Origin of the sequence: Streptomyces sp. NPDC008121 (genome assembly GCF_042957155.1) — a bacterium.
Classification (GTDB): domain Bacteria; phylum Actinomycetota; class Actinomycetes; order Streptomycetales; family Streptomycetaceae; genus Streptomyces.
Genome location: NZ_JBIBHT010000003.1, coordinates 227,652 through 285,322, shown reverse-complemented (window position 1 = coordinate 285,322; position 57,671 = coordinate 227,652). Strand labels below are relative to the sequence as shown.

Sequence of the window (57,671 nt, the reverse complement as noted above, 5' to 3'; positions counted from 1 at the left end):
CAGAGAACCGGCGCCTACGCGACCAGTACGGCTGTACCGGCCCCGCGCGCCCGGGCCAGGACCCGTCGGCGCGGAGCCTCCGCGCGCCTGCTGCGGGACCTGCGCGACCGGGACGGACACGGGCCCCGGGTCCTCGCCTTCGCCCCGGGGGACCTCGTCGTCGTCTCCGGACTGCCGGGCAGCGGCAAGTCGACGCTGATGCGCCGCGCCGCCGGCGGCCGCGGCATCGACTCGCAGGACGCCCGGGAGCGCTGGGAGGCCCGGATGCCCGGCTTCCTCCCGTACGCCGTCTACCGCCCCCTGGTCCGGATCGCGCACTACGCCGGGCTGCGCCGGGAGCTGCGCGCCGGCCGGAGCGTGATCGTCCACGACTGCGGCACCCAGTCCTGGGTGCGCGAATGGCTCGCCCGCGAGGCCCGCCGCCGCGGCAGCGCCCTCCATCTGATCCTGCTCGACGTCACCCCGGCCGCCGCCCGCGAGGGCCAGCGGGACCGGGGCCGCGGCGTCTCCGGATACGCCTTCGCCCGGCACCGCCGCTCGGTCGGCCGGCTGCTGCGATCCGTCGAGGCGGGCCGGCTGCCCAGGGGCTGCGCCTCGGCCACCCTGCTCGACCGGGACGCCGCCGCCGCCCTGCGCGAGATCTGCTTCCGCGAGGCCGGCTGACCACCCCCTGACCTGCCCGTCCCCGGCGGGCACGATCCGCGCACCGCCCGGCCGGGAGCCTCGGACGGCGCCCGGGACCGACGCGCTCCGTATGCTTTTGGCCACGGCGGCGTCAGGGCGGCATTAGGGTTCTGCCCCGAGGGCGCGTGAGCCGGACGCGCGAGAAGGGGACCGAGGACCGTGGACGTTACGTGGCCGGGCAATGAGCTCGAAGAGGTGCTGGCCGCCTCGCTCGGCAACCCCGCCGCCGGGGGCCGCCTCGTCGAGGTGCTCGGACGCAGCCCGGTCTGGGTCCCGCTGCCCAACGGCGGCAGCCCCGAGAGCACCGACCTCGACCTCCCCACCATGGAGATCGACGGCGTCCCCTACGTCCCCGTCTTCAGCTCCGAGCAGCAGTTCCTCGCCTGCGTCGGCGGCCACATGTCCTTCACCGTCGCGCCCGCCCGCGAGTTCGCCCGCGGTCTCCCCCCGCAGCTCGGGATCGCCGTGAACCCCGGCGGCACCGTCGGGGCCCCGCTGCCCCCGCCCGCCGTCGCCGAGCTGTGCCGGACCGGCCGCACCCCGCTGGACGGCCCCGCCACCGGCGGCCGGGTCCGGCTCTTCGAGCCCGACTGGCAGGACGACCCCGTCGACTTCCTCTCCGCCGCGGCCGCCGAGTTCGAGGCCACCGGCATCGTGCTGAGCGCCCGCCGCGCCCTGGCCAGCGTCGAGGGCACCGAACCGGCCCTGTTCGTCGGCGTGCAGCTCGCCGCCTGGGACGGCGTCGACCGCAACGCCCCGCTGGACGCCCTCGGCCGCGCGCTCGGCCGCGTCGAGGTGGCCTGGCCGGTCAATCTCATCCTCCTGGACGTTGCGCAGGACCCCGTGGCCGACTGGATGCTGGAACGGGTGCGCCCCTTCTACCAGCGCACCGCCGGCTGAGCCGGGCATCACGGCATGACACGTCAGGAAGCTGGACCGATGGACGGACGAGGGGCGGAACACAGGTGAGCGCGTCAGGCACGGCCGCGGCCGGACAGGTCGAGCACATGCTGCGCCAGGTGGCACCCGGACGCTACGACGCGTACGAGCGGCTGCTGCACGCCCTCGCCGACGGCGACGTGTGGATGCTCCTCTGGCACGGCCAGGCCGGGTCGCCCGACGCCCAGTACGGCAACATGGAGGTCGAGGGCCTCGGCTACGCCCCCTGCGTCACCTCCGCCCAGGAGCTGGCCGCCTCCGGCTGGAACCGCGCCCACGAGGTGGTCACCGGACGCGAGATCGCCCGCGCCCTCTACCCCGACCGCTGGGGCATCTGGCTCAACCCGCACGACTCCGGCGGCGGCGTCGGCATCCCCTGGGCCGACCTGCGCAGGATCGCCACCGGACTCGACCGGATGCCCGCCGGTCCGCTCCGGCTGACCGAACCCGCCCTGGAGCTGCCCCGGTTCTACGCCCAGCTGACGCAGAACGCGCACCGCACCCCCGCCGTGCGGGCGCTCCGGCGCGCCTGGGTGCAGCCGGCGCTCGGCTCCCCGTACCTCGCCATCGGCCTCGACCTCTACGACACCTCCCCGGCCTCGGTCGACGCGGTGCGGGCGATGATGCGGCAGTCGGTCTCCGCCGTCCCCGACGGGCTGCCCGTCTCGACGGTCGCCATGTCCGACGAGTACGACCCGGTGGCGATGTGGCTGCGCGCCAACGCGCGTCCCTTCTACGACCGCGACGCCCACGCCTCCCCGGCGCCGCCCGCCCCGGGGTACGGCTACCCGCCCCGCCACTCCTGACCGGCGAACTCGTCTCAATGGCAGGGGCGTTCGTTCGGGCAGCGCACTTGTCCCGGATCCGTCCGGTTTGGCGAGTGTCCGGGTCTCGACTAGGTATCACCGCTATCCGGACTGTTCTCCAGCTGGTTCCCCGTCGGTAGTGTTCGGCCGGTCAAGACCTCTCACGGCGGAACCTGGGGTGGGCCCATGCGAATACACACGTCCCGTACGGTCCGGGCGATCACGGTGGCGGCAGCCGTCACCCTGATCGCCACGGGGTGCTCCAGTGAGCGCGGCAAGGACGGGGACAAGGCCGGCGCGAAGGACACCTTCGTCTTCGCCGGTGCCGGTGACCCCGGTTCCCTCGACCCCGCCCTCGCCAGCGACGGTGAGACGTTCCGCGTGACCCGTCAGGCCTTCGAGGCGCTGCTGGAGCACGAGTCCGGCGGCAGCAAGCTCGTCGGCGGCCTCGCCGAGACCTGGGAGAGCAACCCGGCCGGCACGGTGTGGACGTTCAACCTCCGCAAGAACGTGAAGTTCCATGACGGCGAGGCGTTCAACGCCGCGGCGGTCTGCGCCAACTACGACCACTGGTTCAACTGGAAGGGCACCTACCAGTCCAGCGCGGTCTCCTACTACTGGCAGACCATCATGGGCGGCTTCGCGAAGAACGAGGACAAGGAAGCCCCCAAGGCGAACTACAAGTCCTGCACGGCCAAGGACGACAACACCGCCGTCATCGAGGTCAACGAGCCCTCGGCGAACCTGCCCGGCGGCTTCTCCCTCCAGGCGCTGGCGATCCACTCGCCGAAGGCCCTCCAGGAGTACGCCAAGCAGGACGCGACCGCCAAGGGCGACGCGATCACGTACCCCAAGTACAGCCAGGAGGCCGGCACGGTCGCCGGCACCGGCCCGTACAAGATCGTGAAGTGGAACAAGGGGAACAAGGAAGTCTCCCTGGAGCGCTTCGACGACTACTGGGGTGAGAAGGCCAAGGTGAAGAACCTGGTCTTCCGCACGATCGACACCGAGGCCGGCCGCCGTCAGGCGCTGCAGGCCGGTGACATCGACGGCTACGACCTGGTCGCGCCCGCGGACGTGAAGACGCTGGAGGGCGAGGGCTACAAGGTCCCGACCCGTGACGTCTTCAACATCTTCTACGTCGGCATGACGCAGTCGAAGAACCCGGCGCTGAAGAAGCCCGAGGTCCGGCAGGCCATCTCGCACGCCATCGACCGCGAGGGCATCGTCAAGACGCAGCTGCCCGAGGGTGGCAAGGCCGCGAGCCAGTTCATGCCCGACACGGTCGCCGGCTTCTCGGACAAGGTGAAGACCTACCCGTTCGACACCGCCAAGGCCAAGGAGCTCCTCAAGAAGGCCGGTGAGGAGAAGCTGAAGATCGAGTTCTGCTACCCGACCGAGGTCACCCGCCCGTACATGCCGGCCCCGCAGGACATGTTCGAGCGCATGAAGGCCGACCTGGAGAAGGCCGGCATCACGGTCACCCCGAAGGCCATGAAGTGGGCCCCGGACTATCTGGACGCCACCGAGGCGGGCTCCTGCGCCCTGCACATGCTCGGCTGGACCGGTGACTTCAACGACGGCTACAACTTCATCGGCACCTGGTTCGCCGGGCCGGACAAGCAGTGGGGCTTCAACGAGAAGAAGGTCTTCGACGCGGTGAACGCCGCCTCCAAGGTCACCGACCCCGCGGGCCGCGTCGAGGCCTACAAGAAGGCCAACGAGGCGATCATGGAGTACGTCCCGGGCGTCCCGATCTCGGCTTCCCCGCCGGCCATCGCCTTCGCCAAGAACGTCAACCCGCCGAAGGTCTCCCCGCTGACGCAGGAGAACTTCGCCGAGGTCTCCTTCAAGTAATCGCACTCCAGCGGGTCCGCCCGGCCACGGAACCTCGGTGGCCGGGCGGACCCGCATCGACGCACGTAAGAAAGGGGCACGCGGGGTGCTGCGACTCGTCGTACGAAGACTGCTACAGCTCATACCCACCCTGCTCGGCCTGTCGGTTCTGCTCTTCCTCTGGCTGAACCGGCTGCCCGGCGGACCCGCCTCGGCGATCCTGGGCGAGCGGGCGACCGAAGCCGAAGTGGCGCGCATCAACCGGGCCCTCGGCCTGGACCAGCCCGTCTGGGTGCAGTACGCCCGCTTCCTCAAGCGCATCGCCGAGCTCGACCTGGGCACCTCCACCCAGACCGGCCAGCCGGTGTGGGACGAGTTCGCGACCCGCTTCCCCGCCACGGTGGAACTGAGCATCGTCGCCATCCTCATCGCCATCGTCGTCGGCATCCCGATGGGCTACCTGGCGGCCAAGCACCGCGGCGGCTGGCTCGACGTCGCCTCCGTCTCGGGGTCGCTGATCGGCATCTGCATCCCGGTGTTCTTCCTCGCCCTGATCCTCAAGGGCATCTTCGCCGTGCAGCTGCACTGGTTCCCGAGCTACGGACGGCTCACCACCGGCATCGACGCCACCGACGTCACCGGATTCGCCGTCCTCGACGGCCTGCTGACCGGTGAGCTGGACGCCAGCTGGGACGCCATCCACCACCTGATCCTGCCCGCCATCGCGCTCTCGTCCATCCCGCTCGCCGTCATCGTGCGGATGACCCGGGCCAGCGTGCTCGAAGTGCTCGGCGAGGACTACATCCGTACCGCGGAGTCCAAGGGTCTGGACAAGCGGACGGTGCGCGGCCGTCACGTGCTGCGGAACGCGCTGCTGCCGGTGGTCACCGCCGTCGGCCTGCTGACCGGCAGCCTGCTGTCGGGCGCGGTGCTGACCGAGTCGGTCTTCTCCTTCAACGGCATCGGCAACTTCATCCGCACCTCCATCGACGCCCGCGACTACCCGGTGCTCGTCGGGTTCATCCTCTTCATCGCGATGGTGTACGTCCTCATCAACCTGCTGGTCGACCTCGCGTACAGCATCATCGACCCGAGAGTGCGGGTGCACTGACGTGACGACCTTGACGAAGAAGGCCGACAAGATCGATCGGCTCGCCGAGCTGATGCAGACGTCCGAGGCCACCAGCGGCGCCAGCCTGTGGCGCGAGGCCATGCGCCGGCTCCGCGCCAGCAAGATGGCGATCATCGGCGCGGTGATCATCGGTCTGTTCGTGATCCTCGCGATCGTCGGGCCGTGGATCGCGCCGTTCAGCCCGTCCGCCCAGACGTGGCGCGGCGAGGTCTTCGCCAACCGGGGCGAGTTCGTCGGCGCGCGGGACGGGAACTGGTTCGGCCTCGACCACCTGGGCCGCGACATGTTCTCCCGCATCCTGGTCGGCGCCCGGCAGACCCTGATGGTCGGCGTGGTGTCGATGCTCATCGGCCTGCTCGTCGGCGCGGTCGTCGGGGTGCTCTCCGGCGCGGCCGCGACCCTCGGCGGCAAGACGGGGCAGCGCATCGACACGGTGGTCATGCGCTTCACCGACATCATGCTGTCGCTGCCGTCGCTGCTGCTCGCCGTCTCCATCGCGGCGGTCATGGGCCAGTCCCTCACCACCGTGATGATCGCCGTGGGTGTCGTGCAGATCCCGATCTTCGCGCGGCTGCTGCGCGGCTCGATGCTCGTCCAGGGCAGCTCCGACTACGTCCTCGCGGCCAAGGCGCTCGGCATCCGCAAGAAGCGGATCGTCCTCACCCAGATCCTGCCGAACTCGCTGAGCCCCGTGATCGTCCAGGCGACGCTCAGCCTCGCCACCGCGATCATCGAGGCCGCGGCCCTGTCCTACCTGGGCCTCGGCAACCCGGACCCGGCGATCCCCGAGTGGGGCGTCATGCTCGCCCAGGCCGAGCGGTTCTTCGACAACGAGCCCATGATGGCGGCCTACCCCGCCATCGGGATCATCATCACCGCCCTTGGCTTCACCCTGCTCGGCGAGGCCATGCGCGAAGCCCTCGACCCGAAGCTGCGAGGCTGAAGTCCCATGGCACTGCTCACTGTTGACGAACTCAGCGTCACCTTCACCGCCAAGGGCCGCAAGGACTCGACGGCCGTCGACGGCGTCTCCTTCGCCGTCGACCAGGGTCAGGTCGTCGGTCTGGTGGGCGAGTCGGGCTGCGGCAAGTCCGTGACCTCGCTCGCCCTCATGGGCCTGCTCCCGGCCAAGGGCGTGAGGGTCGGCGGCCGCGCGGAATTCGACGGCCAGGACCTGCTCACCATGTCCCCGCGCAAGCGCCGGGACATGCGCGGCAGCCAGCTCGCGATGATCTTCCAGGACCCGCTGTCCTCCCTGAACCCGGTCGTCCCGATCGGCGTCCAGGTCACCGAGATCCTCCAGCGCCACCGCGGGCTCAAGGGCGAGGCCTCCCGCAAGGAGGCCGCCCACCTGCTCGAACGGGTCGGCATCCCCGACCCGGCGCGCCGGCTCAAGGAGTACCCGCACCAGCTCTCCGGCGGCATGCGCCAGCGCGCGCTGATCGCCATGGCCGTGGCCTGCGCGCCACGGATGCTGATCGCCGACGAGCCGACCACCGCGCTCGACGTCACCATCCAGGCGCAGATCCTCGAACTCCTCAAGGAGCTCGTCGACCAGGAGGGCACCGCCCTGCTGATGATCACCCACGACCTGGGTGTGGTCGCCGGTCTCTGCGACGAGGTGAACGTCCTGTACGCCGGGCGGGCGGTGGAGTCCGCGGGCCGCCGCGAGCTGTTCGCGCACCCCACCCACCCGTACGCCCACGGGCTGCTCGGCTCCATCCCGCGCCTGGACGCACCGCGCGGCGAGCCGCTCAACCCGATCCGGGGCTCCATCAACGACAAGATCGCCTGGGCGGACGGCTGTGCCTTCGCGCCCCGCTGTGACCACTACACGATGGAGTGCCTGACCGGCACCCCCGAACTGACCGAGCCGCGCACCGCGGGCCACCAGGTGCGCTGCGTCAACCCGGTCCTCCCCACGTCGGACAAGTCGGAGGTCCCGGCATGAGCCTGCTCGAACTCGAGGGAGTGAAGGTCCACTTCCCGGTCAAGAAGGGCGTGGTCTTCAACCGCACGGTCGGCCACGTCTACGCCGTCGACGGCATCTCGCTGAGCGTGGAGGCCGGCCAGACCTACGGTCTGGTGGGCGAGTCGGGCTGCGGCAAGACCACCCTGGGCCGGGCGGTGCTGCGGCTCGTCGACATCACCGACGGCGAGGTCGTCTTCGACGGTACGGACCTGGCCAAGCTCCCGGATGAGGAGATGCGCCGGTTCCGCCGCCGCCTCCAGATGGTGTTCCAGGACCCGCTGGGCAGCCTCAACCCGCGCCAGAACATCGAGTCCATCCTCAGCGAGGGCATGGCCGCGCACGGGATCGGCGCCGACCAGGAGGAGCGCCGGGAGAAGATCAAGGCGATCCTCGCCCGGGTCGGCCTCCCGACGAACGCGCTGTCGCGCTACCCGCACGAGTTCTCCGGCGGCCAGCGCCAGCGCATCGGCATCGCCCGCGCCCTGGTCCTCGAACCGGACGTGATCATCTGCGACGAGCCGGTCTCCGCGCTCGACGTGTCGATCCAGGCACAGGTGATCAACCTCCTGGAGGAGCTCCAGGAGCAGTTGGGGCTCACGTACCTCGTCATCGCCCACGACCTGGCGGTCGTCCGCCACATCTCGGACGTCATCGGCGTCATGTACCTCGGCTCGCTGGTCGAGGAGGCGCCGAGCGACGCGCTGTACGAGGGCCCCAAGCACCCGTACACCAAGGCCCTGATGTCGGCGGTCCCGGTCCCGGACCCGGAGGTCGAGGACCGGCGCGAGCGGATCCTGCTCCACGGCGACCTTCCCTCGCCGGCCGACCCGCCGACGGGGTGCCGCTTCCACACGCGCTGCCCGTGGAAGCAGGAGACGCTCTGCGCGACGGACCGGCCGGCCCTCACCGACCTGGGCGACGGGCACAAGGTGGCCTGCCACTTCGCCGCCGAGATCGCGGCGGGCACGGTGGAGCGGACCCGGGCGACGGGGATCGAGGCGGTGACGGTGGCGCTGGCGGAGACGTCGGACGCGGCGGACGCGGCGACGGCCGAGGGCGAGACCTCGCTCCCGAGGCAGAAGACGCCGGAGCCGGAGAAGGCGCCCGGAGCCGACACGGCGCCGGCGACCGAGAAGGCGGCGGGAACCGAGAAGGCGTCGGGTTCCGACGGGACGGCGAAGGGCGGCCAGGCGCCGGAGAAGGCGAGCGCGGCCGACGGGGCCTGAGCGGCGCGCCGCGCGTGGACGGCTCACGGCCGGTGCCCCCCACCAGGGGCACCGGCCGTGAGCCGTACACGGTAGAACTGTCCGGTGCTCCACGAACTGTTCACCCCCTCCGTTCAACACGCGCTCGACCTCGTCGGCATCTTCGTCTTCGCCATCTCCGGCGCCCTCCTCGCCGTCCGCAAGAACTTCGACGTCTTCGGCATCGCCGTCCTCGCCGAGGTCACGGCCCTCGGCGGCGGCCTCCTGCGCGACCTGATCATCGGAGCCGTACCCCCCGCGGCCTTCACCGACCTCGGCTACTTCCTCATGCCGCTGGTCGCGACCGTGCTGGTCTTCTTCCTCCACCCGCAGGTCGAGCGCACGCAGAACGCGGTGAACGTCTTCGACGCGGCGGGCCTCGGCCTCTTCTGCGTCACCGGCACCACCAAGGCGTACGAGTACGGCCTCGGGCTCACCTCCTCCGCCGCCCTCGGGCTCGCCACCGCCGTCGGCGGCGGTGTCCTGCGCGACGTCCTCGCCAACGAGGTGCCGTCCCTGCTCCGCTGGGACCGCGACCTCTACGCCGTGCCCGCCATGGTCGGCGCCACGATGGTCGTCCTGTGCATCCGCTTCGACACCCTCAACGCCTTCACCAGCGGGACCGCCGTCGTCACCGCGTTCGTCCTCCGCCTGCTCGCCATGCGCTACCACTGGCGGGCGCCCCGGGCGTGGAACCGCCGCTCCTCCACCCGCGAGGACCCCGAAAAAGCTACCGCTCAGTAGTTTCCTGCGGTACCGTCAGGCCCATGAGCACGAGCACCGAGACGGCCGCGGCGACGAGCGCGGCGACGAGCGAGTTCGACCGCGACACCGCTGTCACCCTCCGCGCCCCCGGGGTCTACGACGCCGACCTCTCTGCGGGGTGGACCATCATCCACGCCGTGAACGGCGGCTATCTCCTCGCCCTGCTCGGCCGCGCCCTCGGCGACCACCTGCCGCACCCGGACCCGTTCACGATCTCGGCGCACTACCTCACGCCGTCCGTGCCCGGCCCCGCGGTGATCCGCACCGAGACCGTCCGGACCGGCCGCACGCTCTCCACCGGCCAGGCGTCCCTCTTCCAGTACGCCGAGGACGGCACCGAGGTCGAGCGGATCCGCGTCCTCGCCTCGTACGGAGACCTCGACGCGCTCCCCGACGACGTGCGCACCACCGCGCTGCCGCCGGCCATCGCGCCCCTGGAGAACTGCTTCGGCCCCTCCGACGGCCCGGCGCCCAAGATCCCCGGCTCCTCCGCCATCACCGAGCGGCTCGCCATCAAGCTCGACCCGGCCACGATCGGCTGGGCCGTCGGTGCGCCCTCCGGCAAGGGCGAGATGCGCGGCTGGTTCGGCCTCGCCGACGGCCGGGAGCCCGACGCGCTCTCCCTGCTCCTGACCGTCGACGCGCTGCCGCCGACCTCCTTCGAGCTGGGCCTCAAGGGCTGGACCCCGACGGTCGAGCTCACCACCCACATCCGCTGCCGCCCGGCCCCGGGACCGCTGCGCGTCTCCATCACCACCCGCAACCTCGCGGGCGGCTTCCTGGAGGAGGACGCCGAGGTCTGGGACAGCGCGGACCGCCTGGTCGCCCAGTCCCGCCAACTGGCCCGCGCCCCGCGCCCCTGAGCGTCACGGCGGGGGACCGGTCCACCCGTCCGAGGCGGGCCGACCGGCCCCCGGCCGCACGGTCGGTCGGGCGCACCGCCCCCGGCCCATGCCCTCGCGCCCCCGCCCGCGCGCCCCGAGCCAGGGGCGCGATCCGGCCACGCCCCGGCGTCCTCGTAGAATCGAGGCACCATGGCATACCTCGACCACGCGGCGACCACGCCCATGCTCCCCGAGGCGATCGAGGCGATGACCGCCCAGCTCGCCGTCACGGGCAACGCCTCCTCCCTGCACGCCGCCGGGCGGCGCGCCCGGCGGACCGTCGAGGAGGCGCGGGAGACCCTCGCCGCCGCCCTGGGCGCCCGGCCCAGCGAGGTGGTGTTCACCTCCGGCGGTACCGAGGCCGACAACCTCGCCGTCAAGGGCCTGTACTGGGCCCGCCGCGCCGCCGACCCCCACCGCACCCGCGTCCTGGCCAGCCCCGTCGAGCACCACGCCGTGCTCGACGCCGTCGACTGGCTCGCCGCCCACGAGGGCGCCACCGTCGAGTACCTCCCCGTCGACGCCTACGGCCGCGTCCACCCCGAGGCCCTGCGCCAGGCGATCGCCCGCGACCCCGGCAGCGTGGCGCTCGCCACCGTCATGTGGGCGAACAACGAGATCGGCACCCTCCTGCCCGTACACGAACTCGCCGACGTCGCCCGCGAGTTCGACGTCCCCCTGCACGCCGACGCCGTCCAGGCCTTCGGTCAGGTTCCGGTCGACTTCGCCGCCTCCGGCCTCGCCGCCATGACCGTCTCCGGCCACAAGATCGGCGGTCCCTACGGCATCGGCGCACTCCTCCTGGGCCGCGAGCACAGCCCCGTCCCCGTCTTGCACGGCGGTGGCCAGGAGCGCCACGTCCGCTCCGGCACCCTCGACGTGCCCGCCGTCGCCGCCTTCGCCGTGGCCGGCCGTCTCGCCGCCGAGCGGCGCGAGGAGTTCGCCCGCGAGATCGGCGCCCTGCGCGACGCGCTGATCGCCGCCGTCCTCGACGCCGTCCCCGACGCCCTCCTCGGCGGCGACCCGGTCGACCGGCTCCCCGCCAACGCCCACTTCACCTTCCCCGGCTGCGAGGGCGATTCCCTGCTGCTGCTTCTGGACGCCCAGGGCATCGAGTGCTCCACCGGCTCCGCTTGCACGGCGGGCGTCGCCCAGCCGAGCCACGTCCTGCTCGCCACCGGCACCGACCCGGACCTCGCCCGCGGCACCCTGCGCTTCAGCCTCGGTCACACCTCCACCAAGGAGGACGTCGCGGCCGTCGCCGCGGCGATCGGTCCCGCCGTCGAACGGGCCCGCACCGCCGGCCTGACGTGAGCCCGGCTCACGTCACCCGCGTCGACGCCTCCCGTACGAGCCGCATGTAGCGCGGCCAGTCCCAGTGCGGGCCCGGATCGGTGTGGTCCGTGCCCTCCACCTCCACGTGCCCGACGATGTGCTCCCGGTCCACCGGTATGCCGTACCGGACGCATATCCCGGCGGTCAGCCGCGCCGAACCCTCGTACATCGCCGTCGTGAAGTCCTGCGGCCGGTCGACGAAGCCCTCGTGCTCGATGCCGATGCTCCGCTCGTTCATGTCCCGGTTCCCGGCGTGGAAGGCCACGTCCAGCTCGCGGATCATCTGCGCGACATGGCCGTCCTTGCGCACGACGTAGTGCGTGGCCGCGCCGTGGCCCGGGTTCTTGAAGACCTTCAGGGCCGTGGCGTAACTGCCCTGGACGACATGGATCACCACCCGGTCGATGGTGTAGTCGGCGGGCCGGTCCGCCCGCCGCCAGTTCGCCCGGGCCGCCGCGGACCAGTCGGCGCCCTTGTGGTCGAGCTCACCCTCGACCCGCTTCCGCTGCGCGCCCGGCAGCCCCCACCAGGCACGTCTCAGCTCGTCCTGGGCCAGCACCGCCGTCCCCAGGACGGCCGCGCCGCCGCCGAGCAGGACGGCCCGCCGTCCCACCACCCGCTTCTTCCCGGTCCCCATGTGGGTGTGAACGCCTACTCACGTGCCCGTGGTTCCCGCGGCCCCGTACCCTGGTAGCGCTATGACTCAGACTCCCCAGCGCCCCCTCCGCGTCCTCGCCGCCATGTCCGGCGGTGTGGACTCCGCCGTCGCCGCCGCCCGCGCCGCCGAAGCCGGGCACGACGTGACCGGGGTGCACCTCGCGCTGTCCGCGAACCCCCAGTCCTTCCGTACCGGCGCCCGCGGCTGCTGCACCATCGAGGACTCGCGCGACGCGCGCCGGGCCGCCGACGTCATCGGCATCCCCTTCTACGTCTGGGACCTCGCCGAGCGGTTCCGCGAGGACGTCGTCGACGACTTCGTCGCGGAGTACGAAGCGGGCCGCACGCCCAACCCGTGCCTGCGCTGCAACGAGAAGATCAAGTTCGCCGCGCTCCTCGACAAGGCCCTCGCGCTCGGCTTCGACGCCGTCTGCACCGGCCACTACGCCACAGTCGTCACCGGCGCGGACGGCGCGCGTGAGCTGCACCGGGCCTCCGACATGGCCAAGGACCAGTCGTACGTCCTCGGCGTGCTCGACGAGAAGCAGCTCGCCCACGCGATGTTCCCGCTCGGCGACACCCTCACCACCAAGGACGAGATCCGCGCGGAGGCGGAGCGGCGCGGGCTCGCCGTGGCGAAGAAGCCCGACAGCCACGACATCTGCTTCATCGCCGACGGCGACACGCAGGGCTTCCTCGCCTCCCGGCTCGGCACGGCCGAGGGCGACATCGTCGACGAGACGGGACGCAAGCTCGGCAGCCACGAGGGCGCGTACGGCTTCACCATCGGCCAGCGCAAGGGCCTGCGGATCGGCCACCCCGCCCCCGACGGCAAGCCGCGCTACGTCCTCGACATCTCGCCGGTGGACAACACCGTCACCGTCGGCCCGGTCGAGGCGCTCGACGTCACCGCCCTGACGGCGATCAAGCCCCGCTGGTGCGGCACCGCCCCCGAGGGCCCCGGCCGCTACACCGCCCAGCTCCGCGCCCACGGCGGCGAGACCGCGGTCACGGCGGCGCCGGCCGACGGCGAGCTGCGGGTCGCGTTCGACGAGCCGGTGCGGGGCGTGGCCCCCGGCCAGGCGATCGTGCTGTACGACGGCACGCGCGTGGTGGGCTCGGCGACGATCGCGACGACGGCCCGCCGCACGACGACGACGGTCTGACCCGACCCGCCCGGGGGCGGGCGGCCGCCCGGCGGCTCACTCCTCCGTGAAGAAGTCCTCCAGGACCGGCGCGAGGACGTGCGGCGCCACCAGGTGCGTCTGACCCGTCAGCGTGCGGTGGCGGCCCCGGGGCAGCGCCGTCGAGACCAGTCCGGCCGCGCGCCGCGTCCCGGCGGGGCTGAAACCGCCGTCGACCACCAGCACGCGCGCGTGCACCGCCGTGAGCCGCTCGTACGGCACCTGCCCGTCGCCCAGGATCGCGTGGTCATACGCCAGGGTGGGCGCCAGGGCCTCCAGCCCCGGCCACGCCGGCGACCCCCGCAGCGCCGTCAGCGCCCCCGGCGCCATCGCGTCGGCCAGGAACAGGTCCAGCGCGTCCCCCCGCCGCCCCCGGCCGAGCAGCCCGGCCAGCCGCCGGCCGAGGACCGCGTGGGCCTCCCCGGCCTCCGGGTCCGTGGCGTACGGCGGCTCGTACACCGAGAGCCGCCCGATCGGCAGCCCCGCCGCCGCGGCGGTGAGCGCCAGCGCCCCGCCCGACGCCGTCCCGTGCACGCACACGCCGTCGCCCGCCTCCCCGGCCAGGGTGACCAGGGCGGCCAGATCGTCGATCTCCCGCTCCACCGCGTACGGGCCGGTGTCCCCGCTTCCGCCCCGGCCCCGCCGGTCGTACGTCACCACCGAGAAACGCGGCGCGAGGAGCCCGGCCAGCGCCCGCTCCTCGGCGGCGGTGCCGAGGGCGCCGCTGACCACGATCACCCACGGGCCCTCGCCGTGCCGCTCGTACGCGATCCGCGTCCCGTCGCCCGACCTGACCCGCCCCCGGGCCCTGCTCAGCGTGCTGCTCGCCTCGTCCATGCCGGCTACGACCGCCGCCGTCACCGGAACTCATCGGTGCCCGACGCGAAATCCCGGAAAATCTCGGACGCGGGGGCCACGCCCTACGGTGGAGCCCATGAACATCTGCGTCTTCCTCTCCGCCGCCGACCTCGACGAGCGCTACACCACCCCCGCCCGCGAGTTCGCCACCCTGCTCGGCAAGGCCGGCCACACCCTCGTGTGGGGCGGCTCCGACTCCGGCCTGATGAAGGTCGTCGCCGACGGGGTCCAGCAGGCGGGCGGGCGGCTCGTCGGCGTCTCCGTGGAGTTCCTCGCCGCCAAGGCCCGCCCGGACGCGGACGAGATGGTTTTCGCCAAGGACCTCGCCGAACGCAAGGCGCTGCTCCTCACCCGCTGCGACGCGATCGTGATCATGGTGGGCGGCACGGGCACGCTCGACGAGGCCACCGAGATCCTGGAGCTGAAGAAGCACGCCCTGCACACCAAGCCGGTCGTCCTGCTCAACACGGCCGGCTTCTACGACGGTCTGAAGGCGCAGTTCCGCCGGATGGAGGAGGAGGGCTTCCTGCCCCTGCCCCTCACCGACCTCGTCTTCTTCGCCGAGGACGGCGTGGGAGCCCTCGCGTACCTGGAGGAGTCCGTCGGCACCCGGTGAGGGTGGGAGCATGACTCCCATGGCTACTCATGTGATCACCGGAGCGGGCTCCGGCATCGGCGCGGCCGTCGCGCGCCGGCTCCACGCGCGCGGGGACGAACTCGTGCTCCACGCGCGCGACGCGGGTCGGGCCAAGGAACTGGCGGCCGCGTTCCCCGGCTCCCGCACGCTCGTCGGGGACCTCGCCGATCCGGACCGGCTCTCCTGGGCGTTCTCGCACCAGAGCCTCCCCGACCGGGTGGACAGCCTGCTGCACATCGCCGGCGTCGTCGACCTCGGACCGATCGGCGAGCTGACCCCCAAGACCTGGCACCAGCAGCTCAACGTCAACCTCGTCGCCCCCGCCGAGCTGACCCGGCACTTCCTGCCGCAGCTGCGGGTCACCCAGGGCCACGTGGTCTTCGTCAACTCCGGCGCGGGGCTCAACGCCCACGCCGAGTGGGGGGCATACGCCGCCTCCAAGCACGGCCTGAAGGCGCTCGCCGACTCCCTGCGCCAGGAGGAGCACGTGAACGGCGTCCGGGTCACCTCGGTCTACCCGGGGCGCACCGCCAGCCCGATGCAGGCGAAGGTCCACGCGCAGGAGGGCAAGGCGTACGACGCGTCGCGCTGGATCGACCCCGAATCGGTCGCGACGGCGATCCTGACGGCGATCGACCTCCCGCGCGACGCGGAGATCAACGACCTGACGGTCCGCCCCGGCCGCTGACGCTGCGGCGTGGCCGCCGTCCCGGCCCGGCGTTCGGACCCTCCTCGGGGCTCGCTCCGGATCCGCGGCCGGACTCTCCTCGGGGGCTCGTTCCGGATCCGCGGCCGGACTCTCCTCGGGGGCCGCCGGCCCGGTCGCCGACCCCCTGCCTCTCCCGGGTCTGGGCCCGGCGGCCGAAGCGGCCGCCCGGGCCGGCGGGCGCCGGCGGCGCTGTCCGGGCCGCCCGGCCGGCCGGACGCCCGCCGTCGGGCCGCCCACCAGCCGTCCGGGGCCGCCCCTCGCGCCGCGTACGCTTCGCGGGTGAGCGAGAACACCGAGAAGACGCCCTTCAGCTGGGGGCCCGCGACCGGCGTCGGGTCCATGCCCGGCGGCGACGCGCGGGAGGCCGCCAAGACCGTCGCCGGGTCCGTCGAGGACTTCCCCTTCCTCGCGGAGCTGCCCGCCCGTGGCCCCGGCGCCGACATGATCGGCCGGACCATCGGGCTGCTCGTCGAGATGTACGCGCACGTGGAGCCCAGCGGGTGGCGCGTCAGCGACCGCCCCGGCCGCGACACCCGGCGCGCCCGGTCCTGGCTCGGCGAGGACCTCGACGCCCTGGAGGAGTTCACCCAGGGCTACGAAGGGCCGCTCAAGGTCCAGGCCGTGGGCCCCTGGACGCTCGCCGCCGCCCTGGAGCGGCGAGGCGGCGAGGCGGCCCTCGGCGACCCCGGCGCCTGCCGCGACCTGGCCGGCTCCCTCGCCGAAGGACTCCGCGACCACCTCGCCGAGCTGCGCAGGCGGGTGCCCGGCGCCCGGATCGTCCTCCAGCTCGACGAGCCCTCCCTCACCGCCGCCCTGCGCGGCCACGTCCGTACCGCCAGCGGCTACCGCACCTACCGGGCCGTCGACCGGCAGGTCGTCGAGAGCGCCCTGCGCGAGGTGATCGCCGTCCACGACGGCCCGGCGATCGTCCACTCCTGCGCCCCCGACGTACCGTTCGCGCTGCTGCGCCGGGCCGGGGCAGCCGGCGTCTCGTTCGACTTCGGCCTGCTCACCGAACGTGACGAAGAGACGATCGGGGAGGCCGTCGAGGCCGGCACCCGGCTCTTCACGGGCGTGGTGCCGTCCACCGACACGGCATTGTCCGACCCTGGGGGTAGCGTCATGGGTGTCAGGACGCTGTGGCGCAGGCTGGGGCTGAATCCGGGGACTCTCGCCGAGTCCGTGGTCGTCACCCCGACGTGCGGGCTCGCGGGCGCTTCGCCCGCCTACGCCCGCGCCGCGCTCGCCCACTGCGCCCGGGCGGCGAGATCGCTCGCGGACAACCCTGAGTAAGGGTTTCGAGGCAACGGGAGGACGAGTAACGGTGGCAGTCGAACAGGGGGCCCTGCCCGCCGAGGCACGGGAGAAGCACGCCGACCTGGCGGAGCGGATCGAAGAGCACCGCTTCCGGTACTACGTGAAGGACCAGCCGGTCATCAGCGACGGCGAGTTCGACGAGCTCCTGCGCTCCCTGGAGGCGCTGGAGGAGGAGTATCCGGAGCTGCGCACGCCCGACTCGCCGACCCAGAAGGTCGCGGGCGCGTACGAGACCGAGTTCACGGCCGTCCAGCACCGCGAGCGCATGCTCTCGCTCGACAACGCCTTCGACGACCTCGAACTCGCCGCGTGGGCCGAGCGGATCGCCCGCGACGTGGGCACACCCGACCACCACTTCCTCTGCGAGCTCAAGGTCGACGGCCTCGCCGTGAACCTCACGTACGAACACGGCAGGCTGACGAGGGCCGCCACCCGCGGCGACGGCCGCACCGGCGAGGACATCACGCCCAACGTCCGCACCATCGCGGACATCCCGGAGCGGCTCCGCGGCGAGCGCGTCCCCGACCTGGTCGAGATCCGCGGCGAGGTCTACTTCCCGATGGAGGCGTTCGAGGGGCTCAACGCCCGGCTGGTCGAGGCCGGCGACAAGCCCTTCGCCAACCCGCGCAACGCCGCCGCCGGTTCGCTGCGCCAGAAGGATCCCAAGGTCACCGCGACCCGCCCGCTGCACATGGTGGTCCACGGCATCGGCGCCCGCGAGGGCCTCGACATCGCCCGGCTCTCGGAGGCCTATGACCTGCTGCGCGGGTGGGGCCTGCCGACCGCCCGGCACAACAAGGTGGTCGGCTCCCTCGACGAGGTGCGGGAGTTCATCGCGCACTTCGGCGAGCACCGGCACTCCGTGGAGCACGAGATCGACGGCGTCGTCGTCAAGCTGGACGAGATCCCGCTCCAGGGCCGGCTCGGCTCCACCGCGCGCGCCCCGCGCTGGGCGATCGCCTGGAAGTACGCCCCGGAGGAGGTCAACACCAAGCTCGTCGACATCAAGGTCGGCGTCGGCCGCACCGGACGCGTCACCCCGTACGCCCAGGTCGAGCCGGTCACCGTCGCCGGCTCCGAGGTCGAGTTCGCCACCCTCCACAACCAGGAGGTGGTGAAGGCCAAGGGCGTGCTGATCGGCGACACGGTCGTGCTGCGCAAGGCCGGTGACGTCATCCCCGAGATCCTCGGCCCGGTCGCCGACCTGCGGGACGGCACCGAGCGGGAGTTCGTGATGCCCACCGAGTGCCCCGAGTGCGGGACGCCGCTGCGGGCCATGAAGGAGGGGGACATCGACCTGCGCTGCCCCAACGCCCGGACCTGCCCGGCCCAGCTGCGGGAGCGCCTCTTCTACCTCGCCGGCCGCGACTGCCTGGACATCGAGAACTTCGGCGCGGTCGCCGCGGCGGCGCTCACCCGCCCGCTGGAGCCCGCCGAGCCCCCGCTGGCCGACGAGGGCGATCTCTTCGACCTGACGATCGAGCGGCTGCTGCCCATCAAGGCGTACGTCCGCGACGCGGACAGCGGGCTGCCCAAGCGGGACCCGAAGACGGGGGAGGAGAAGGTCGTCACGGTCTTCGCCAACCAGAAGGGCGAGCCGAAGAAGAACGCCCTGGCGATGCTGGCGAACATCGAGGCCGCCAAGACCCGGCCGCTGGCCCGGTTCATCAACGGCCTGTCGATCCGTCACGTGGGCCCGGTCGCCGCCCAGGCCCTCGCCCGCGAGTTCCGCTCCCTGGACCGGATCGAGCAGGCCACGGAGGCGGAGCTGGCCGCCGCCGACGGGGTGGGCGCGATCATCGCGACCGCCGTGAAGCAGTGGTTCGCCGAGGAGTGGCACCGCGAGATCGTCCGCAAGTGGCGCGAGGCCGGGGTGGTCCTGGAGGACGCGGGGGCCGGAGAGGACCAGGGGCCGCGTCCGCTGGAAGGGCTCACCGTCGTCGTGACCGGCACCCTGGAGAAATTCACCAGGGATGGCGCAAAAGAATCGCTCCAGAGCCTCGGCGCCAAGGTGACCGGTTCCGTTTCGAAGAAGACGGACTTCGTGGTCGTCGGTGACAACCCCGGGTCCAAGTACGACAAGGCGATGCAACTGAAGGTTCCGGTTCTGGACGAGGACGGCTTCACGGTCCTGCTGGAACAGGGTCCCGAGGCCGCTCGCGAGGCAGCGGTTCCGGTCACCGGATAGGCCCTTCCCGGCCCTTGAGGGCTCACCCGTTCGGCGCATACCAGATCGTTACGGGTGGCCGGGTCGCATTCGGGCAAGACATGGAGAGCGCTGCCCGTCGGAGCCCTCCGCGGCCTACTGTTGTGACGTGCGTCTGCCACCCACGACCGCGCAGGGCTCCGCCGGTCGTGGTGGCATGACAACGGCCCATCGCGTTGCGACGGCACCGCCGGCTGTGAGAGGGACGGAATGAAACCGACCGAGAGTGCCGCCCGGGTCTCACGGCCACTCGGCCGCGCGGCCTTCACGGGCATCGCCTCCGGGCTGCCCGGAGCCATCGTGGGCCTCGCCGGACTGCTGCTCGCCACCGGCCTCTACCGCGCCCTGAGCACGGGACACGGCCTCTTCCCCGGCGACGCCGCCGGCTGGTCCCTCGCCCTCCTCACCGGCTTCATCGTCACCCACCTCGTCGCCCTCGGCCGCGACCGCTGGTGGGGCGGCACCGGCTCCGGCGCCGCCCTCACCCTCGCCGTCCTGCTCCTGTACGGCTGGGTGCCCGCCGGACTCGTCTCCCTGGCCGTCGTCGTCCTCGTCGGCGCGGCCCGCCGCCACCGCTGGCGCCAGGGCCTGCTGCACGGCGCCGCGGACGTCCTCGGCATCGGCGCGGCCGCCCTGGTCCTCGCCGCCTTCGGGGACGTACCCACCGTGGAGAAGCCCTGGCAGCCCCTCGACTGGGGGATCGCCGACGTCCCCGAGGTGGCGCTCGCCGCCGCCGCGTACCTCGGGGTGACCCGCCTCCTGCTGTGGTACGCCCTCACCCCGCAGGGCGGCGGCCTGCCCACCGTCGCCCGCACCGCCCTGCTCCGGCAGGGCCTCGTCGCCGTCGCCCTCCTCGGCATCGCCCCGCTGATCTGCGTCGTCGCCGTCTCCCAACCGGTGCTGCTGCCGCTCTTCGCCGTCCCCCTCATCGCCCTCGACTCCACCCTCTGGATCGCCCGCGCCCGCGCCGAGGAGCAGCTCAAGGACCCCCTCACCGGGCTGCCGAACCGGCAGTGGCTGCTGGAGCGGGCCTGGACCGCCCTGGAGGAGGCCGAGGGGGAGGGAGCCCGCACCGCCCTCGTCCTGATCGACCTCGACCGCTTCCGATCGGTCAACGACACCCTGGGACACCTCGCCGGAGACCGGCTGCTGCTCCAGATCGCCGAACGGCTCAAGCTCGCCCTGCCCCGCGGCGCCGAGGCCGCCCGGCTCGGCGGCGACGAGTTCGCCGTCCTGCTGCCCACCGCGGACTCCACCACCAGCGCCACGCGGGTCGCCCGCCACCTCGTCGCCGAGCTCTCCTCGCCGCTCGACCTCGACGGGCTCACCCTCGTCCTGGAGGCCAGCGCCGGCGTCGCGGTCTTCCCCGACCACGCCCTCGACGCCGAGGGACTGCTGCGCCGCGCCGACGTGGCGATGTACCAGGCCAAGCGGGACCGTACGGGCGTGGAGGTGTACGAGTCGAAGCGCGACTCCAACACCCCCGACCGCCTCGGCCTCCTCGGCGACCTGCGCCGCGCCCTGGACGCCGGCGAGGTCGAGCTGCACTACCAGCCCAAGGTCCGCTTCGACGGGCAGGTCGCAGGCCTGGAGGCCCTGGTGCGCTGGGTGCACCCGGAGCGCGGCCGGGTCCCCCCGGACGAGTTCATCGCCATCGCCGAGTCCTCCGGCCTGATGCCGCACCTCACCGAGTACGTCCTGGAGACCGCGCTCGCGCAGGTCGCCCGCTGGCGGGCGCAGGGGTTGAACGTTCCTGTGGCGGTCAACGTCTCCCCGCGCGACGTCCACACCCCCGGCTTCGCGGGCGCGGTCGCGGCCCGTCTCGCCCGGCACGGCGTCCCCGCGGGAGCGCTCCAGCTGGAGATAACGGAACACGTCCTCCTGGAGGACCCGCAGCGGGCGGCCGACACCATGGCGGGCCTGACCGGGCACGGCGTGAAGATGTCCCTGGACGACTTCGGCACCGGCTACTCCTCCCTGGTGCACCTGCGGCGCCTCCCGGTGAGCGAGCTGAAGATCGACCGCTCCTTCGTCGCCCGGCTCGCCGTCGACGCCGAGGACGCCGAGATCGTCCGCTGCACGCTCGACCTCGCCCACTCCCTGGGCCTGCTCGTCGTCGCGGAGGGCGTCGAGGACGACGAGACCTGGGAGCGCCTGCGGGACATGGGCTGCGACGCGGTCCAGGGCTGGCTGGTGGCCGCCGCCATGCCCCCGGCCGAGGCCACGGCCTGGCTCCTCGCCCGGGGCGAGCGCGGCTGGCGCCGGCCCTCGGAGGAAGCGGCACTGCCGGCGGTCGAGCGGCCCTCGGGCCAGGTGGTGCAGTAGCCGCCGTGCAGACCCTCGGGCCAGGTGGTGCAGTGGCCCCCGGGCAAACCGTTTCACGGGTATCGGTGCGGGCCCCATAGGATTGGCCCCGACACCATCAAACGCACCCCGTGAGGATCGCATGCCTGGCATCACGCGCGAGGAGGTCGCCCACCTCGCACGGCTGGCGCGTCTGGAGCTGAAGGGCGAAGAGCTCGATCACTTCGCCGGTCAGCTCGACGACATCATCGGCGCGGTCGCCCGCGTCTCCGAGGTCGCCGACCAAGACGTACCGCCGACCTCCCACCCGCTGCCGCTGACGAACGTCATGCGCGCGGACGAGGTCCGTCCGTCGCTCACCCCCGAGCAGGCGCTCTCCGGCGCCCCGGCCCAGGAGCAGCAGCGTTTCAAGGTGCCGCAGATCCTGGGGGAGGACTAATCACCATGACGGACAGCACCATCATCAAGCTCACGGCCGCCGAGATCGCGGGGAAGATCGCCTCCGGCGAACTGACCGCCGTCGAGGTGACCGAGGCCCACCTCGCCCGCATCGAGGCCGTCGACGAGAAGGTCCACGCCTTCCTGCACGTCGACCGCGAGGGCGCCCTCGCGCAGGCCCGCGCCGTGGACGAGAAGCGCGCCAAGGGCGAGAAGCTCGGCCCGCTGGCCGGCGTCCCCCTCGCGCTGAAGGACATCTTCACCACGCTCGGCGTACCCACCACCGTCGGCTCGAAGATCCTCGAAGGCTGGATCCCGCCGTACGACGCGACCCTGGTCAAGAAGCTCAAGGCCGCCGACGTCGTCATCCTCGGCAAGACCAACATGGACGAGTTCGCCATGGGGTCCTCCACCGAGAACAGCGCCTACGGCCCCACGGGCAACCCCTGGGACCTGACCCGTATCCCCGGCGGCTCCGGCGGCGGCTCCTCCGCCGCCCTCGCCTCGTACGAGGCCCCGCTCGCCATCGGCACGGACACCGGCGGTTCGATCCGCCAGCCCGCCGCCGTCACCGGCACCGTCGGCGTCAAGCCGACCTACGGGGGTGTCTCCCGCTACGGCATGGTGGCCTTCTCCTCCTCCCTCGACCAGGGCGGCCCCTGCGCCCGTACGGTCCTGGACGCGGCGCTCCTGCACGAGGCCATCGCCGGGCACGACCCGCTCGACTCGACCTCCATCGACGCCCCGGTCCCGCCGGTCGTCGAGGCCGCCCGCAACGGCTCCGTCGCCGGCATGCGCGTCGGCGTCGTGAAGCAGTTCCGCGGCGAGGGCTACCAGGCCGGCGTCGTGCAGCGCTTCGACGAGTCCGTCACGCTCCTCAAGGAGCTGGGCGCCGAGATCGTCGAGCTGGACTGCCCGACCTTCGACCTCGCCCTTTCGGCCTACTACCTCATCGCGCCTTCGGAGTGCTCCTCCAACCTGGCGCGCTTCGACGCCATGCGCTACGGCCTGCGGGTCGGCGACGACGGCACGAAGTCGGCCGAGGACGTCACCGCCCTCACCCGTGAGGCCGGCTTCGGCGACGAGGTCAAGCGCCGCATCATCCTCGGTACGTACGCGCTGAGCTCCGGCTACTACGACGCGTACTACGGCTCGGCGCAGAAGGTCCGCACCCTCATCACCCGCGAGTTCGAGAAGGCCTTCGAGGAGGTGGACGTGATCGTCTCCCCGACGACCCCCACCACCGCCTTCCCGATCGGCGAGCGCGCCGACGACCCGATGGCGATGTACCTCGCGGACCTGTGCACCATTCCGACCAACCTGGCCGGCAACGCCGCCATGTCGCTGCCCTGCGGTCTCGCGCCGGAGGACGGCCTGCCGGTCGGCCTGCAGATCATCGCCCCCGCCATGAAGGACGACCGGCTGTACAAGGTCGGAGCCGCCGTCGAGGCCGCGTTCGTGGAAAAGTGGGGGCACCCGCTGCTCGAGGAGGCTCCGTCGCTATGAGTGCCATGGCAAAGAAGGCCAAGAACTTCAAGAAGTCGAAGACCGGCGTCTACGTCTCGCTGGCGACCACCGCGTTCGGTGCCGTCAGCGTCGCGAAGCAGGCCAGGCTGGCCCGCAGCGACAACGACATGCTGCGGCTGATCGACTCCGCCGTGTCCGCCGCCGCCATCGTTACCGGCCTGGCGATCCTCTACCGGGAGCTGAAGCGCCTGGGCGACGACGACGTCCTGCTGGGCTGAGAGGGAAAGTCTCACTGTGACCGTCACCGAACTGCTGTCGTACGACGCGGCCCTCGCGGCGTACGACCCCGTCATGGGCCTCGAGGTCCATGTCGAGCTGGGCACGAAGACGAAGATGTTCTGCGGCTGCTCCACCGAGCTGGGCGCGGAAGCGAACTCGCAGACCTGCCCCACCTGTCTCGGCCTGCCCGGCTCGCTCCCGGTCGTCAACGCTATCGGCGTCGAGTCGGCCATCAAGATCGGTCTCGCGCTGAACTGCGAGATCGCCGAGTGGTGCCGCTTCGCCCGGAAGAACTACTTCTATCCGGACATGCCGAAGAACTTCCAGACCTCGCAGTACGACGAGCCGATCGCCTTCAACGGCTATCTGGACGTCCAGCTGGAGGACGGCGAGATCTTCCGTGTGGAGATCGAGCGCGCCCACATGGAGGAGGACACCGGCAAGTCGACGCACATCGGCGGCGCGACGGGCCGTATCCACGGCGCCTCGCACTCGCTGCTGGACTACAACCGCGCCGGCATCCCGCTCATCGAGATCGTCACCAAGCCGATCGAGGGAGCCGGCGAGCGCGCCCCCGAGGTCGCCAAGGCGTACGTCGCCGAGCTGCGCGAGCTGATCCGCGCGCTGGACGTCTCCGAGGCGCGGATGGACAAGGGCCAGATGCGCTGCGACGTGAACCTGTCGCTGCGCCCGCACGGCACCGCGACCTTCGGCACCCGCTCGGAGACGAAGAACGTCAACTCGCTCCGTTCCGTGGAGCGCGCGGCCCGCTACGAGATCATGCGCCACGCGGCCGTGCTGACCTCCGGCGGCACGATCGTGCAGGAGACCCGTCACTTCCACGAGGACGACGGCTCCACCACCGCGGGCCGGATCAAGGACAACGCCGAGGACTACCGGTACTTCCCGGAGCCCGACCTCGTCCCCGTCGCCCCGGCCCGTACGTGGGTCGAGGAGCTGCGCGGCGGACTGCCCGAGCTGCCGCGGGTGCGCCGCAACCGGCTCCGCGAGGAGTGGGGCGTCTCCGAGCACGACATGCAGTCGATCCTCAACGCGGGCGCGGTCGACCTGATCGTCGCGACCACGGACGCGGGCGCTCCGTCGGACCAGGCCCGCAAGTGGTGGATGGGCGAGCTGGCCCGCTCCGCCAACGAGTCGGGCGTCGCCCTGGACGAGCTGGCCATCACCCCGGCCCAGGTGGCCCGGGTCGCGGCGCTCGTCGCCTCCGGCGACCTGAACGACAAGCTGGCCCGCCAGGTCATCGAGGGCGTCCTCGCCGGCGAGGGCGACCCGGACGCGGTCGTCGAGAAGCGCGGCCTGAAGGTCGTCTCCGACGAGGGCGCGCTGGGCACGGCCGTCGACGAGGCCATCGCCTCCAACGCGGCCATCGCCGACAAGATCCGCGGCGGCAAGGTCGCCGCGGTCGGCGCCCTGGTCGGCGCGGTCATGAAGGCCACCCGCGGCCAGGCGGACGCGGCGCGCGTGAAGGACCTGATCCTGGAGAAGCTGGGCGTCAGCGAGGGCTGACCCCTACCTCCGCACGACGGCGGCGCCCCGAGTCTCCGGACCCGGGGCGCCGCCGTCGTGCGTGCGGAGGCAGAACCGTCGCCCGGGGCGGCGCCGGGCCCGGAGTCGGGCCCCGTGCCCGGCTCCTGCGCCCGGCTCCGTTGCCGGCCCCGCACCCGCCTCCGTACCCGCCTCCCGGCGTCGGGCCCGGTCGCACCGTCCGCACGCCGTGACGGGCCGTCAAACCCGCCCGGCGTCGGCCCCACCCCGGCCCGTGGCCCGCTTTCCCCGGCCCTTGGCCCCGCGCGCGCCTCCGTACCCGGCTCCCGCGCCCGGCCCCGTACCCGGCCCTGCATCCGCCGCCGCGCCCGCCTCCCGCGCCCGGCCCGGCATCCGCCGCCGCGCCCGCCTCCCGTGCCCGGCCCCGTGCCCCCCTCCTCCCCGACCCCCGCATCCGCCGCGCCCGGCCCCGGCCGGGCGTCGCGCGGGTGGGCTTGGACTTCCGCGTCGGCCTGATGGACGTTCACCGCCACGCCGTCGGCGGGTCTTCCCCCCGTCATCCGGCCTCACTACCGTCCACCGCGTACCACCCAATGGCTCGAAGGCGAACCATTGGCCGTCGACTGGAGGTCGGTCTTGTCCCCCGAGAAGTCCCGGATGTCCCGCCGCAAGGTCCTCGCGCTGGGCGGAGGCGCGCTCGGCGCCGCCGCGGCGGGGTCGCTGCTCCCGCCGTCGCTCCAGCAGGCGATCGCCGCGGGGCCGCCGGCCGGAGGCATGTCGGCCGTCCGCCACGTGGTGATCCTCATGCAGGAGAACCGGTCCTTCGACCACTATTTCGGCACCCTCCGCGGCGTCCGCGGCTTCGGCGACCGCAACGCCGTCCGCCTGCCCTCCGGCGGCTCCGTCTTCGAGCAGCCCGCCGGCTCCGGGCGGACCATCCTGCCGTTCCCGATCCGGGACGCCGCCGAGGCGCAGCGGAAGGACCTCCAGTACATCGGCGACCTCGACCACTCCTGGAGCGGCGGCGCCAAGGCCTGGCGTGACGGCTGGATGGACGGCTGGGTGTCCGCCAAGACCGCGGCGACGATGGCGTACTACGACCGCCGGGACATCCCGCTGCACTACGAACTCGCCGACACGTTCACCGTCTGCGACGCCTACCACTCCTCGATCCACACCTCCACCAGCCCCAACCGCAACCACCTGTGGTCCGGCTGGACCGGCTTCGAGGCCGACGGCAGCCGCGCGGTCACCAACGCCGCCTATGCCGAGGGCACCCACCCCGGCTACGGCTGGCCGACCTATGCCGAGCGTCTGGAGGCGGCCGGGCGGAGCTGGAAGACGTACACCGAGTGGGAGAACTTCACCGACAACAACATCGAGTTCTTCACCACGTTCAAGAAGATCGCCCGCAAGGCGCTGGCCCCCACCGGCGGCCACACCTTCATGGAGTCCTTCTACGCCGCCGTCCGCGACACCGACGACACCACCGAGCGGGCCAGGCTGCTCGCCGCCCTGGAAGACGGGGTGGCCACGCTCACCACCGCCGAGCGCTCCCTCTTCGAGCGCGGACTGCGCCGCGTCGAGACCGGAGCCCTCGCCGACGCCTTCCGGGCCGACGTCGCCGCCGGGACCCTGTCCGAGGTCTCCTACCTCGTCCCGTCCGCGATCGACTCCGAGCACCCCGGCTCCTCCTCGCCGATCGCCTCCGCCACCCTCGTCTACAAGGTGCTCGACGCCCTCGGCGCCCACCCCGACGTCTGGCGCCACACCGTCGTCCTGATCAACTACGACGAGAACGACGGCTTCTTCGACCACGTCCCGCCGCCCGTCCCGCCCGCCGACGACACCGACGAGCGCTGGCAGGGGCAGCCCACCGGCCTCGGCATCCGGGTCCCGCTGCTCGTCGTCTCGCCCTGGTCGGTCGGCGGCTACGTCTGCTCCGAGACCTTCGACCACACCTCCGTGATCCGCCTCCTGGAGAAGCTCACCGGCGTCCGCGAGCCCAACACCACCCCGTGGCGGCGCACCGTCACCGGCGACCTCACCTCCGCCTTCGACTTCCGGCGCGCCCACCGGCAGCCCGACGTCGACCAGCCGGGACCGATCCCGCCCTTCAGCGGCCGCTGGCGCCCGCAGCCCCCGCTGGAGCAGCGGATGCCGGTCCAGGAGCCGGGCAGCCGCCCCGCCCGCCCCCTGCCCTACCAGCCCGACGCCTCCGCGAAGCTCACCGCGGGCACGGCGGGCGGCCGCCGGATCACCGTCTCGCTCAGCAACACGGGCAAGGCGAGCGCGCACTTCGCGCTCTACCCGTACGCCGGCGAGTTCGCGGTCCCCCAGCACCGCGACGTGAGGGGCACCGGCCAGTGGACCGTCCCCCTCGCAGGTGATCGCTACGACTTCACGATCACCGGCCCGAACGGCTTCCGCCGCGAGTTCGAGGGCCCCGCCGGCGGCGGCGCCGAGCTGGCCTCCCATCTCGACCATCACGACCGCGACCTGCACCTCACCGTCCGCAACACCGGCACCGCGCCGGTGGCCTTCACCGTCCGGCCGCTCGGCTACGTCGACGAGGACGACCTCGCCGACTGGACGCGCACGGTCACCGTCAAGCCCGGCAGGAGCCGTACCGTCGTCCACTCGGCCGCCGACGCGCACGGCTGGTACGACATCGAGGTGACGGCCCCGGGCGGCTTCCGCAGGCGTCTGATGGGTCACATCGAGAACGGTCGCCCGAGCGTCTCCGGCTGATCCGGCCCCCGGGACACCAGGGTGCGCGGGGCGCCGGGACCTTCGTCCCGACCTCCCGCGCACCACTGTGAGTAACGCCACGAAAGGGACAAAGGATCTTTTAAGGCTGCGACAGTGGCCCCCAGAGAGGTCATGCGTTCTTTGCGGGCTGTTCCCCGGTAAAGATCCACGAGCCACCAGGGAGCACGTCCTTTGGCCGCAATCGCACGGTGGTGCGTCACGCACCGCCTGGTCGCCGTCGTCCTCTGGCTCGTCGCCCTCGGCGCCTCCGTCGCGGGCGCCTCCTTCGCCGGCAGCGCGTACTCCAACGACTACGAGGTGCCCGGCACCGAGTCCGGCCGCGCCACCGCACTCCTGGACCGCGGCTTCTCCGGTGCGGGCGGCGACAGCGACACCATCGTCTGGCACAGCGAACGGGGCAGCGTCCGCGCCACCGCCGTCGAACAGCGCATGACCGCCGTGCTCCACGATGTGGCGGAGCTGGACGGCATCGCGGCCGTGACCTCCCCGTACGACCGTTCTCCCGGCGCCCACGCGCGCGTCAGCGAGGACGGCCACACCGCCTACGCCACCGTCACCTTCCGCGAACAGGCCGACGACATCCCGCAGGCGCAGGCCAAAGCCCTCGTCGACACCGCCCGGGCGGCAGCCGGCGACGGCGTCCAGGTCGAACTCGGCGGCAGCGCCGTCGCGCTCACAGAGGCCCCCGGCGGCCACCTCGCCGAAGCGGTCGGCGTGATCGTCGCCGCCGTCGTCCTCTTCCTCGCCTTCGGCTCGCTCGCCGCCTCGGCGCTCCCGATCGCCACCGCGCTCGTCAGCGTCGGCATCGCCTACTCCGGGATCGTGCTCCTCGGCCATGTGATGACCGTCGCCGACTTCGCGCCCATGCTGGGCATGCTCGTCGGCCTCGGCGTCGGCATCGACTACGCCCTGTTCATCGTCACCCGCCACCGCAAGGGCCTCAAACAGGGCCTACCGGTCCCCGAAGCCGCCCGGATCGCCGTCGCCACCACCGGCCGCGCCGTCGTCTTCGCCGGCGCCACCGTCTGCATCGCCCTCCTCGGCATGCTGATCCTCCGGCTCAGCTTCCTCAACGGCGTCGCGATCGCCGCCTCCCTCACCGTCGTCCTCACGGTCGCCGCCTCCGTCACCCTGCTGCCCGCGCTGCTCTCCCTCATCGGGATGCGGGCGCTCAGCCGGCGCGAACGGGCGCGGCTCGCCGAACACGGCCCGCAGCCCGAGCTGCCCACCGGCTTCGCCGCCCGCTGGTCCGCCTTCGTCGAGCGCCACCCCAAGCTGCTCGGCGCGTTCGCCGCCGTCGTCATGCTTGTCCTCGCGCTGCCGACGTTCTCGCTCCACCTGGGCACCTCCGACCAGGGCAACAACCCGGCCGGCTCCACCACGCGGCAGGCGTACGACCTGCTGGCCGAGGGCTTCGGGCCGGGCGTCAACGGGCCCCTCACCCTTGTCGCCGGGATCGACGGCGCCGACGACCGGGTCGCGTTCGCCGAGCTGCCGGCCGTCCTGGAGAACACCCGCGGCGTCGCGTCGGTCTCCCCGGTGATCACCAACGGCGCGGGGGACACGGCCGTCCTGACCCTCGTCCCGGAGACTGCGCCGCAGTCCCAGGCGACCAGCGACCTCGTCGACCGGCTGCGCGGCGAGGTCCTCCCGAGGGCGGAGGCCGGAACCTCCCTCGACGTGCACGTGGGCGGGGTGACGGCCTCGTACGACGACTTCGCCGAGATCATCGTCGGAAAGCTGCCCCTCTTCGTGGGCGTCGTCATCGCGCTCGGCTGTCTGCTGCTCCTGGTCGCCTTCCGCTCGATCGGCGTCCCGCTCAAGGCGGCGGTGATGAACGTGGCCGCCGTCGCCTCCTCGTTCGGGATCGTCGTGGCCGTCTTCCAGTGGGGATGGGGCAGCGACCTCCTCGGGCTCGGCAGCGCGGGCCCCATCGAACCCTTCCTGCCGGTGATCATGGTGTCCGTCCTCTTCGGACTCTCCATGGACTACCAGGTCTTCCTGGTCAGCCGGATGTACGAGGAGTGGCTGGAGACCGGGGACAACCGCCGGGCGGTCCGCGTCGGCCTCGCCGAGACCAGCCGGGTGATCAACTCCGCCGCCGTCATCATGATCGCCGTCTTCCTCGCGTTCGTCCTCTCCGGCGACCGGGTCATCGCGATGTTCGGCATCGCGCTCGCCGCGGCCGTCGCCCTCGACGCCTTCGTCCTGCGGACGCTCCTCGTCCCCGCCCTGATGCACATGCTCGGCGGGGCGAACTGGTGGCTGCCGGCGTGGATGGACCGGTGGCTGCCGAGGATCAGCATCGAGCCCTCCGAGAGCCGTGCGGCCGCCGACGCGCGGGACGCCGCCCGTGCGACGATCTTCCCGCAACGCGTGCCGGTCCCGAGGCTCGAGGAGAACGAGGATGTTCGCGATACCGCTGGGTGACGACGGCGCCGAGCTGCGGCTCCTGGAGCCGTGGCAGGCCGAGGAGTTCCTCGCCCACATCGACCGCGGCCGGGCCTTCATCGGCGAGCACAACGGACTGCCCGACGTCGTCACCGACCTGGCGTCGAGCCGGGCGTTCCTCCAGGCGTACGCCGAGAAGACCGCCGCCGACACGGGCCGCATCCTCGGCATCCGGTGGGACGGCACGCTGGTCGGCGCGGTCATCCTCCGCACGATGGACACCGCCCAGGGCGTCGCCGAGGCCGGCTGCTGGCTGGAGCCCGCGGCGGTGGGGAAGGGGCTGGTGACCCGAGCGGCACGGGTGATCATCGACTGGGCCGTGGAGGAGCGGGGCATCCACCGCGTCGAGTGGGTGGTGTCGTCCGGGAACGAGCCCAGCATCAACGTGGCGCGCCGGCTGGGCATGACGAAGGAGGGCGTGCTGCGGGAGAGCCACCTCTACCGCGGGCGGCGCCACGACGAGGAGGTCTGGGCCGTCCTCGCGCCGGAGTGGCGGGCGGCGAGAACGTCCGGGACGGATCCCGGTGCGTCGTCGGACTCCGGCGGGCGGGGAGGCGTCGGTACGCCGGCGGGCGTCGGTACGCCGGGGGCGACCGCCTCCTGAGCCGGGGCGGCCGTCCGGGCCGGGGCCGGACGGCCGTGACCTCCGCGCCGTTAAGGCGGCTCTCATAGGGGCCGCCTAGCGTGCGGTTCATGAATGCCAGGATCGAGAAGACCGCAGCGCCCGACGTGTCCGACGCGGACACGACCGCCCCCGACACCGCCTCCGGCGCCCCGCTCGCCGACCGGCCGGCCGACGCCCGTACCGACGCCGCCACGACCGACGACGAGTCGGCCGAGGACGAGCTGACCGACGAGGAGATCGCCGCCGAGCTGGCCGCCGAACGCGAGGAGGCCTCCCGGGCGGCCTCCGGCATCGGGGCGGGCGCCGCGGCCGTCGTCTCCGCGGCCCTCGGCCTCGCGGCGCTGACCGGCACCTGGACCGGGAAGATCGCCGCCGAGCGCGAGGCCCTCATCGGCCAGATCACCACCTCCCAGGGCGGCAGCGCCCCCCAGCAGATCTCCGAGATCTACGGCGACGCCTGGCACGCCACCGCCCTCGTCAACGGCGTCTTCGCCTTCCTCGCCGTGATCACGGCCATCCTCGTCCTCACCCTCACCCGCCCCGAGCGCCCGGCCTGGATCCGCGCGGTCGCCGTCGCCGGAGCCGTCCTCGGCGGCCTCGGCGTGCTGCTCTCCGGCGCCATGTACTTCGACCTCCTGCTGAGTCTCCCCACCACCGGCTCCTAAGACCTGCCCTGGCCACCCGCCGGGCATCCGCCTAAGGCCCCCTGAGAAATCCCCTAAGGCCCCCAGCCCCCCGAACATCGGGCACTTCCCCGATGTGCCCGTACCCCCTGGGCGACGACAGTGGAGGCATCGCGAAAGCGGTACCGAACCGAGTCGCCGGCGGAAGCCGGAAGCCCAGGGAGAACGAGATGTTCGTCTACGAACTGCACCGCATGCACCACGCCGAGCTGCTCCAGGAAGCCGCGGCCCAGCGGCTGTCCCGCCGGGCCGCCCGGGTGCGGCAGGCCGCCAAGGCCGCCCGCCGGTCCGGCCGACACGACGACGAAGGGCGGGTGGACGCCGGGCACGACCGGTTCGTCCGGGCCGCGTGACCCCGTATGGGCACGGCCCCGGACGTCTGTGCGATGCTCGGCGCCGTGGAGACCAGGTCAGTCAGCCCCGTGTTCGTCGGCCGGGCCGGTGAACTCACCGCCCTCACCGACGCCCTCGCCCGCGCCCACGCCGAAGGCGAGCCGCAGGCGCTGCTCGTCGGCGGCGAGGCCGGTGTCGGAAAGACGCGCCTCGTCGAGGAGTTCGTCGCCGCCGCCTGCGGGCGGGGCGCCGTCGTCGCCGTAGGGGGCTGCGTGGAGGTGGGCGCGGACGGGCTGCCGTTCGCGCCCTTCTCCACGGCCCTCCGCTCGCTCAGCCGCCGGCTCCCCGGCGAACTGGCCGCCGCCGCCGCGGGCCAGGAGGGCGAACTCGCCCGACTCCTCCCCGAACTCGGCGAGGTCGGCAGCCACGAACCCTCCAACGAGGACTCCACCGCCCGCCTCTTCGAGCTCACCGTACGGCTCCTGGAGCGGCTGGCCGCCGACCGGACGATCGTCCTCGTCCTGGAGGACCTGCACTGGGCCGACGTCTCCACCCGTCACCTGCTCGCGTACCTGTTCCGCACCCTGCGCCGCGGCCGGATCGTGGTCGTCGCCACCTACCGCGCCGACGACATCCACCGCCGCCACCCCCTGCGCCCGCTCCTCGCCGAACTGGACCGGCTGCGCACCATCCGGCGCATCGAGCTGTCCCGGTTCACCCGCACCGAGGTCCGCCGCCAGCTCACCGGCATCCTCGCCGCCGAACCGGACCCCGGCCTGGTCGACGAGATCTTCGACCGCTCCGACGGCAACGCCTTCTTCGTCGAGGAGCTCGTCGTCTCCCGCGAGACCGGCTGTTCCTCCGGCGTCCTCACCGACTCCCTGCGCGATCTGCTGCTCGTACGGGTCGAGACGCTCCCCGAGGGCGCCCAGCGAATCGCAAGGACCGTCGCCGAAGGCGGCTCCACCGTCGAGTACGCCCTGCTCGCCGCCGTCGCCCGGCTCCCCGAGGACGACCTCATCGAGGCGCTGCGGGCCGCCGTCGGCGCCAACATCCTGCTCGCGGTCCCGGACGGCGACGGCTACCGCTTCCGCCACTCCCTGGTCCGCGAGGCCGTCAGCGACGACCTGCTGCCCGGCGAGCGCTCCCGGCTCAACCGGCGCTACGCCGAAGCCCTCGAAGCCGACCCCACGCTGGTCAGGGCCGACGAGCGGGCCACCCGGCTCGCCACCTACTGGTACCGCGCGCACGACCCGGCCCGCGCGCTGCCCGCCGTGCTCCGCGCCTCCGTCGAGACCCGCAAGCGCGCCGCGTACGCCGAGCAGTTGCGGCTCCTGGAGCGCGCCATGGAGCTGTGGGACGAGGTCCCCGACGAGGTACGCCGCTCGCTGCGCCCCATGGACTACGCCGAGGCCTATCCGGCCTGCGGCTGCGACCCCGAGACCACCCCGCTGCGCTATCTGGACCTCCTCGCCGAGGCCGCCGTCGCCGCCCGGGTCTGCGGCGAACGCGAACGCGCCCTGAAGATAAGCAAGATGGCCCTGCGACTCCTCGAAGGCGAGGAGGGAGAGGAGAGCGACCCGCTGCGGGCCGCCTGGTTCTGGGCCCAGCGCTCCCGCATCGTCTGCGGCCTCGGCCGCTCCGACGGCTGGGCCGAGATCGCCACCGCCCAGGAACTCGTCCGCGGCCTCCCCCCGACGGCCGTCCACGCCTTCGTCCTCGCCGTCCTCGCCGGCTGGGGCATGCTCCACGCGCCAGGACCCGAAAGCCTCGCCGACGCCGAACGGGCCGTGGAGTACGCCCGCTTGGTCAAGGCGGAACCGATCGAACTCAACGCCCGGCTCACCCTCGGCACGCTCATGGTCTCCGCCGGCGACCGCGAAGCCGGCATCGCCGCACTGTACGAAGCCCGCGACCGCGCCCGCGTCATCGGGCTCTTCCACGAGTCCGCGCGCGCCGTCGTCAACCTCTCGCACGCCCTCGAGAACCTCGGCCGCTCCCGCGAGGCGGTCGAGGTCGCCGAGGCCGGCATCCGCTTCGCCCGCGAACACGGGCTGCGTGACAGCCAGGGCTGGATCCGCGCCAACCAGGCCGAGTCCCAGCTCTCCCTGGGACTGTGGGACGAGGCCCAGCGCAACTGCGAGTGGCTGGAGCACTCCGGTACCAGCTCCAAGCCCCGCGGAACCGTCGCCATGCGCCTCGCCCAACTCTCCGTCGCGCGCGGCGAGCTGACCACCGCCGCCGCCCAGCTCGCCGCCGCCCGCGGCCACTTCGGGCAGGCCGATCCGATGCCCCAGTACACCGTTCCGGTACGGCAGGCGGAGCTGGGCATAGCCGCCGCGAGCGGACGGATCCAGGACGTGCGGACGGTCCTCGCCGAGGCCGCGGAGAGCGGCTTCCCGCCGGGCACCCACCGCGACGGCTGGCCACTGCTCCTCATCGGCGCCACCGCGGAGGCCGACGCCCACGGCCTGCCCGCGGCCGAGGCGGGACGCGAGGCGTCACTCGACCTGATCCGCCGCTGCGCACGGCGGATGGAGACCCCCGCCCCCGTCTGGCGGGCCTACTCCCTGCACGTCTCCGCGGAGCTGGACCGGGCCGAGGGGCGGAGCTCCGCCGCGCGCTGGGCCGAGACCGTCGCCGCCTACGAACCGACGGAGCGCCCGTACCCGCTCGCCCGCGCCCGGCACCGCCTCGCCGACGCGCTCCTGGCCGAGGGCGGCCACCGCGAGGAGGCCGCGGCCCTGCTGCGCGAGGCGCACGCCACCGCCACGCGCCTGGGGGCGCATCCGCTGCGGGAGGAGGTCGACCTCCTCGCCGCCCGCGCCCGCCTGCCGCTGACCGCCCCGGAAAGCACCCCGGAGCCGGACCAGGCGGAGGAGGCCTTCCGTCTGACCCCCCGGGAGGTGGACGTGCTGCGCCTGGTCGCCGAGGGCCACACCAACCGCCGGATCGCCGAGGAACTCTTCATCTCCCCGAAGACGGCGAGCGTCCACGTCTCGAACATCCTCGCCAAGCTGGGCGTCTCCGGCCGCGGCGAGGCCGCCGCCCTGGCCCACCGCCTCCGCCTGCTCCAGGCCCCCGTCTGAGGCGCGGGCTCACTCACCGCACGTCGAGGCGGAGGATCCTGTCGTCCCCGTCCTGCGGGGTGCCCCGGGTGTCGGTCTCGCTGGTCGTCACCCAGAGCCGGCCGTCGCCCGCCGCCACCACCGTGCGCAGCCGGCCGTACTCCTCCGTCAGGAACGCCCGGGGCTCCCCGGCCGTCGTGGCGCCGGAGAGCGGGACGCGCCACAGCCGCTCGCCCCTCAGCCCGGCCATCCAGATCGCGCCGTCGGCGTAGGCGATCCCGCTCGGGGACGCGTCGGAGGTCCGCCACTGCGCCACCGGGTCCACGAAGGCGGGGTCGCCCGCCCGGCCCTCGGCCTCCGGCCAGCCGTAGTTCCGGCCCGGCTCGATCAGGTTCAGTTCGTCCCAGGTGGTCTGGCCGAACTCGGCCGCCCACAACCGGCCGTCCGCGTCCCAGGCCAGGCCCTGCACATTGCGATGCCCGTAGGAGTAGACCGGCGAGCCGGGGAAGGGGTTGCCGGGCGCCGGATCGCCGGCGGGCGTCATCCGCAGGATCTTCCCGCCCAGCGACCGCCGGTCCTGCGCCAGACCGGTCTCGCCCCGCTCGCCCGTGCCCGCGTAGAGCATCCCGTCCGGGCCGAAGGCGATCCGCCCGCCGTTGTGCACGTTCCCCTTCGGGATGCCGGTCAGGATCGCCTCGGGCGGTCCGAGCCGGTCCCCGGGCCCGCCGCCGTACCGCATCCGGATGATGCGGTTGTCCGACTCGGCGGTGAGGTACGCGTAGACGAAGCCGTCGCGCACGGCGAGGCCGAGGAGCCCGCCCTCGCCGCCGGGGACCACCCCCGGCACTTCCCCGAGCGGTGTCTTGGCACCGGACCGGCCGTCGACGCGGGTGACCGTCCGCTCGTCCCGGGAGGCGACCAGCAGATCGCCGTCGGGCAGGACGGCCACGCCCCACGGCGACTCCAGGTCCTCGGTGAGCGTGCCGGCGACGGTCACGCGCGCGGCCGGCGCGGAGGAAGGGGCCGGCGCGGAGGAGGCGGGCGGTGAGGTGGTGGCGGGCGGGGACGAGGGCGTCGCCCGGTCGCCCTCCGCGGCCCCGCCCGACGAGCACCCCGCCACCAGGACGAGCGCGGCGGCGCCCCACAGGCTCTTCACGGTGCGGCTCATGCTTCGGCTCACGGCTCGGTCCCTTCGGAACGGCGTCCCCTCCCCCCTTGATACACCGCCCGGCCCGCCGCCGTGCCCGATCACCCGGCTTCCGGCCGTGCGGGCCGCCCGCCCCGCCCCGGCCTCCGGCGGTCCCGCGTGCCCGGTCAGTCCCACGACCCCCGGGGCGGCGGCAGCTCCGCGATCTCCGCCAGGTCGGCCGCCGTCAGGACCAGCTCGGCCGCCCGCGCGTTCTCCACCGCCCAGCGCTCCCGCTTCGTCCCCGGGATCGGCACCACGTGCGGCCCGCGGCCCAGCGCCCACGCCAGCGCCACCTGCGCCGGGGTGACCTCCGCGCCGTGCCGCGCCGCCACCCGCCGCAGCCCCGCCACCAGGGGCTGGTTGGCCGCCATCATCTCGGCCGTGAAGCGGGGGTGCCGGGCCCGCGGATCGTCCGGCTCGAAGCCGCCGCCGGGGGTCAGCGTCCCGGTCAGGAAGCCGTTCCCGAGCGGCATCGCGGCGAGCAACCCCACGCCCCGCGCCTCGCACCACGGCAGCAGCCGCTGCAGCGCCTCCGGCGACCACACCGACAGCTCGGCCTCCACCGCGCTCACCGGGAACACCTGCTGGACCCGCTCCAGCTGCCGGATCGTTCCCTCGTACAGATCGCCGCCCCGCCGGGGCGCCCGCGCGCCGACCGCGCACAGGCCGAGCGCGCGTACCTTGCCCGCCGACACCAGCTCGGCCATCGCGCCCCAAGTCTCCTCGACGGGCACCTCCGGGTCCGCGCGGTGCAGCTGGTACAGGTCGATCACGTCCGTCTGCAGCCGACGCAGCGACGCGTCGCAGGCCCGCCGTACGTACCCGGGGCGGCCGTTGGCCACCACGTGCTGGTCGCCCACGAGCAGACCGCACTTCGTGGAGAGGAACACCTCGGCCCGGCGCTCCTTCAACACCCGCCCCAGCAACAGCTCGTTGGTGAACGGCCCGTACATGTCGGCGGTGTCGAGCAGGCTCACCCCGGCGTCCAGCGCCGCGTGCACCGTCCGCAGCGAGCGGTCGCCCCGCTGCTGCGAGCCGCTGTAGGCCCAGTTCATCGGCATACAGCCCAGGCCCACCGCACCCACGTCGAGCGCCGCCGCCCCGATAGTCCTGCGCTCCACCTGCCGGTACCCCTCCTTCTGCCGTCCCCCAAACTAACCAATGGGCCTCCGGATTCTTCGCATAGCCTCCCGGTCATGACACTCGACGACACGACCCCTGACGTGTGGCTTCCGATTCCCGCGGCGGAGATCGACGGACTTCCCGTACCGGGCGCGTCCGGGCCGAACTACCGCTTCTGGGACGGCGGGCCCGATTTCCCGGCCGACCCGGCCCGCTGCGCCTTCTACGTGGTGCCGTACATGAAGGGCTCCGAGATCGCCGTCCGGCCGCTCGCCCGGATGACCTCGCTGCGCGCCGTGCAGACCCTCTCCGCCGGAACCGACCACGTGACCCCCGGACTCGGCTCCCTCCCGCCGGGCGTCGAACTGTGCAACGCCAAGGGCGTGCACGAGGCCAGCACCGCCGAGCTCACCCTCGCCCTGATCCTCGCCTCGCTGCGCGGCATCCCCGGCTTCGTCCGCGGCCAGGACGCCGAGGAGTGGCGGGCCGGCTTCTACCCCGCGCTCGCGGACAAGTCCGTCCTCATCGTGGGGTACGGGTCGATCGGCGCCGCCATCGAGGACCGGCTCGCGCCGTTCGAGTGCGCGCGGGTGGTGCGCGTCGCGCGCTCCGCACGTGCCACGGAGCGCGGGCCCGTGCATCCGCTGTCCGAACTCGCCTCCCTGCTGCCTCAGGCTGACGTGGTGGTGCTCTCCACCCCGCTCACCCCGGAGACCCGGCACCTCGTCGACGCGGCCTTTCTCGGCCGGATGAAGGACGGCGCCCTGCTGGTGAACGTCGCCCGCGGGCCGGTGGTGGACACCGCCGCGTTGCTCAAGGAGACCGAGAGCGGCCGGATCACCGCGGCGCTCGATGTCACCGACCCCGAACCGCTGCCGGCCGGACACCCGTTGTGGCACGCTCCCGGTGTTCTCGTGAGTCCGCACGTCGGGGGCTCCACGTCGGCGTTCCTGCCGCGCGCCAAGCGGCTGATCGCCGCCCAGCTGACCCGGTTCGCGGCGGGGGAGCGGCTGGCGAACGTGGTCCTCACGACCTGAGCCGACGCGGTCGCGGCGGCCCGGGCGCGCCGGTTGGGCCCGGCGCCGGTGGTCGTGGTGCCATGGAGCCGGTGGGGACCGGGTCGTGCCGGCCCGGCCGGCGGGCCCCGCGGAGGCGGCGCTTCCAGGGCGCTGCCCCGGCGCACCGACGGCGCGTGCGCGGTGCGCTCCGGCCGTACTCTCCCCAGTCACGGAGAGTACTGCACCCCTGTCCCTGCGTGACCATCCTGGTGTATCGTCCCGATGTGGGGGACCGCGTCGAGTACGGGCAGACGCTGGGAGCGACGTGACGGGACATGAGATTCCGAGGGGGGCGACGGGTGAAGTACGGCCGATGGACCGACGATCCGACGCGGCGGGACCGCCGTCGACGACCCTCGCGCGCGACGCGGGACCACCCGCCGAGCCGGACGCCCGCCCGCGCCGGGTGCGGGACGCCACGGCCCTCCCGGCCCAGGCCGGCCAGCGCCCCGCCGAGGCGGACGACCGCCGACGTGGCGCTCCGCCGCCCGGGGGAGCCGGCGCCCCCACCGCCGCCCGGGACCCCCGGCCGCGGGAGCACGCCCGCCCCGACGAGGCGCCGGGAGCACCGATGACCACCCCCGGCGCCCTCATCGAGCGCGACCACTCCCGGGGAGCGGACCACGCCCCGGCCTCCGGCTCCGCGCCCCCGGGCGGTCGCGCCCGGCCCGTGTGGCGCCGCCCCGCCCCGCCCCGGCCCGGCTCCCTCGGACTCCTCACCCAGGTCCTCCTCGGCCTGGTCTGCGCGGGGTACGCCACCGGCGCGGCCCTCGGCTGGGGATCGGAGCGCCTCGCCCTCGTCATGGGGGACTTCGGGCTCAGCGCCGCGGCCCTTGCCGCCGGGGTCTCCTGCCTCCTCTACGCCCGCGTCCACAAGAGCCGCTTCCGCCCCGCCTGGCTCCTCTTCGCCTTCTCCTCCGTCATGGCCGCCGCCGGGAACGCCGTCTGGGGGTGGTACGAGGTCGTGCTCGACCGTGAGGTGCCCAGTCCCTCCGTCGCCGACCTCTTCTTCCTGCTCTTCGCCCCGCCCGCCATCGTGGGCCTGCTCGTCCTCGCCAAGAAGCCCGTCACCCGGGCCGGCTGGGTCTGCCTCGCCCTCGACGCCTGGCTCATCGGCGGCTCCCTGCTGACCCTCTCGTGGAGCCTGGCCCTCGCGCACACCGCGCACTTCGAAGGCGAGAGCGTCGCCCGGGCCGCGCTCTCCCTGGCCTATCCCCTGCTCGACATCGTGCTCGTCAGCATGGTCCTCGTCCTGCACTTCCGGCGGGCCCACGCGAACCGCTCGGCGACCAACACCGCCATCGCCGCCCTCGCCCTCACGGTCCTGTGCGACGCCCTGTTCACGTCCCCGCTGCTGCGCGAGAACTACACCTCGGGACAGCTCCTCGACGCCGGCTGGTTCGCGGGCTCGCTGCTCCTCGCGTACGCCCCCTGGGGGGTGCGCAGGCCGTCCGACCCGGCGGCCGCCCCCGCCGTGGCCCGCGGCCCACGCCCGCACAGCCGCCCGGTGGCCGGTTCGCTCGCCGCGCTCACGCCCTATCTCGCCGCCGCCGTCTGCACGCTCGGCATCCTGTACAACGTCATCGAGGGACGCAGTGTGGACCGCGTGGTCGTCTTCACCGGCTGCACGGTGGTCCTCGCCCTGGTCGTCCGCCAGGGCATCATGCTCCTCGACAACATCGCCCTCACCCACGAGCTGGCCCAGAAGGAGAACCACTTCCGGTCCCTGGTGCAGGGCTCCAGCGACGTCATCATGATCGCCGCGCCCAACGGCATACTCCGCTACGTGAGCCCCGCCGCCTCCGGGGTCTACGGCCGCGAGGCCGAGGAGCTGATCGGCTCCGAGCTGGCCTCCCTCATCCACCCGGACGACCTCGGCGCCGTCGTCCACGAGGTGCGCCGGTTCCTGGCCGCCTCGCCGGCCCAGGAGCCCACCGCCCGCATCGAGTGCCGCTTCCGCTCCGGCCGGGGCGACTGGCTCAACGTCGAGTCGACCGTCAACCGCCACCAGGGCGGTCTGATCTTCAACAGCCGGGACGTCACCGAACGGGTCCGCCTCCAGGCCCAGCTCCAGCACAACGCCGAACACGACCCGCTCACCGACCTGCCCAACCGCGCCCTGTTCACCCGGCGGGTCAAGGGCGCCCTCGGCGGCCGCCGCTCCTCCGACCCCGGCACCGCCGTCCTCTTCATCGACCTCGACGGCTTCAAGGGCGTCAACGACCGGCTGGGCCACCAGGCCGGCGACGAGCTGCTCGTCCAGGCCGCCCGGCGCCTCCAGGACTCCGTGCGGGCCGGGGACACCGCCGCCCGCCTCGGCGGCGACGAGTTCGCCGCCCTGATCCTCGGCGACGGCGGACGGGACCGCGCGGCCCGCGAGACCCAGGTCCAGGAGATCGCCGACCGGCTGCGCCTCACGCTCTCCCAGCCGTACCGCCTGGAGGGGGGCGACGACGTGCGGGTCGCCGCCTCCATCGGCGTCGCCTTCGCCGAGCCGGGCATCAGCGCCGGGGACCTGCTGCGCAACGCCGACCTCGCGATGTACCGCGCCAAGGCCGGCGGCAAGGACCGCGTCGAGCTGTACGCCCCGCAGATGCAGGCCGAGGTCGTCCGCAGGACCGAACTGGCCACCCGGCTGCGCACCGCCCTCCACGACGGCGAATTCGCCCTCCTCCACCAGCCGGTCGTCGACCTCGCCACCGGCCGGATCGCCGCCGTCGCCGCCCAGGCCCGCTGGCGCTCCGCGCAGGGCATCCTCTTCACCCCCGCCGAGTTCCTGAGGGCCCCCGACGACAGCGACCGCACCGCCGACCTCGGCCGCTGGCTCCTGGAGGAGGCCGTCGAGCAGGCCGCCGAACGGGCCAGAATCGGACACCGCACACCGGTCTCCATCCGCCTCTCCGCCCGCGGACTGCTCGACCGCTCCCTGCCCCTCGGCTCCGTCGAGGCGCTGCTCACCCGCCACGGCCTGCCGTCCGGCTCCCTGATGATCGAACTCTCCGAGAGCGACCCCCGCGTCCTCGTCGACGACCTCGAACAGCGCCTCGTCGCCCTGCGCCGGCTCGGCGTGCGGATCGCCCTGGACGGCTTCGGCAGCGGCCACGCCGCCTTCCACGCCCTGCGCCGCCTCCCCGTCGACATCCTGAAGCTGGACAGGGGCCTGGTCGAAGGCGTGGTCGAGTCCGCCCGCCTCCGCAAGATCACCAGAGGACTGCTCCGCATCGCGGGCGACCTCGGCCTCCAGTCCGTCGCCGACGGCGTGGACGTACCCGAGCAGGTGATCGCCCTGCGCTCCATGGGCTGTACGCACGGCCAGGGGACGGCCTTCTCCGGCCCGCTCGACGAGTACCGGCTGCGCCGCGCGCTCGTACGGGACGGCTATCCGGTCCCCGGTCGCACGGCCGGGGCGGTCCCCGTACCGGCCGGAAACCATCCCCCGATCGGCTCACATGTTGAGACGCCTGTCCCACCCACTTGACACTGACAGTGCGTCGGGGGGAGGGTCAGTGCCATGCGCACCCGAATTCTCGTACTTGGAAAGCGCGTCGGCTGAAGCAGGGCCACGAAACGGCCCGGCTTGAACGCTACCGACGCGCTCCCCTCGCTTGCCTCCCGGCACGAGGGGTTTTTTGTTGCACCGGCTCCCCCCAAACCCTCGCAAAAACCCTCTGCTTCGAGAAGAGAATGCTGATGACCGAGCAGGCCTCCGGGCACCATCCGCAGCCGCGGGCCCGTAACGGCGGACAGGCCGCCACCACCGTCGAGCACGTCACGGGTGCGCAGTCCCTCATCCGTTCTCTCGAGGAAGTGGGAGCCGACACCGTCTTCGGGATTCCGGGCGGCGCCATCCTCCCCGCGTACGACCCGATGATGGACTCCAAGCGGGTCCGCCACATCCTGGTGCGCCACGAGCAGGGCGCGGGCCACGCCGCGACCGGCTACGCCCAGGCCACCGGCCGTGTCGGCGTCTGCATGGCGACCTCGGGCCCCGGCGCCACCAACCTGGTCACCCCGATCGCCGACGCCCACATGGACTCCGTCCCGCTCGTCGCGATCACCGGGCAGGTCGCCTCCAAGGCCATCGGGACGGACGCCTTCCAGGAGGCGGACATCTGCGGCATCACGATGCCGATCACCAAGCACAACTTCCTGGTCACCAAGGCCGAGGACATCCCGCGGACGATCGCCGAGGCGTTCCACATCGCCGCCACCGGCCGCCCGGGCCCGGTCCTGGTCGACATCGCCAAGGACGCCCTCCAGGCGAAGACGGTCTTCAGCTGGCCGCCGCAGACGGACCTGCCCGGCTACCGTCCGGTGACCAAGCCCCACGCCAAGCAGATCCGCGAGGCCGCCAAGCTGATCACGGCCGCCAAGCGCCCCGTCCTGTACGTCGGCGGCGGTGTCCTGAAGGCCGGCGCCACCGCCGAGCTGAAGGTCCTCGCCGAGCTCACCGGCGCCCCCGTCACCACCACCCTGATGGCGCTGGGCGCGTTCCCCGACAGCCACCCGCTGCACGTGGGAATGCCGGGCATGCACGGTGCGGTCACCGCCGTCACCGCGCTGCAGAAGGCCGACCTGATCGTCGCCCTCGGAGCCCGCTTCGACGACCGCGTCACCGGCAAGCTGGACAGCTTCGCCCCCTTCGCCAAGGTCGTCCACGCCGACATCGACCCGGCCGAGATCGGCAAGAACCGCACCGCCGACGTCCCGATCGTCGGGGACGCCCGCGAGGTCATCGCCGACCTGGTCCAGGCCGTCCAGGCCGAGCACAGCGAGGGCAACCAGGGCGACTACACCGCCTGGTGGACCGACCTCAACCGCTGGCGCGAGACCTACCCGCTCGGCTACACCCTGCCCGAGGACGGCAGCCTCTCGCCGCAGCAGGTCATCCAGCGCATCGGCCAGCTCGCCCCCGCCGACACCATCTACGCCGCGGGCGTCGGCCAGCACCAGATGTGGGCCGCCCACTTCATCGACTACGAGAAGCCGGCCACCTGGCTGAACTCCGGCGGCGCCGGAACGATGGGGTACGCCGTCCCGGCCGCCATGGGCGCCAAGGCCGGCATGCCGGACCGCCCGGTCTGGGCGATCGACGGCGACGGCTGTTTCCAGATGACGAACCAGGAGCTCGTCACCTGCGCGCTCAACAACATCCCGATCAAGGTCGCCATCATCAACAACGGCGCCCTCGGGATGGTCCGCCAGTGGCAGACCCTCTTCTACAACCAGCGCTACTCCAACACGGTGCTGCACTCCGGCCCGGACGCCACCGGCCTGGAGCCCTCCAAGGGCACCCGCATCCCGGACTTCGTGAAGCTGTCCGAGGCCATGGGCTGCGTCGCGCTGCGCTGCGAGGACCCGGCCGACCTGGACAAGGTCATCGCCGAGGCCAACGCGATCAACGACCGTCCCGTCGTGGTCGACTTCATCGTCCACGAGGACGCCCAGGTCTGGCCGATGGTCGCCGCCGGCACCTCCAACGACGAGGTCATGGCCGCCCGGGGCGTCCGCCCCGACTTCGGCGACAACGAAGACGACTGAGACCGAGAGCCGTAGGAAGAGGAACGACCCACATGACTAGGCACACGCTCTCCGTCCTGGTGGAGAACACCCCCGGCATCCTGGCCCGGATCGCCGCCCTGTTCTCCCGGCGCGGCTTCAACATCGACTCGCTCGCCGTCGGTGTCACCGAACACCCCGACATCTCCCGCATCACCATCGTGGTCAATGTCGAGGACCTGCCGCTTGAGCAGGTGACCAAGCAGCTCAACAAGCTGGTCAACGTCCTGAAGATCGTCGAACTCGAGCCCAGCGCAGCGATCCAGCGCGAGCTCGTCCTGGTGAAGGTCCGCGCCGACAACGAGACCCGCTCCCAGATCGTCGAGATCGTCCAGCTGTTCCGCGCCAAGACCGTGGACGTCTCGCCCGAGGCCGTCACCATCGAGGCCACCGGTTCGAGTGACAAGCTCGACGCGATGCTCAAGATGCTGGAGCAGTTCGGCGTCAAGGAGCTCGTGCAGTCCGGCACGATCGCCATAGGGCGCGGTGCCCGGTCCATCACGGACCGCTCCCTGCGCTCCCTCGACCGCAGCGCCTGACCCCTCCCGCGACCGCCGGGCGGCCGACACCCGTCCGGTCGGCGGTCCGCCTGGCGAGACCCGACAACCTTCCTTCCGCCGACCGCCGTACGGTGGGAAGCAACACCAGCACATCAAGGAGATTCCCAGTGGCCGAGCTGTTCTACGACGACGACGCCGACCTGTCCATCATCCAGGGCCGCAAGGTCGCGGTGATCGGTTACGGCAGCCAGGGCCACGCCCACGCGCTGTCGCTCCGTGACTCGGGTGTCGACGTCCGCGTCGGTCTGCACGAGGGCTCCAAGTCCAAGGCGAAGGCCGAGGAGCAGGGCCTGCGCGTGGTCACGCCCGCCGAGGCGGCCGCCGAGGCCTCCGTCATCATGATCCTCATCCCGGACCCGATCCAGGCCCAGGTCTACGAGGAGTCCATCAAGGGCAACCTGCAGGACGGCGACGCCCTGTTCTTCGCCCACGGCTTCAACGTCCGCTTCGGCTTCATCAAGCCCCCGGCCAACGTCGACGTCGCCCTGGTCGCCCCGAAGGGCCCGGGCCACCTGGTCCGCCGCCAGTACGAGGAGGGCCGCGGCGTCCCCGCGATCGCCGCCGTCGAGCAGGACTCCACCGGCAACGCCTTCGCCCTGGCGCTCTCCTACGCCAAGGCCATCGGCGGCACCCGCGCCGGCGTCATCAAGACGACGTTCACCGAGGAGACCGAGACCGACCTCTTCGGCGAGCAGGCCGTCCTCTGCGGTGGCGCGTCGGCGCTGGTGAAGGCGGGCTTCGAGACCCTGGTCGAGGCCGGCTACCAGCCCGAGATCGCCTACTTCGAGTGCCTCCACGAGCTGAAGCTCATCGTCGACCTCATGTACGAGGGCGGCCTGGAGAAGATGCGCTGGTCGGTCTCCGAGACCGCCGAGTGGGGCGACTACGTCACCGGCCCCCGCATCATCACCGAGGCCACCAAGGCCGAGATGAAGAAGGTGCTCACCGAGATCCAGGACGGCACCTTCGCCAAGAACTGGATGGACGAGTACCACGGCGGTCTGAAGAAGTACGACGAGTACAAGACCCAGGACGAGCAGCACCTCCTGGAGACCACCGGCAAGGAGCTGCGCAAGCTCATGAGCTGGGTGAACGACGAGGAGGCGTAAGCCTCGCGCGCGGGGCCGGACAGGGTGTCCGGCCCCGCGGCGCATCGTTGGACAGCCCGTCCAACCACGGACGGGTGATCCTTCCAACGAGGCGCATGATGTGCGCCGACGCACCACTACACTCTCAACAACATTCGCGTTCAGGCCCACAGCGTCGTGCGCTTTCACGCGGCAAGCCCCCTCCACCGCATGCGGCCGTCGGGACGGCCGTCCGCACTGGATCTGTGAGGACTCACGTGAGCTCGAAACCTGTCGTACTCATCGCTGAAGAGCTGTCGCCCGCCACCGTCGACGCGCTGGGCCCGGACTTCGAGATCCGGCACTGCAACGGCGCCGACCGCGACGAACTGATTCCCGCCATCGCCGACGTGGACGCGATCCTGGTCCGCTCCGCGACCAAGGTCGACGCGGAGGCCATCGCCGCCGCGAAGAAGCTCCGCGTCGTCGCCCGCGCCGGTGTCGGCCTGGACAACGTCGACGTCTCCGCCGCCACCAAGGCCGGCGTGATGGTCGTGAACGCGCCGACGTCCAACATCGTCACCGCCGCCGAGCTCGCCTGCGGTCTGCTCGTCGCCACCGCCCGCAACATCCCGCAGGCCAACACCGCCCTGAAGAACGGCGAGTGGAAGCGGTCGAAGTACACCGGCGTCGAACTGAGCGAGAAGACCCTCGGCGTCGTCGGCCTCGGCCGCATCGGCGTCCTGGTCGCCCAGCGCATGTCCGCGTTCGGTATGAAGATCGTCGCCTACGACCCCTACGTGCAGCCGGCCCGCGCCGCCCAGATGGGGGTGAAGCTGCTGGCCCTGGACGAGCTCCTGGAGGTCGCCGACTTCATCACCGTCCACCTGCCGAAGACCCCCGAGACCCTCGGTCTCATCGGCGACGAGGCGCTGCACAAGGTCAAGCCGTCCGTCCGGATCGTCAACGCCGCCCGCGGCGGCATCGTCGACGAGGCCGCGCTGTTCTCCGCCCTCAAGGAGGGCCGGGTCGCCGGCGCCGGTCTCGACGTGTACGCGAAGGAGCCCTGCACGGACTCCCCGCTCTTCGAGCTCGACCAGGTCGTCTGCACCCCGCACCTCGGCGCGTCCACGGACGAGGCCCAGGAGAAGGCCGGCATCGCGGTCGCCCGCTCGGTGCGCCTCGCGCTCGCCGGCGAGCTGGTGCCGGACGCGGTCAACGTCCAGGGCGGCGTCATCGCCGAGGACGTCAAGCCGGGCCTCCCGCTCGCCGAGCGCCTCGGCCGGATCTTCACCGCGCTGGCCGGCGAGGTCGCGGTCCGCCTCGACGTCGAGGTGTACGGCGAGATCACCCAGCACGACGTCAAGGTGCTCGAACTCTCCGCGCTCAAGGGCGTGTTCGAGGACGTGGTCGACGAGACCGTGTCGTACGTCAACGCCCCGCTGTTCGCGCAGGAGCGCGGTGTCGAGGTCCGCCTGACGACCTCCAGCGAGTCCCCGGACCACCGCAACGTCGTCACCGTGCGCGGAACGCTCTCGGGCGGCGAGGAGGTCTCGGTCTCCGGCACCCTGGCGGGCCCCAAGCACCTCCAGAAGATCGTCGCCGTCGGCGAGTACGACGTGGACCTGGCGCTCGCCGACCACATGGTCGTCCTGCGCTACGAAGACCGCCCCGGCGTCGTCGGCACGGTCGGCCGGATCCTCGGCGAGGCCGGTCTGAACATCGCGGGCATGCAGGTCTCCCGTACGGAGGAGGGCGGCGAGGCGCTCGTCGTGCTCACCGTCGACGACACGGTCCCGGCGAACGTGCTCGCGGAGATCTCGGAGGAGATCGGCGCCAACTCGGCCCGCTCGGTCAACCTGATCTGACCCCCGCCCGATCGCACGCAGGTCCCCGCACCCGGTGCGCCGGACGATCGTCCCGCACGATCCGTCCGGCCGCCGGGTGCCGTGCTGCCGGGAGACGCGGGGACGGGCCGCTCAGCGCCAGGAGAGGTTCCGCCAGGGGCTGCCCGCGTGCTCCGTCAGGACCCGGTGGGCGGCCACGCTCTCCTCGTGGAAATGGCCGTACTCCTCGCCGTCGAACCGCAGCACCCGACCCAGCGCGTACCCCGCCGAGTACTCCTGCCACGATCCGTACGCCGCGCGGGCCAGCGCCCCCGCGTGGACGATCGCCTGCTCGGCCTCCGGAGGTGCGCAGAAGCGGGCCGACAGGCCCCAGCGGGTCAGGTTCACCGCCCGGCCGTAGTCGTACGCGACGGTCCTGCGCACCCGCCCGTCCGGCGGCAGCAGTCCGTCGGCCCGGAACCGGGACTCGTAGCGCAGGATGCGGCGCACCAGCTCCTCGATGTGCCGCACCGTCGCCGGGCTCGCGCCGAGGTCCTGGGCGTGCCCCGCGGCCGTCTCGCGCCACTCCTCGGCCGAGGGCACGGCGCCGCTCCCCTCGCGCAGCCCCTCGCGGACGCGGAGGGCGAAGTCCGGCTCCGGCGGACTGTTGCGGCCGTCCAGGAGCGCGTCGAGCTGCTTGCGCCAGCCCGCCCTGTCGGTGATGCCCCAGCTGTCGCGGAGCGCTTCGTGTTCGTGGGTGTAGCCCCTGTAGGCGGAGCCGACGTCGTTCCACGGGACGCCGTTGCGGAACGCCAGATGGGCGCCGCACCCGAGGCCGAAGGCGAGCGGGCCGTGCAGGGGCCCGTGCCGCAGCGCGGCGAAGCGGTCGCTCCGCCCCTGCTCCCGCTCGCCGTACGCGCGCAGCCATTCCGCGCGGTGCTCGGGGGTGGCGGGCAGGAGCAGTTGTCCGGGGGTGCCGCCGTTGACGGCGAGGAGCGTCCGGGGGTCGCGCCAGGTGAACTCGGCGGCGTACCGGAGGGTGATGTGGTGGAAGACCCAGTCCGGTTGCCAGGGAGGCAGCATCCCGCGGGTGAGGACCGGCCGGACGAGGAACCCGGCAGGTGTCCGGTGCTCCCGCCAGTAGACCGTCTCCGGCTCGGCGTCCACCTCGGCCCGGGGGGCGCCGACGAACAGCTCGGCCCCGGCGAGGACCCGGATCTGTCCGGCGAGGTCTCCGCGCAGCGCCGCCTCCTGCAGCAGGTGTTCGGTCTCGGACGGCGGGGACCACGGGGCGCCGTGGGGAGCGGGAGGGTGGTGGGGGTTCATGACCATGGGATGTTCCGGTAGGGGCTCGAAGGGTCCTGGGGCCGGCGCGTGCGGGTGTCCGCCGGCGTGGGTGAGCAGCCGCCGGGCGGGCCCGCCGCCGCGGGTGGCCGCCTCCGGGCCTCGTACGGCGTCCGCTCGGTGTGCGTGGGTGGCGCCCAACTCCCCGTGATCATGGGGTGATCCTATAAATCGGCCCGCAGGGCCGGACCGCCGGAGGCTCAGAGCCGGGCCGACTTCAGGGACATGTGCAGCAGGAGGCGGTCCTCGCCGTCGTCCAGGTCCAGGCCGGTGAGCTGCTCGACCCGGGAGAGCCGGTAGTAGAGGGTCTGGCGGTGGATGCCCAGGGCCGCCGCCGCGCGGCCCGCCTGGCCCGCGCTGTCCAGGAACACCTCGGCGGTGCGGGCCAGTTCGGCGTGGGCGGGGGCGATCAGGGGAGCGACCACGGGATCGATCTCGGGGTGGTAGAGCGCCGCGAGCAGGCGGTACGGGCCGATGCCGGCCCACTCCGCGACCGGGCCGAGCGTCGGCTGCGCCGTGGCGGCGCGGGCCGCGGTGTTGGCCTCCCGCCAGGCCGCCGGGAGCTCCGTGAGGCCCCGGCGGGGGTTCGCGATGCCGGCCGGGGCGGCGGCGCGCAGCCGGTCGGCGGCCGTGTGGGCGGGGGAGAGGTCCTCGGCCGTGCGCAGTCGTACGAGGACGGCGAGGGACGCGCCCTCGGGGAGCGTGGCGACCGCCGCCGCGCCGGGGACCGCCCGGATCGCCGGGACCTCGCCCTGCCAGGGGGTCACGCAGACGACGGTGTGCAGACCGTCCGCGCTCGGCCCCAGGGCCACCCGGAGCGCCGCGACGGCCATCTCGCTCTGCCAGCCGCGCCCGGCGGTCAGGACCGCGGCGAACTCGCGCGCCAGGTCGGCGCCCGCCCGCTCCTCGTCCGCGAGGAGGCTCCCGATCCGGGTGGCGACCTCCATGGCCGCCGCGAGCTGCCCGGGCGTGGGGTGCGGCTCGGCGTCGAGCAGCCAGACGTACCCGAGGACGACGCCCCGGTGCCGTACGGGAAGGCAGATCCGGTCCCGGAAGACCCCGGCGTCCGGGGCGGCGGGGATGCGGACCGGAGCCGTCGCCCGGGTGATGCCGAAGCCCTCGAACCAGGCGCGGACCGCCGGGGTGGACTTCCGGGTCAGGATCGAGCGCGTCCGGACGGGGTCCATCGCCTCGTCGTCCTCGCTGTCGTGGGCGCCGAAGGCGATCAGCCCGAAATCGCGGTTCTCCAGCGTCGCCGGAGCCCCGAGCAGCGCGGAGATCTCGTCCACCAGTTCCTGGTAATCGCCCTTCACAGCGCCATTCTCGCACCCGCTTCAGACATCTGTATGAGATGCCGTCCACAGATGCGTGACAGGTGTCGATGGCAGAGGATCGGAGCGATCCTTAGGTTTCACGGTGGTTCTCCGTGCTCTTCCCGGTTCCTTGCGAAAGATCGGGTAAGCACCTTTCGTCACCTGTCCTTCTGGAGGTCCCCGTGCTGGGTCCCGTGATCCTCGCCGCGTCCCGCAGCGACAAGATGCGCCGTTTCGTCTCGGCCGCCCCGGGGACCAAGCAGGTCGTCGACCGGTTCATCGCCGGGGAGACCGTCGACCACGTCATCCCGATCGTCCAGGACCTCACCGGCCGCGGCCTGGAGGTCACCCTCGACGTCGTCGGCGAGGACATCACCACCGTCGAGCAGTCCCACGCCGCGCGCGACGCGTACCTGCAGCTGATCGGCCGCCTCAAGGAGCTGGGCCTCGGCGAGCGCGCCGAGATGTCCGTGAAGCTCTCGATGTTCGGCCAGGCGCTGGAGAACGGGCACGAGCTGGCGCTCGCCAACGTCCGCCCGGTCGTCGAGGCCGCCGCCGAGATCGGCACCACGGTCACCCTGGACGCCGAGGACCACACCACCCTCGACTCGATGTTCGCCATCCACGAGGAGCTGCGGAAGGACTTCCCGCAGACCGGCTGCGTCATCCAGGCGTACCTCTTCCGCACCGAGGGGGACGCCCGCCGCCTCGCCGCGAACGGCTCCCGCGTCCGGATCGTGAAGGGCGCCTACAAGGAGCCCGCCTCCGTCGCCCTCCAGGAGAAGGCCGAGATCGACAAGGCGTACGTCCGGATCATGCGGATCCTCATGGACGGCGAGGGCTACCCGATGATCGGATCCCACGACCCGCGCCTGATCTCCGTCGGCCAGGAGCTCGCCCGCCGCGCCGGGCGCAAACTGGACGAGTACGAGTTCCAGATGCTCTACGGCATCCGCGGCGAGGAGCAGAACCGGCTCGCCGCCGAGGGACACCGGATGCGCGTCTACACCGCGTACGGCACCGACTGGTACGGCTACTTCATGCGCCGCCTCGCGGAGAAGCCGGCCAACCTCCTCTTCTTCGCCCGCTCCATCCTCACCAAGGGCTGAGCCCACCTCTCACAAGGAGTAACGAGACTCATGGACGCTGTCACCCAGGTCCCCGCTCCGGTCAACGAGCCGGTGCACAGCTACGCCCCCGGTTCCGCCGAGCGCGTCCGCCTGGAGGCCAAGCTCAAGGAGCTGGCCGACAACCCGCGCGAGCTGCCGATGACCATCGGCGGGGTCAAGCGCATGGGCGGCGGCGAGCGCTTCGACGTCGTGCAGCCGCACAACCACAAGGCGGTCATCGGCACCTTCGCCGCGGCCACCCAGCAGGACGCCCAGGACGCGATCGACGCCGCCCTGGCCGCCGCTCCGGCCTGGCGCGCCATGTCCTTCGACGACCGCGCCGCGATCATCCTGCGCGCCGCCGAGCTGCTGGCCGGCCCCTGGCGCGAGACGCTGGCCGCCTCCACCATGCTCGGCCAGTCCAAGACGGCCCAGCAGGCGGAGATCGACACCCCCTGCGAGCTCGTCGACTTCTGGCGTTTCAACGTCTCCTACGCCCGCCAGATCCTCGCCGAGCAGCCGCCGGCGAACTCCCCCGGCGTGTGGAACCGGCTGGACCACCGCCCGCTGGAGGGCTTCGTCTACGCGATCACGCCGTTCAACTTCACGGCCATCGCGGGCAACCTGCCCACCGCCCCCGCCCTCATGGGCAACGTCGTGGTCTGGAAGCCGTCCCCCACGCAGACCCACTCCGCCGTGCTCCTCATGGAGCTCCTGGAGGAGGCCGGCCTGCCCAAGGGCGTCATCAACCTGGTGACCGGCGACGGCATCGCCGTCTCCGAGGTGGCCCTGAACCACCGCGACCTGGCCGGCATCCACTTCACCGGCTCGACCAAGACCTTCCAGCACCTGTGGAAGACGGTCGGCAACAACATCGAGACGTACCGCTCCTACCCGCGGATCGTCGGCGAGACCGGTGGCAAGGACTTCGTCGTCGCCCACCCGAGCGCCGACCGCGGCATCCTGAAGACCGCGCTGACCCGCGGCTCCTTCGAGTTCCAGGGGCAGAAGTGCTCCGCGTCCTCGCGCGCCTACGTCCCGGCCTCCCTCTGGAACGACGGCTTCAAGGAGGAGTTCGCGGCCGAGGTCGACGGCATCAAGATGGGTGACGTCACCGACCTGACCAACTTCATCGGCGCCGTGATCGACGAGCGCTCCTTCGCCAAGAACAAGGCCGCGATCGACCGCGCGAAGGCCGACCCGACCTGCACGATCGTCGCCGGTGGCACGTATGACGACTCCGAGGGCTACTTCGTCCGCCCGACCGTCATCGAGTGCTCCGACCCGGAGAACGAGGTCTTCACGACCGAGTACTTCGGCCCGATCCTCGCCGTGCACGTCTACGAGGACGACGCGTACGACGAGATGCTGACCCAGATGGAGTCGGCCTCGGACTACGCGCTGACCGGCGCGGTCATCTCCGGCGACCGCGCCGCCACGGCGTACACGATGGAGAAGCTCCGCTTCGCCGCGGGCAACTTCTACATCAACGACAAGTCGACCGGCGCCGTCGTCGGCCAGCAGCCCTTCGGCGGCGGCCGCGCCTCCGGTACGAACGACAAGGCCGGCGCCCCGCAGAACCTGATGCGCTGGACGCTGACCCGCGCCATCAAGGAGACGCTGGTCCCGCCGACCGAGTACGGCTACCCCCACATGGGCTGACGCCCCCGCACGGGCCGCTGACGGCCCGTCCCCCCGACACCGCCCCCCTCCTCGGTCCCCCAATCGAGGACGGGGGCGGTTCTCATGGGCGGACCGCGCGGGGCCGGGCGGCGGGGAGGCGTGGGGGAGACTGGGACCATGACCGTGACGACCGCCGCCACCCATGAGCTCGGGCCCGCACGGCTGCGGGCCGTACGGCGGATGCTCGACGCCGCCTTCGAGGGCGGCTTCTCCGACGAGGACTTCGACCACGCCCTCGGCGGCGTCCATGCCTGGATCGAGGACGAGCACGGCATCGCCGCGCACGGCAGCGTCGTGATGCGCCGGGTGCTGCACCGGGGCCGTTCGCACCGGGTCGGGTACGTCGAGGGTGTGGGCGTCCGCGCCGACCGGCGGCGGCAGGGGCTGGGCGGTGAGGTCATGGCCCGACTGGAACGGGTCGTCGACGGGGCCTATGCCTTCGGGGCGCTGTCCGCGTCGGACGAGGGCGCGGCGCTCTACCGGGCGCGCGGCTGGGTGCTGTGGGGCGGCCGTATCGAGGTGCTCGGCCCCGGCGGGATCGTCCCGCTGCCGGACGAGGAGGACTCCACCTTCCTGCGCCCGGCCGCCGGCGCCCGCCTGCCGGACCCCGCCGCGCCGCTCACCTTCGACTGGCGCGACGGCGACGTGCTCTGAGAGCGGGAGCCCCCGCCTTCGTCAGCTTCCGGCCTCGGGCGCTCAGCCCTGGCAGCCCTTGGCCGCGTCCCGCTTCAGGCCGATCAGCCCGCCGGCCAGGCCGAACAGCGCGGCGAAGACCACCGTCAACGGCGGCAGATCGAGGGCGCCGAAGAAGACCACCGTCACCATGGCGGCGACCAGCACCGCCCAGACCGCCAGCAGCGCCTTGCCCTTACGGCTGAGGAAGAGCCACCGGCCGGGCCGTGCCGGCAGGGTGTCGAGAGCCCCCGCCGGCCCCTCGCTCGCCGCCTTCGGACGCTTGAAGTAGGCGTAGACGGTCCACTCCCCGCACATCTCCCACCCTTCGGGGGTCAGCCGGTCGAGCGCCTCGGCGCGCCGCTTCCCGCTGATCAGCTCGCGGCGGTACTCCCAGCGCAGGGCGGCGCCGGGCACCCGGCGGCACCGGAACCGGCCGAGCCCGTCCAGGCCCTCGACCTCCCAGCCCTGGTCGCCGTAGTGGGCCAGCAGCCGACGGTCGTTGTAGATGTCGGCCGTCCACAGCCAGGTCTCCGCCCCTCCGTCCGGCTCGGCCGCCGTGGGCGCCGTGCCGCCCAGGCGCGCCGCGAACCGGGCGGCGGGGCCGAACTCCTCCTCCGGCGACGAGCCCGCGTCGGCGAGGTGTCCGCGCAGTTCGGAGACGGTGGCGGTGATCTGCTCCGCCGGGACGCCGGTGGCGCGCAGCGCGGTGGCGAGTTCGTCGAAGTAGGTGTCCGGCTCGGTGTTCATGCGATTCCCCCGGTGTTCAGCGTGGTGCGTACGGCGGTGTGGAAGGTCAGCCAGGCCGCGCTCTCGGCGGCGAGGTGCTCGCGCCCCCGCTCGGTGAGCCGGTAGTAGCGCCGCCCGGGCCCCCGTTCGGCGGCCCGGAACTCGGCGTCGAGGAACCCGGCCTCCTCCAGGCGGTTGAGCACGGGATAGAGCGTCCCGCCCTTGATCTCCCCGAGCCCCGCCTCGGCGAGGGCCTTGGCGATCTCGTACCCGTAACTCTCGCCGTCGGTCAGACGGGAGAGGACGAGCAGGTCGAGGACTCCCTTGAGCCAGCTGGATCTGCGGTCTGCGGCCATGGCTGCATTCCATCACCAGCTAGGTAGGAAAGCAACCTAGCTAGTGACGTCGAGTCATGGGGTCGGCGGGCTCCCGCCGGAGCGCCGCCGTCTCAGATAGTAGGAAGTCCGAGTAATTGTGGAGACAGATGCGGCCGGCTGTCCTAGCTTTGTAGGAGCCGAACGTCTCGCTCCATCGAGCGAATGGCGGTCGTGAGCGCGACGCCCTGTGCAGGCAACCCCTGCGGCGGCGCTCCCCGCCCCCTCCGGCGCCTTCGATCACCACTGATCTCGGATCACCACTGATCTCAAGGAGTCGATCCCTCATGACCACTCAGACCGCCCGTCGCGTCCGCCACTCCGTCGCCCGCCCCCAGGACGAGGCCCGCAAGAACGCCGCCGCCGCCCTCCAGCGCGCCCTCGACCGCCGCGACAACGGCGGCGAGACCGGCCACTGAGGCCCGAGGCGCGACGCGCGCCGTGCGTCCGTATGGTGGACGGCGCGTGTCAGCGACTGGGACGAGGAGTAGGGTGCCGACATGTCTCACAGCATCGATCTCGCAGTCATTCCCGGCGACGGCATCGGCCAGGAGGTCGTGGCCCAGGGCCTCAAGGTCCTCGCCGCCGCGCTCCCGCAGGATGTGAAGCTGGAGACGAAGGAGTACGACTTTGGCGCCAAGCGCTACCACGCGACCGGTGAGACGCTCACCGACGCGGACGCCGAGGCCCTGAAGCAGCACGACGCCATCCTGCTCGGCGCGATCGGCGACCCCTCGGTCCCGTCCGGCGTGCTGGAGCGCGGCTTCCTGCTGAAGCTCCGCTTCCTCTTCGACCACCACGTCAACCTGCGTCCCTCGAAGCTGCTCCCCGGCGTGTCGACCCCGCTCAAGGGCCAGCCCGAGATCGATTTCGTGGTGGTCCGCGAGGGCACCGAGGGTCCGTACACCGGCAACGGCGGCTCCATCCGGACCGGCACGCCGCACGAGGTCGCCACCGAGGTCTCCGTGAACACGGCCTTCGGCGTCGAGCGCGTGGTCCGCGACGCCTTCGCCCGCGCCCAGGCCCGCCCGCGCAAGAAGCTGACGCTGGTCCACAAGAACAACGTCCTGGCGTACGCCGGTCACCTCTGGACCAACATCTTCACCAAGGTGGCCGAGGAGTTCCCCGAGGTCACCACCGACTATCTGCACGTGGACGCGGCGACGATCTTCCTCGTCACCCAGCCCGAGCGGTTCGACGTGATCGTCACCGACAACCTCTTCGGCGACATCATCACCGACCTCGCCGCGGCCGTCTCCGGCGGCATCGGCGTCGCCGCCTCCGGCAACATCAACCCCAGCGGCGAGTTCCCGTCCATGTTCGAGCCGGTCCACGGCTCCGCGCCGGACATCGCCGGCCAGGGCAAGGCGGACCCGACGGCCACCGTCCTCTCCGTCGCACTGCTCCTGCGTCACCTCGGCCACGAGACCGAGGCCGGCCGCATCGAGGACGCGGTCGCCGCCGATCTGACCGAGCGCGGTGACTCCGTCCGTACGACCGAGGAGATCGGCGACGCGCTCGCGGTACGCGTAGCGCGCTGACCCGCCGACTGATCACCTCCCAGCCGCCGGGTCGCCCTTCGCGCCCGGCGGCCGGCGTCTTCCGCGGTCCCCGGGTGCCCCCTCTCACATCCCGGACCGCGCGCACACCGTTTCCCGCACCGCCTCCCACGGGCGATAATCGAACGTGGGGCCGCGGCATGCGGGCAAGCTCGGACGTCCTAGCAGAGCACTGGTAGCGGCGTCGGCGCGGTCCGTCACACACAACCGGTGAAGGACACGCACTGATGACGACGCCCACGATCGAGCTCAAGCCCTCCTCCAGCCCGCTGTCCGAAGCGGAGCGGGAGGCGATCCTGACCAACCCCGGGTTCGGCCGCCACTTCACCGACCACATGGTGACGATCCGCTGGACCGAGGGCCGCGGCTGGCACGACGGCCAGCTCGTGCCGTACGGCCCGCTCTCCCTCGACCCCGCCACGAACGTCCTGCACTACGCCCAGGAGATCTTCGAGGGCCTGAAGGCGTACCGCAGGCCCGACGGCACCGTCGCCAGCTTCCGTCCCGACGCCAACGCCCGGCGCTTCCAGGCGTCCGCCCGCCGTCTCGCCATGCCCGAACTGCCCGTCGAGACCTTCATCGAGGCCTGTGACCTGCTCGTCCAGCAGGACAAGGCATGGGTCCCGGCGCACGGCGGCGAGGAGTCGCTCTACCTCCGCCCCTTCATGATCGCGACCGAGGTCGGCCTCGGCGTCCGCCCGGCCAACGAGTACCTCTTCGTCGTCATCGCCTCGCCCGCCGGCCCGTACTTCCCCGGCGGCGTGAAGCCCGTCTCCATCTGGCTCTCCGAGGACCGCGTCCGCGCCGTCCCCGGCGGCGTCGGCGACGCCAAGACCGGCGGCAACTACGCGGCCTCCCTGCTCGCGCAGGCCGAGGCGGCGCAGAAGGGCTGCGACCAGGTCGCCTACCTCGACGCCGTCGAGCACAAGTGGGTCGAGGAGCTGGGCGGCATGAACCTGTGCTTCGTGTACGGGAACCGGATCGTCACCCCCACGCTCACCGGCTCCCTGCTCGCCGGCATCACCCGTGACTCCCTCCTCCAGCTCGCCAAGGACCTCGGCTACGAGGCCGAGGAGGGCCGGGTCTCCATCGACCAGTGGCACGCCGACTCCGAGAACGGCAGCCTCACCGAGGTCTTCGCCTGCGGCACGGCCGCGGTGATCACCCCGGTCGGCACGGTCAAGGCGGCCCGCGGCGAGTGGCGGCAGTCGGACGGCCGGCCGGGCGAGGTGACGATGCGTCTGCGCGACGCGCTGCTCGCCATCCAGACCGGCAGGACCGAGGACGTCCACGGCTGGACGCACCAGCTCGGCTGACACCACCGGGAGTGTGTGCGAAGGGGCGCCCCGCCGTCGGGGCGCCCCTTCGTCGTTCCGTACGCCGGACCCGGGCGGCCCGCGCGTCGACCGGGTGTAC

47 protein-coding genes (1 of these 47 only partly in view) are annotated in these 57,671 nt (G+C 72.6%); 39 read left to right on the top strand and 8 right to left on the bottom strand.

Features of this window, described 5'->3' with window-relative positions; translation table 11 throughout:
• The 11 genes from ACFZBD_RS11395 to ACFZBD_RS11345 all read left to right on the top strand — a co-directional run.
• A protein-coding gene (locus tag ACFZBD_RS11395) for an AAA family ATPase (RefSeq protein WP_391139042.1) crosses the window boundary here: on the top strand, nucleotides 1–663 show its 3' portion. The gene continues 9 nt to the left of window position 1, outside the view; the window shows 663 of its 672 coding nt (coding positions 10–672); its start codon lies off the left edge, out of view; its stop codon occupies nucleotides 661–663.
• Between the two features lie 180 nt (nucleotides 664–843).
• The gene (locus ACFZBD_RS11390; RefSeq protein WP_391139040.1) at nucleotides 844–1,584 is read left to right on the top strand and encodes an enhanced serine sensitivity protein SseB C-terminal domain-containing protein; all 741 of its coding nucleotides are present in this window, start codon (nucleotides 844–846) and stop codon (nucleotides 1,582–1,584) included.
• Between the two features lie 65 nt (nucleotides 1,585–1,649).
• Nucleotides 1,650–2,429 (top strand): enhanced serine sensitivity protein SseB C-terminal domain-containing protein, encoded by a 780-nt coding sequence (locus ACFZBD_RS11385; protein WP_391139038.1) that lies wholly within the window; start codon nucleotides 1,650–1,652, stop codon nucleotides 2,427–2,429.
• Nucleotides 2,430–2,615: 186 nt separating this feature from the next.
• Entirely contained in the window at nucleotides 2,616–4,286 is a 1,671-nt protein-coding gene (locus ACFZBD_RS11380) for an ABC transporter substrate-binding protein (RefSeq protein ID WP_391139036.1), read from the top strand.
• A gap of 85 nt (nucleotides 4,287–4,371) precedes the next feature.
• Entirely contained in the window at nucleotides 4,372–5,376 is a 1,005-nt protein-coding gene (locus tag ACFZBD_RS11375) for an ABC transporter permease subunit (protein WP_391139034.1), read from the top strand.
• Nucleotide 5,377: 1 nt separating this feature from the next.
• The gene (locus ACFZBD_RS11370) at nucleotides 5,378–6,340 is read left to right on the top strand and encodes an ABC transporter permease subunit (protein ID WP_391139032.1); all 963 of its coding nucleotides are present in this window, start codon (nucleotides 5,378–5,380) and stop codon (nucleotides 6,338–6,340) included.
• 6 nt (nucleotides 6,341–6,346) lie between these two features.
• Nucleotides 6,347–7,348, top strand: a complete 1,002-nt coding sequence (locus ACFZBD_RS11365; protein WP_391139030.1) for an oligopeptide/dipeptide ABC transporter ATP-binding protein — start codon at nucleotides 6,347–6,349, stop codon at nucleotides 7,346–7,348.
• Nucleotides 7,345–8,595, top strand: coding sequence for an oligopeptide/dipeptide ABC transporter ATP-binding protein (locus ACFZBD_RS11360; protein ID WP_391139027.1), 1,251 nt, complete (start codon nucleotides 7,345–7,347; stop codon nucleotides 8,593–8,595). The genes ACFZBD_RS11365 and ACFZBD_RS11360 overlap by 4 nt, the downstream gene beginning before the upstream one ends.
• A gap of 84 nt (nucleotides 8,596–8,679) precedes the next feature.
• Nucleotides 8,680–9,357, top strand: coding sequence for a TRIC cation channel family protein (locus tag ACFZBD_RS11355; protein WP_391139025.1), 678 nt, complete (start codon nucleotides 8,680–8,682; stop codon nucleotides 9,355–9,357).
• Nucleotides 9,358–9,380: 23 nt separating this feature from the next.
• The gene (locus ACFZBD_RS11350; RefSeq protein WP_391139023.1) at nucleotides 9,381–10,241 is read left to right on the top strand and encodes an acyl-CoA thioesterase domain-containing protein; all 861 of its coding nucleotides are present in this window, start codon (nucleotides 9,381–9,383) and stop codon (nucleotides 10,239–10,241) included.
• Nucleotides 10,242–10,412: 171 nt separating this feature from the next.
• Nucleotides 10,413–11,576, top strand: coding sequence for an aminotransferase class V-fold PLP-dependent enzyme (locus ACFZBD_RS11345; RefSeq protein ID WP_391139021.1), 1,164 nt, complete (start codon nucleotides 10,413–10,415; stop codon nucleotides 11,574–11,576).
• A 7-nt stretch (nucleotides 11,577–11,583) separates the two neighbouring features.
• On the opposite strand, the gene ACFZBD_RS11340 is transcribed toward ACFZBD_RS11345, so the two are convergent.
• Nucleotides 11,584–12,234, bottom strand: coding sequence for an N-acetylmuramoyl-L-alanine amidase (locus tag ACFZBD_RS11340; RefSeq protein WP_391139019.1), 651 nt, complete (start codon nucleotides 12,232–12,234; stop codon nucleotides 11,584–11,586).
• A gap of 61 nt (nucleotides 12,235–12,295) precedes the next feature.
• Here ACFZBD_RS11340 and mnmA point away from each other — a divergent pair, with 61 nt between their 5' ends.
• Nucleotides 12,296–13,420 carry a tRNA 2-thiouridine(34) synthase MnmA gene (gene mnmA / locus ACFZBD_RS11335; protein ID WP_391139016.1) on the top strand — a complete coding sequence of 375 codons (1,125 nt, stop codon included), beginning with the start codon at nucleotides 12,296–12,298 and terminating at the stop codon, nucleotides 13,418–13,420.
• Between the two features lie 36 nt (nucleotides 13,421–13,456).
• On the opposite strand, the gene ACFZBD_RS11330 is transcribed toward mnmA, so the two are convergent.
• Entirely contained in the window at nucleotides 13,457–14,275 is an 819-nt protein-coding gene (locus ACFZBD_RS11330; protein ID WP_391139662.1) for an alpha/beta fold hydrolase, read from the bottom strand.
• 97 nt (nucleotides 14,276–14,372) lie between these two features.
• Here ACFZBD_RS11330 and ACFZBD_RS11325 point away from each other — a divergent pair, with 97 nt between their 5' ends.
• From ACFZBD_RS11325 to ACFZBD_RS11255, 15 genes are all read left to right on the top strand, one after another.
• The gene (locus ACFZBD_RS11325) at nucleotides 14,373–14,912 is read left to right on the top strand and encodes a TIGR00730 family Rossman fold protein (RefSeq protein ID WP_391139014.1); all 540 of its coding nucleotides are present in this window, start codon (nucleotides 14,373–14,375) and stop codon (nucleotides 14,910–14,912) included.
• A gap of 10 nt (nucleotides 14,913–14,922) precedes the next feature.
• A complete protein-coding gene (locus ACFZBD_RS11320) occupies nucleotides 14,923–15,621 on the top strand; it encodes an SDR family oxidoreductase (protein WP_391139013.1) in 699 nt (232 codons plus the stop codon).
• A 300-nt stretch (nucleotides 15,622–15,921) separates the two neighbouring features.
• The gene (locus ACFZBD_RS11315; RefSeq protein ID WP_391139011.1) at nucleotides 15,922–16,935 is read left to right on the top strand and encodes a methionine synthase; all 1,014 of its coding nucleotides are present in this window, start codon (nucleotides 15,922–15,924) and stop codon (nucleotides 16,933–16,935) included.
• Between the two features lie 31 nt (nucleotides 16,936–16,966).
• A complete protein-coding gene (ligA, locus tag ACFZBD_RS11310) occupies nucleotides 16,967–19,147 on the top strand; it encodes an NAD-dependent DNA ligase LigA (RefSeq protein WP_391139009.1) in 2,181 nt (726 codons plus the stop codon).
• 228 nt (nucleotides 19,148–19,375) lie between these two features.
• Nucleotides 19,376–21,490 carry an EAL domain-containing protein gene (locus tag ACFZBD_RS11305; RefSeq protein WP_391139007.1) on the top strand — a complete coding sequence of 705 codons (2,115 nt, stop codon included), beginning with the start codon at nucleotides 19,376–19,378 and terminating at the stop codon, nucleotides 21,488–21,490.
• Nucleotides 21,491–21,611: 121 nt separating this feature from the next.
• On the top strand, nucleotides 21,612–21,908 hold the full coding sequence (gene gatC, locus ACFZBD_RS11300) for an Asp-tRNA(Asn)/Glu-tRNA(Gln) amidotransferase subunit GatC (RefSeq protein WP_015036350.1): 297 nt from the start codon (nucleotides 21,612–21,614) through the stop codon (nucleotides 21,906–21,908).
• Nucleotides 21,909–21,913: 5 nt separating this feature from the next.
• On the top strand, nucleotides 21,914–23,413 hold the full coding sequence (gene gatA / locus ACFZBD_RS11295) for an Asp-tRNA(Asn)/Glu-tRNA(Gln) amidotransferase subunit GatA (protein WP_391139005.1): 1,500 nt from the start codon (nucleotides 21,914–21,916) through the stop codon (nucleotides 23,411–23,413).
• The gene (locus tag ACFZBD_RS11290) at nucleotides 23,410–23,652 is read left to right on the top strand and encodes a hypothetical protein (protein WP_391139003.1); all 243 of its coding nucleotides are present in this window, start codon (nucleotides 23,410–23,412) and stop codon (nucleotides 23,650–23,652) included. The genes gatA and ACFZBD_RS11290 overlap by 4 nt, the downstream gene beginning before the upstream one ends.
• A gap of 16 nt (nucleotides 23,653–23,668) precedes the next feature.
• Nucleotides 23,669–25,180, top strand: a complete 1,512-nt coding sequence (gene gatB, locus ACFZBD_RS11285; RefSeq protein WP_391139001.1) for an Asp-tRNA(Asn)/Glu-tRNA(Gln) amidotransferase subunit GatB — start codon at nucleotides 23,669–23,671, stop codon at nucleotides 25,178–25,180.
• 636 nt (nucleotides 25,181–25,816) lie between these two features.
• Entirely contained in the window at nucleotides 25,817–27,910 is a 2,094-nt protein-coding gene (locus ACFZBD_RS11280; RefSeq protein ID WP_391139661.1) for a phosphocholine-specific phospholipase C, read from the top strand.
• Nucleotides 27,911–28,102: 192 nt separating this feature from the next.
• Nucleotides 28,103–30,361: an MMPL family transporter gene (locus tag ACFZBD_RS11275; RefSeq protein WP_391138999.1), complete on the top strand. Its 2,259-nt coding sequence runs from the start codon at nucleotides 28,103–28,105 to the stop codon at nucleotides 30,359–30,361.
• Nucleotides 30,339–30,986: a GNAT family N-acetyltransferase gene (locus ACFZBD_RS11270; protein WP_391138997.1), complete on the top strand. Its 648-nt coding sequence runs from the start codon at nucleotides 30,339–30,341 to the stop codon at nucleotides 30,984–30,986. Before ACFZBD_RS11275 ends, ACFZBD_RS11270 begins: the two co-directional genes overlap by 23 nt.
• 89 nt (nucleotides 30,987–31,075) lie before the next feature.
• A complete protein-coding gene (locus tag ACFZBD_RS11265; RefSeq protein ID WP_391138994.1) occupies nucleotides 31,076–31,672 on the top strand; it encodes a hypothetical protein in 597 nt (198 codons plus the stop codon).
• Between the two features lie 188 nt (nucleotides 31,673–31,860).
• Entirely contained in the window at nucleotides 31,861–32,043 is a 183-nt protein-coding gene (locus ACFZBD_RS11260) for a hypothetical protein (protein ID WP_391138992.1), read from the top strand.
• Nucleotides 32,044–32,076: 33 nt separating this feature from the next.
• Nucleotides 32,077–35,112: an AAA family ATPase gene (locus ACFZBD_RS11255; protein ID WP_391139660.1), complete on the top strand. Its 3,036-nt coding sequence runs from the start codon at nucleotides 32,077–32,079 to the stop codon at nucleotides 35,110–35,112.
• Nucleotides 35,113–35,125: 13 nt separating this feature from the next.
• On the opposite strand, the gene ACFZBD_RS11250 is transcribed toward ACFZBD_RS11255, so the two are convergent.
• Together ACFZBD_RS11250 and ACFZBD_RS11245 are read right to left on the bottom strand one after the other, a co-directional pair.
• Nucleotides 35,126–36,259, bottom strand: a complete 1,134-nt coding sequence (locus tag ACFZBD_RS11250) for a PQQ-dependent sugar dehydrogenase (protein WP_391138990.1) — start codon at nucleotides 36,257–36,259, stop codon at nucleotides 35,126–35,128.
• A 146-nt stretch (nucleotides 36,260–36,405) separates the two neighbouring features.
• Nucleotides 36,406–37,401, bottom strand: a complete 996-nt coding sequence (locus ACFZBD_RS11245) for an aldo/keto reductase (RefSeq protein WP_391138987.1) — start codon at nucleotides 37,399–37,401, stop codon at nucleotides 36,406–36,408.
• Nucleotides 37,402–37,476: 75 nt separating this feature from the next.
• On the opposite strand from ACFZBD_RS11245, the gene ACFZBD_RS11240 reads away from it, so the two are divergent.
• The 6 genes from ACFZBD_RS11240 (at nucleotide 37,477) to serA (ending at nucleotide 47,514) form a co-directional block, all read left to right on the top strand.
• Complete coding sequence (locus ACFZBD_RS11240) at nucleotides 37,477–38,439, top strand: NAD(P)-dependent oxidoreductase (protein WP_391138985.1); 963 nt, start codon at nucleotides 37,477–37,479, stop codon at nucleotides 38,437–38,439.
• A gap of 592 nt (nucleotides 38,440–39,031) precedes the next feature.
• Nucleotides 39,032–41,938, top strand: coding sequence for an EAL domain-containing protein (locus tag ACFZBD_RS11235; protein WP_391139659.1), 2,907 nt, complete (start codon nucleotides 39,032–39,034; stop codon nucleotides 41,936–41,938).
• A gap of 206 nt (nucleotides 41,939–42,144) precedes the next feature.
• Nucleotides 42,145–44,001: an acetolactate synthase large subunit gene (locus ACFZBD_RS11230; RefSeq protein ID WP_391138983.1), complete on the top strand. Its 1,857-nt coding sequence runs from the start codon at nucleotides 42,145–42,147 to the stop codon at nucleotides 43,999–44,001.
• Between the two features lie 32 nt (nucleotides 44,002–44,033).
• Nucleotides 44,034–44,558, top strand: coding sequence for an acetolactate synthase small subunit (gene ilvN, locus ACFZBD_RS11225; RefSeq protein WP_391138981.1), 525 nt, complete (start codon nucleotides 44,034–44,036; stop codon nucleotides 44,556–44,558).
• Between the two features lie 128 nt (nucleotides 44,559–44,686).
• Nucleotides 44,687–45,688, top strand: coding sequence for a ketol-acid reductoisomerase (gene ilvC, locus ACFZBD_RS11220; RefSeq protein ID WP_391138979.1), 1,002 nt, complete (start codon nucleotides 44,687–44,689; stop codon nucleotides 45,686–45,688).
• Nucleotides 45,689–45,924: 236 nt separating this feature from the next.
• Entirely contained in the window at nucleotides 45,925–47,514 is a 1,590-nt protein-coding gene (serA, locus tag ACFZBD_RS11215; RefSeq protein ID WP_391138977.1) for a phosphoglycerate dehydrogenase, read from the top strand.
• Nucleotides 47,515–47,625: 111 nt separating this feature from the next.
• Here serA and ACFZBD_RS11210 read toward each other — a convergent pair whose 3' ends face one another.
• Nucleotides 47,626–48,804 carry a DUF1266 domain-containing protein gene (locus ACFZBD_RS11210; protein WP_391138975.1) on the bottom strand — a complete coding sequence of 393 codons (1,179 nt, stop codon included), beginning with the start codon at nucleotides 48,802–48,804 and terminating at the stop codon, nucleotides 47,626–47,628.
• Between the two features lie 212 nt (nucleotides 48,805–49,016).
• Nucleotides 49,017–50,129, bottom strand: a complete 1,113-nt coding sequence (locus ACFZBD_RS11205; RefSeq protein ID WP_391138973.1) for a helix-turn-helix domain-containing protein — start codon at nucleotides 50,127–50,129, stop codon at nucleotides 49,017–49,019.
• Nucleotides 50,130–50,311: 182 nt separating this feature from the next.
• Here ACFZBD_RS11205 and ACFZBD_RS11200 point away from each other — a divergent pair, with 182 nt between their 5' ends.
• From ACFZBD_RS11200 to ACFZBD_RS11190, 3 genes are all read left to right on the top strand, one after another.
• Nucleotides 50,312–51,238 (top strand): proline dehydrogenase family protein, encoded by a 927-nt coding sequence (locus tag ACFZBD_RS11200; RefSeq protein WP_391138971.1) that lies wholly within the window; start codon nucleotides 50,312–50,314, stop codon nucleotides 51,236–51,238.
• Nucleotides 51,239–51,268: 30 nt separating this feature from the next.
• The gene (gene pruA, locus ACFZBD_RS11195) at nucleotides 51,269–52,900 is read left to right on the top strand and encodes an L-glutamate gamma-semialdehyde dehydrogenase (RefSeq protein WP_391138969.1); all 1,632 of its coding nucleotides are present in this window, start codon (nucleotides 51,269–51,271) and stop codon (nucleotides 52,898–52,900) included.
• A gap of 138 nt (nucleotides 52,901–53,038) precedes the next feature.
• Entirely contained in the window at nucleotides 53,039–53,575 is a 537-nt protein-coding gene (locus ACFZBD_RS11190) for a GNAT family N-acetyltransferase (protein WP_391138967.1), read from the top strand.
• Between the two features lie 42 nt (nucleotides 53,576–53,617).
• Here the strand turns inward: ACFZBD_RS11190 and ACFZBD_RS11185 are convergent, their stop codons facing one another.
• Both ACFZBD_RS11185 and ACFZBD_RS11180 read right to left on the bottom strand, forming a co-directional pair.
• Complete coding sequence (locus ACFZBD_RS11185) at nucleotides 53,618–54,343, bottom strand: hypothetical protein (protein WP_391138965.1); 726 nt, start codon at nucleotides 54,341–54,343, stop codon at nucleotides 53,618–53,620.
• Complete coding sequence (locus ACFZBD_RS11180; protein WP_391138963.1) at nucleotides 54,340–54,678, bottom strand: helix-turn-helix transcriptional regulator; 339 nt, start codon at nucleotides 54,676–54,678, stop codon at nucleotides 54,340–54,342. Before ACFZBD_RS11180 ends, ACFZBD_RS11185 begins: the two co-directional genes overlap by 4 nt.
• Before the next feature lie 305 nt (nucleotides 54,679–54,983).
• Here ACFZBD_RS11180 and ACFZBD_RS11175 point away from each other — a divergent pair, with 305 nt between their 5' ends.
• The 3 genes from ACFZBD_RS11175 to ACFZBD_RS11165 all read left to right on the top strand — a co-directional run bounded on the left by ACFZBD_RS11175 (nucleotide 54,984) and on the right by ACFZBD_RS11165 (nucleotide 57,571).
• On the top strand, nucleotides 54,984–55,115 hold the full coding sequence (locus tag ACFZBD_RS11175) for a hypothetical protein (RefSeq protein WP_391138961.1): 132 nt from the start codon (nucleotides 54,984–54,986) through the stop codon (nucleotides 55,113–55,115).
• A gap of 81 nt (nucleotides 55,116–55,196) precedes the next feature.
• The gene (locus ACFZBD_RS11170; RefSeq protein WP_391138959.1) at nucleotides 55,197–56,237 is read left to right on the top strand and encodes a 3-isopropylmalate dehydrogenase; all 1,041 of its coding nucleotides are present in this window, start codon (nucleotides 55,197–55,199) and stop codon (nucleotides 56,235–56,237) included.
• Between the two features lie 245 nt (nucleotides 56,238–56,482).
• Nucleotides 56,483–57,571 carry a branched-chain amino acid aminotransferase gene (locus ACFZBD_RS11165; protein ID WP_391138957.1) on the top strand — a complete coding sequence of 363 codons (1,089 nt, stop codon included), beginning with the start codon at nucleotides 56,483–56,485 and terminating at the stop codon, nucleotides 57,569–57,571.
• Nucleotides 57,572–57,671 lie beyond the last annotated feature (100 nt).

What these genes read in the sequence shown, in the direction of transcription:
- ACFZBD_RS11230 (WP_391138983.1), top strand. Translation starts at nt 42,145, where the DNA reads ATGCTGATGACCGAGCAGGCCTCCGGGCACCATCCGCAGCCGCGGGCC.
- ACFZBD_RS11290 (WP_391139003.1), top strand. Translation starts at nt 23,410, where the DNA reads ATGAGTGCCATGGCAAAGAAGGCCAAGAACTTCAAGAAGTCGAAGACC.
- ilvN (WP_391138981.1), top strand. Translation starts at nt 44,034, where the DNA reads ATGACTAGGCACACGCTCTCCGTCCTGGTGGAGAACACCCCCGGCATC.
- ACFZBD_RS11260 (WP_391138992.1), top strand. Translation starts at nt 31,861, where the DNA reads ATGTTCGTCTACGAACTGCACCGCATGCACCACGCCGAGCTGCTCCAG.
- ACFZBD_RS11350 (WP_391139023.1), top strand. Translation starts at nt 9,381, where the DNA reads ATGAGCACGAGCACCGAGACGGCCGCGGCGACGAGCGCGGCGACGAGC.
- ACFZBD_RS11210 (WP_391138975.1), bottom strand. Translation starts at nt 48,804, where the DNA reads ATGGTCATGAACCCCCACCACCCTCCCGCTCCCCACGGCGCCCCGTGG.
- ACFZBD_RS11175 (WP_391138961.1), top strand. Translation starts at nt 54,984, where the DNA reads ATGACCACTCAGACCGCCCGTCGCGTCCGCCACTCCGTCGCCCGCCCC.
- ACFZBD_RS11380 (WP_391139036.1), top strand. Translation starts at nt 2,616, where the DNA reads ATGCGAATACACACGTCCCGTACGGTCCGGGCGATCACGGTGGCGGCA.
- ACFZBD_RS11185 (WP_391138965.1), bottom strand. Translation starts at nt 54,343, where the DNA reads ATGAACACCGAGCCGGACACCTACTTCGACGAACTCGCCACCGCGCTG.
- ACFZBD_RS11235 (WP_391139659.1), top strand. Translation starts at nt 39,032, where the DNA reads ATGACCACCCCCGGCGCCCTCATCGAGCGCGACCACTCCCGGGGAGCG.
- pruA (WP_391138969.1), top strand. Translation starts at nt 51,269, where the DNA reads ATGGACGCTGTCACCCAGGTCCCCGCTCCGGTCAACGAGCCGGTGCAC.
- ACFZBD_RS11165 (WP_391138957.1), top strand. Translation starts at nt 56,483, where the DNA reads ATGACGACGCCCACGATCGAGCTCAAGCCCTCCTCCAGCCCGCTGTCC.
- ACFZBD_RS11320 (WP_391139013.1), top strand. Translation starts at nt 14,923, where the DNA reads ATGACTCCCATGGCTACTCATGTGATCACCGGAGCGGGCTCCGGCATC.
- ACFZBD_RS11360 (WP_391139027.1), top strand. Translation starts at nt 7,345, where the DNA reads ATGAGCCTGCTCGAACTCGAGGGAGTGAAGGTCCACTTCCCGGTCAAG.
- ACFZBD_RS11240 (WP_391138985.1), top strand. Translation starts at nt 37,477, where the DNA reads ATGACACTCGACGACACGACCCCTGACGTGTGGCTTCCGATTCCCGCG.
- ACFZBD_RS11265 (WP_391138994.1), top strand. Translation starts at nt 31,076, where the DNA reads ATGAATGCCAGGATCGAGAAGACCGCAGCGCCCGACGTGTCCGACGCG.
- ACFZBD_RS11280 (WP_391139661.1), top strand. Translation starts at nt 25,817, where the DNA reads ATGTCCCGCCGCAAGGTCCTCGCGCTGGGCGGAGGCGCGCTCGGCGCC.
- gatA (WP_391139005.1), top strand. Translation starts at nt 21,914, where the DNA reads ATGACGGACAGCACCATCATCAAGCTCACGGCCGCCGAGATCGCGGGG.
- ACFZBD_RS11190 (WP_391138967.1), top strand. Translation starts at nt 53,039, where the DNA reads ATGACCGTGACGACCGCCGCCACCCATGAGCTCGGGCCCGCACGGCTG.
- ACFZBD_RS11330 (WP_391139662.1), bottom strand. Translation starts at nt 14,275, where the DNA reads ATGGACGAGGCGAGCAGCACGCTGAGCAGGGCCCGGGGGCGGGTCAGG.
- ACFZBD_RS11170 (WP_391138959.1), top strand. Translation starts at nt 55,197, where the DNA reads ATGTCTCACAGCATCGATCTCGCAGTCATTCCCGGCGACGGCATCGGC.
- ACFZBD_RS11180 (WP_391138963.1), bottom strand. Translation starts at nt 54,678, where the DNA reads ATGGCCGCAGACCGCAGATCCAGCTGGCTCAAGGGAGTCCTCGACCTG.
- mnmA (WP_391139016.1), top strand. Translation starts at nt 12,296, where the DNA reads ATGACTCAGACTCCCCAGCGCCCCCTCCGCGTCCTCGCCGCCATGTCC.
- ACFZBD_RS11255 (WP_391139660.1), top strand. Translation starts at nt 32,077, where the DNA reads ATGCTCGGCGCCGTGGAGACCAGGTCAGTCAGCCCCGTGTTCGTCGGC.
- ACFZBD_RS11305 (WP_391139007.1), top strand. Translation starts at nt 19,376, where the DNA reads ATGAAACCGACCGAGAGTGCCGCCCGGGTCTCACGGCCACTCGGCCGC.
- ACFZBD_RS11270 (WP_391138997.1), top strand. Translation starts at nt 30,339, where the DNA reads ATGTTCGCGATACCGCTGGGTGACGACGGCGCCGAGCTGCGGCTCCTG.
- ACFZBD_RS11340 (WP_391139019.1), bottom strand. Translation starts at nt 12,234, where the DNA reads ATGGGGACCGGGAAGAAGCGGGTGGTGGGACGGCGGGCCGTCCTGCTC.
- ACFZBD_RS11365 (WP_391139030.1), top strand. Translation starts at nt 6,347, where the DNA reads ATGGCACTGCTCACTGTTGACGAACTCAGCGTCACCTTCACCGCCAAG.
- ACFZBD_RS11345 (WP_391139021.1), top strand. Translation starts at nt 10,413, where the DNA reads ATGGCATACCTCGACCACGCGGCGACCACGCCCATGCTCCCCGAGGCG.
- ACFZBD_RS11250 (WP_391138990.1), bottom strand. Translation starts at nt 36,259, where the DNA reads ATGAGCCGCACCGTGAAGAGCCTGTGGGGCGCCGCCGCGCTCGTCCTG.
- gatC (WP_015036350.1), top strand. Translation starts at nt 21,612, where the DNA reads ATGCCTGGCATCACGCGCGAGGAGGTCGCCCACCTCGCACGGCTGGCG.
- ACFZBD_RS11325 (WP_391139014.1), top strand. Translation starts at nt 14,373, where the DNA reads ATGAACATCTGCGTCTTCCTCTCCGCCGCCGACCTCGACGAGCGCTAC.